Origin of the sequence: Parapedobacter luteus, from assembly GCF_900168055.1 — a bacterium.
Lineage (GTDB): Bacteria > Bacteroidota > Bacteroidia > Sphingobacteriales > Sphingobacteriaceae > Parapedobacter > Parapedobacter luteus.
Window position 1 is genome coordinate 1 of the sequence record NZ_FUYS01000006.1, and the last position, 57671, is coordinate 57671.

Consider the following 57671-nt stretch of genomic DNA (forward strand, 5'->3'; position numbering starts at 1 on the left):
ATAAATAACCGATAAGACACAATGGCCTGCCCTCTTGGGTGAACCCATCGGAATAAAGCCATTATCCCCGCCGGATTGATCCTCTTTCCAGCGACTGATCCAATAACCGAACTTACCCACGGTGATGCCATGCTGAAGGCAGAACTCCTGCCGGGTCAAACCACTCTCACGCCACTGACGGACAAGGGTAAACATGTAGTCTCTACGCTCTTTCATATCAATAATATTTAGCCCGTAAAACTACAGCGGATCAATTAATCAATAAAGATGTACTTGGTCGGGCGGATACGTTATTTAAACTTGGGAGATAACTTTTCTCTAAATACCATCAATTTTTCACTTAACATTCAATCACATGAAAGAAAAACTACTATGTTTTTTTATGCTGGGCATTGCGCTGATAGGATCAGTCCATGCGCAAGACAGGAGAATTAGCGGTAGCGTCACCGCTTCTGACGACGGCGCTCCGATAGCCGGGGTGTCGGTGCTCGCTGTTGGAACAAGCGTCGCCACTCAAACTGATGCCTCGGGGACGTACACCATCAATGTCCCATCAACTGTTAAAACCCTGGAATTCCGATTTCTCGGATACATTTCCCGGACCGTGGAGGTGGGGTCAAGCAATGTACTTAATGTGGTAATGACTGTTGATGCGACCGCATTAAGCGAGGTCGTGGTGACTGGTTATGGCACACAAGAAAGACGGGATCTGACCGGCTCAATAGGCACGGTAAAGGGTGAAGCCTTTCAGAATGTCGCGCTACCCAGTTTTGACAAATTCCTTCAAGGACAGGTGTCTGGCGTACAAGCCTCCACACCGAGTGGCATCCTTGGCCAGGCAGCCCGCGTGCGTATACGGGGCACAAACTCCATCTCGAACAGCGCCGAACCTTTATATGTAGTCGATGGCTTGCCTTACGTATCCGGCAACTGGGGTTCGGGGAACGCTGCTTATAATCCGCTCGGAGATATCAACCCCAATGACATTGAGAGCGTAGAAGTACTCAAAGACGGCTCGGCTACCGCCATCTACGGATCCAGAGCTGCTAATGGGGTCATATTGATAACCACCAAAAAGGGCAAATCAGGCGCAGCCCAACTAACGTACGATGGCTGGATTGCCTCTACGCAACCGGCTAAGCGGTTCGACTTACTCAATGCTGACGAGTTTATCGCTGTAAACAACCAAAAAGCCGCAAACACTGGGGTAACCTCATCCATGGCCAACCCTACACTTAACCCTGAAACCAATGAGCCATACAACACCGACTGGCAAGACATCGTCTTTAGGACCGGCTTTCAGCAAAACCATGCGTTGTCATTCAGCGGAGCTACGCCAACGACAAGCTACTACTTCTCATTAGGTTATTCGGATTTGCAAGGGATCACAGTCAACAACGACCAAACTCGTTATCAGCTAAGGACAAACCTGGAGCATAAAACGCTAAATAACTACCTCACTTTGGGTGTTACCGGATCATTATCCCACACCACAAACACCGGATTAAACACCGGAGCAGGTGCCTTATCCGGCAACGTAAACAGCGCAGTATTACTTCCACCGAATGTTCCGGCCGTGTGGCCCGACGGCACATACAACCTTAATCCATCGGGGACCGCATTAGGCAGTGGCGCAAACCTATTCAACACTGTAGACAATCGGACCAACCTCCAATATGTTTTAGACCACAACTGGTTTGATACGAAAAGCCTGAACTTTACCGGATCTACGTTTGCAGATGTCAAAATTACCGACGGGCTGAACCTCAGAACGCAGATTAGCCTCATCAACCTAAACACCGAGCGTTTCCAATACCAAAATCCTGACCACGGCGACGGTAGAGGCAGCAATGGTGTAGTCTACAACTACTACTCCCGCTTTTTCCGCTACAACTGGCTAAATACGCTCACTTACAATAAGCAGGTCGGTATCCACAAAATCGGATTCGTCGGCGGCTATGAAGCACAGAAAAGCTTTGACAACAACTTCTTTGGCCAAGGCATTGACCTCGCGCATACCTTTTTCGGCGAAAAGAACATTATCTCCGGCACGTTCGGAACACAAAATTCTGGCGGCGGCTACGAGGAAAGATCGCTCACGTCACTCTTTGGGCGGCTGAATTATTCGGTATTGGACCGGTACCTACTTACAGCAACCCTGAGACATGACAAAATTTCGTCCCTACCATGGGGCAACCAAGGAGCCACGCTACCCGGTATATCGTTGGGTTGGCGGCTTTCAGAGGAAGGATTCTTTAAAAATGCTGATGGATTAAGCTTCATCGATGACTTAAAAATACGGGGAGGTTATGCCGAAGTCGGCAACGTTGAAATCGGCGCGTTTCCTTATGCAGGCGTCTATGCCCCTCGTTTATACGGCGACATCAGCGGATTTTTCTTTTCGCAGGTCGGCAACCCCGATCTAACATTCGAAACAAGTAAAAAAACCAACGTAGGCTTGGATCTGTCCCTGTTCGCCAGCCGGGTAACACTGACAGCCGATTGGTTCCAAAATGATGTTGACAACTTGATTTTGGCCGTCCCCGTCCCGCCTTCGCAAGGCATACCCGGCAATGAGATAAACACAAATGTCGGCAGGCTAAATAACAAAGGATGGGAATTCACCCTAAACACAACGAATATCCACAAGACTAATTTCTCGTGGACTTCTAACCTGAATTTAACCTTCGTCAAAAACGAAATTACGCAGCTGGCCGGCGCACCCCTGGTAAATACATACCACAGAACTGAAGTCGGACGCTCTATCGCTGAATTTTTCGGCTACGAATATTATGGGGTGAATCCGGCAAACGGCTACCCTGTTTTCGTCCAATATTTAGATGGAGTTCGGACGTTGGCCCAAATCCACCCTCAAGATGGATCATGGTCGATATTCCATCCAAACGACCCATCGAACACCTCTCAAACAACGCGCGCCTTAAATGCAGTTGAAGACAAAATCTTTTTAGGCCAGTCAAACCCAACTTGGTATGGTGGATTCAACAATACCCTCAACTACAAAAACTTTGACTCTAGCTTATTCCTGACATTTGCTGGTGGGCACAAGGTCTACAACCTCACCCGTCAATCGACCCTCACCACCCAATCTTACGCAAACAACAGCCGGGAAATGCTCAATGCATGGACACCTGAAAATCCAAACACAGATGTTCCGATCCTGTGGGCCGGACAGACCAACCGCCTTAATCAAGCCGGCCATTTGAACAGCCGCTTCCTTGAAGATGGAAAGTATTTGCGTTTCCAAAACATCTCCTTGGGGTACCGATTGCCCCAAGCGCTGCTAAGTCGGATCAACGTGAACAACGCCCGGATCTATGCCTCGGTACAGAACGCCTTTGTCATCACGGGATATTCAGGTATCGACCCGGAAATTGCAAACAGCGTCACAACAAACAGAGCGCCCAGCCTGGACGACAACGTAAACCCAGTCCCCAGAACATTCACGTTTGGCATCAACTTGAGTTTATAATCAAAAATCTGACACGAAATGAAAAGGATAAACAAGACATTAATACTATTGAGCGGATTGGTCTTTGCCACATCTTCCTGCAAGGATAGTTTTACGGAATTAGGCCCCTATAATCGACTATCCGAAGCAGCAATATTTGACACACCTGAAAACGTCGAATTGGCAGCAAACGGAGTATACAGCCAAGCAGCCATCGGTACTTACGCCGGTGGAGCCGGACGGGGATATCCATTTGGAGCGGCATCTATCCAGCAGGCTGAGGTTCGAGGTGAAGATGTGGTGAATCTGGAGCAGTTTTACCAAATCACCTATGAGGCTACCTACTCAACGACCTCGGCAAACAACACCAACCATTGGGATCAGCTCTACAACCTTATTAACCAGGCGAACCTATTCATAGAAGGTGTGCGCGGAGCGGAATCCGCAGGAATCATCACCCCGGAAGCGGCTAATGTTTATGAAGGCGAGGCTCGGTTCTTAAGAGCTTTATCACATCACGAACTGCTGTTGCACTTCAGCCTACCTTATGCCGAGGGGGCGAATGCCGGTGCCTATGGTGTGCCCTACCGTGATTTTGGCATTAATTCCACGGAGACAGTTGAACGGGCGAGCACGGTAGACCGCGGCACGGTTGCCGGCACCTATGAAAAGATCCTTGCCGACCTTGATTATGCAGAAAGTGTGCTACCCGCAAACAGCCCCATCAACAGAGCAGGAAAGGGTGCCGCAATCGGCTTAAAAACAAGAATCAAACTGCATCTTGGCGATTGGGCAGGTGTAATTGCCGAAGGAACTAAATTGGGCACCGATGCCACCGGCGGTACGTTTACCAGCCCGATAGGTAGCTACTCGCTGACAGCAAGTCCTGACGGACCATTCACTAATTACTCAAACAACACCGAATCCATATTCTCAATTGCTAACGGACAAAATTCAAACCCAGGCACCAATGGCTCACTCGCCCGCATGCTGGGTCCCGCAGGACCTGGTGGCCGCGGATTGGTATCAACCAGTCCTAACCTATATAATGCATCGTTTTGGGTAGCAGGTGATTTACGCCGTGAGCTGCTCCAGGTACAAGACGAGACAGGGACGTACCGTCATTTCTTTACCAAGAAATACACAGACTACACCACCCAATCCGATTGGGCTCCAATCCTTCGATATGCAGAGGTATTACTGAATGTCTCGGAAGCGTATGCCAGAACGGGCAATACGGGGCAGGCACTGTTGCTGCTCAATGCTGTCCGTGATCGCTCCGTGCCAGCCGATGCGCGTTTTACATCAGCTCCTACTGACTTAATCCAGGCGATTCTAAACGAAAGACGTATTGAATTTGCCGCAGAAGGACGCCGCTGGCCAGACATCCACCGATTGGTGCTGGACCCTGATTACAGCACCGGAGGTATTCCAGCGAAGATTAAATCGGGCGCTTGGGGCGGTGTATTTCAAAACGACGGATCGGATTACGGGGTCGGAAAACCCGCTATCGCCGCAGAGATTCCAGCCATTCCATATAGCGACTACCGCTTCCTATGGCCGATCAATAACACGGAAGTCACAACAAATCCAATTCTGGCTAATCAGCAAAACCCTAATTATTAACACCCGTTAAATAACTTCTTATGCGGGGATCATTTCGAAACCCGTTAGACCGGAGAGGCTTTAGTTATAAGGCCTCTCTTTTTGTTTTTAATAATCGCTTTACTTCTGCTGCAAGCATTGTCGCCACAAATAAATATTTCACATAAAATCTATAAACTTAATAGTTTTTATTTTTACTTTTGCTCCGCCGAGTTCTTTTTGTTTGTGCTTATCAAGAAAGACCGAGGGAAAGGCCCTGTGACGTCTTAGCAACCTGAAGCTACATTAAGGTGCTAAATCCTGCCTTGGGCGCTGCCAAAGGTGTAGATAAGTGAAATGCTTGCTATGTACGCGATGCCAAGCATCCAATTATCTCAGCTACTTGAAGACACTTACTTGATTATCAAAACGAGGATGAGCCACGACGGGACCGGCAATGATGAAAACGTAGTTATCACAAAACTAACATAGCGACAGACATGATTAAAAAACAAACATTTATCGTACTCATACTACTTCCCTTCGCCCTATTTGGTCAAAACACGACGGATATCCCGTTAAGTTATTTAGACCGTTCGTTCCAAACTTACGACCAAATCCAAAAAGCTATCTGGTCAACCCCTGAATTGGGCTTTCTGGAAAAGGAAAGTTCAGGAATTCTCCAAAATCATCTTGAAGAACAGGGTTTTGCCGTAGAGGCCGGATTAGCGGGAATGCCCACGTCATTCATCGCCACTTATGGCAGTGGCAGTCCTGTCATCGGCATCTTAGCCGAGTTTGATGCATTGCCGGGGATATCCCAGGATACCGTACCTTACCGCAAGCCGATAACTGAAGGCGGAAACGGCCATGCCTGTGGACACAACGTATTTGGCACCGCCTCGGTAGCGGGGGCCGTCGCCATCAAGGAATGGCTGGCAAGCACCGGCCACCAGGGTACCATAAAAGTATTTGGCACCCCAGCAGAAGAAGGCGGCGGCGGGAAAGTTTATCTGGTGCGGGATGGTTTCTTCAAGGGAATCGATGTCGTATTGGATTGGCACCCTGCCACGAGAAATGCCGTGAACGTAGCTACGGGTACGGCTATCCAAATGGTTGATTATACCTTCCACGGCAAGGCGGCACACGCGGCAGCCAGTCCCGATAAAGGGCGCTCCGCGTTAGATGGCGTGGAAGCCCTTAACTACATGGTCAACCTGCTCCGCGAGCATATTCCGTCAGAGTCACGTATCCATTATGTCATTACTAACGGAGGCGAGGCACCCAACGTAGTACCCGAAGTCGCTAAGGTATCCTATTACATCCGCCATCCTAAGCGGGAGGTACTGCAAGACCTCGTCAGTTGGGTAAACGAAGCTGCCGAAGGGGCTGCCAAAGGCACCCAAACCACGGTAAGCAGCGAAATTATTGCAGGATTCTACGAGAAACTGCCTAATCGACGACTAGCGGCGATCGTGCAAAAAAATCTTGAAACAGTGGGCGGCATTCACTATGACAGCCGGGAGCGGGCTTTCGCCGAAGCTATCGTGAAAGATTTGGGCCTTAACAGCGCTGCGTTGGATGACGTTGCGAAAGTCCAGCCGCTGGAGGAAGAAAAACCGTCACAGGGAGGTGGTTCGTCAGACGTCGGTGACGTAAGCTGGAACGTACCAACCGTATCATTTGGAACCGCTACCTTCGTACCTGGAAGTGCTGGCCACAGCTGGCAGAATGTGGCGTCCGGCGGAACCACCATCGGCACCAAGTCGCTCATCAATACCGCAAAGGTCTTTGCCCTCACAGCTATAGACCTTTATACCAAGCCAACGTTGATCAATGAAGTAAAAGAAGAGTTCGAATCCCGCAGGGGTGCCAACTTCCGCTATGAGTCATTACTTGGCGACCGCGCCCCAGCACTGGATTATCGTTTAAAAAACAACTAACGAAATATGAAAACAAGAATAACATTAAGCATACTCTCAACACTTTTGCTCAGTGCTGTATATGCCCAGCAAGCCAAACCGCTACAGCTTAAGGGTACCGTAAAGGACATGCAAACCGGCACGATATACCTACAGCGGTTTGATAATAAGATTTTCCACACGATTGATTCGGCGGCACTTCAAAACGGCACGTTCAGCTTCAATACGAACGTGCTGCTTCCCGAACTGTACGGGCTTACGCTTGACAAGGATAAAACTCCGTTTTACATCTTCCTGGAAGAGGGGCCGATATCGGTGTCGTTTGACGCCAATGAATCCTATCGCAATACCGTGGTATCCGGCTCAAAATCGCATGACCGCTTCGTGGATTACAGCAACCGCCAGCGGAATATACAAATTGCCGATTTCATCAAGGAAGACCCTGCCTCGATCACCTCCGCGTATGTTCTATACCGTTACTTTGCCTACAGGCTGAGCCCTTCAGAAATCAGGGATTATGTAAGCCAACTCGCTCCGTCACTACAGCATACCCAGTACGCAACCGTATTACTCGGGCTCGCCAATACGCTGGAAACCGTATTACCGGGTAATAAAGCCCCTGACTTTACTTCTAACGCACCGGACGGAAGCACCATTCGCTTTTCTGACCACCTCGGTAAAGGGTACGTACTGCTGGATTTCTGGGCTGCATGGTGCGGCCCCTGCCGCAGGGAGAACCCCAATGTCGTGGCCGCCTACCAACGGTACAAGGATAAGGGCTTCACTGTCTTCGGCGTCTCACTCGACAAGACAAAAGAGGCCTGGCTAAAAGCAATCGATGCCGATAAGCTTACCTGGCCGCATGTGTCCGACCTGACATTTTGGGAAAGTGAAGCTGCGGCTATTTATGGAGTACGGGCCATCCCGGCGAATTTTCTGATTGGACCAGATGGGACTATCGTCGCGCGGAATCTCCGGGGGGAAGAACTGCAGAAAAAATTACAGGAATTGCTAGGCGAATAAGCTAAAAAACGCAAAAAGGCAGCCGCAAGGAGGGACGATTATCCCTCCCTTGCGTGAGCTTTGCCCAATAAATGCGCTGACCATATTTTAATAAAAATTACAAATAAATATGAAACCATTGATTTTTATCCTATCGTGCCTGATCGGGTTAATCGTCAATCCCACGGCTGGGCTGGCCAGGCAGGAGACGGTTCAGGGACAAGTGCGCGATGCCAACACGAATGAGCCACTGGCTGGTGTCAATATCGTAGTAAAGGGTACGGAAACCACTACGACTACCAACAGTGACGGCCGATATACCATTCATGTTGCCGCCAACACCACGTTGGTTTTTAGTTACATCGGCTATGAATCACGTGAACTACCAGCCACGACGGGCACATTGGACGTGTCGCTCAACCCGGTCAACAGTGCGCTCAGTGAAGTAGTGGTCGTCGCCTATGGCACCGCTACCAAGGCCACCTATACAGGTTCAGCATCTGTGGTCAGCGCCACGGAGATCAACAAGCAGCAGGTTTCAAGCGTGAGCCGGACGTTGCAGGGGCTTGTACCAGGCTTGCAATCTGTAGCCTCGGCCGGACAACCGGGCAGCGACGCCGAAATACGCTTACGCGGCATCGGCTCTGTCAATGCGTCCAGTGCCCCGCTCTACGTGGTGGACGGCGCACCCTACGCCGGCGATATCAACGCAATCAATCCTGCCGACATCCAATCCATATCGGTATTGAAAGACGCCGCGGCAAGCGCACTTTATGGGTCCAGGGGAGCCAACGGCGTCATCATCATCACCACTAAACAAGGAAATTTCGACGCCAACCCGACCGTGACACTCAACGCCAATTCGGGTATATCCAACAGGGCTGTAGAAGACTACAGTAAATTGAGCACACAGCATTATTTCGAATTGCAATGGGAGGCCTTGCGCAACAATCAGTTGGATCAAGGGAAAACCCCGGAAGAAGCGGCGCAATACGCCAGCAATGAACTCGTCAATACACTGAAGATAAACCCATTCGGACCAAGCTACCCCAATCCAGTGGGAAGTAATGGCCGCCTTTTGGCTGGAGCTACCCCATTATGGAATGATGATTGGGCCGAATCCCTGGCGCGCAACGGCATGCGCAACCAAATCGATCTCGGCATCAGCGGCGGCGGCAATTCATCCCGCTATTTTGTGTCTGGAGGATACCTCAGGGATCAAGGCTTCATTATCGGTTCACAATTTACCAGACTCAGTGCCCGGGTAAACTACAACACCAAGGTTAATCGCTGGTTTGAAACGGGCGTCAACATATCCGCGTCTACGACTAACCAAGATGCACCACCGCAGTCCGACAGCAACACGGGGAATTACGCCAACATCGGTCGGCTAATAGCTAACATCTATCCGCTATACGAACGCAATCCGGATGGCTCTTACAAACTTGACCATAACGGCAATCGCATCTACGATTTTGGCAATTACCGTCCCAGCACGGCATCGGCAGGAACCAATTTACTTGGACAGGCTTATCTTAACAAGCACAATAATAAGCGGGATCTCATCACCTTCCGCGGCCACGTCCAGCTTAACCTCGTCCCTGGTTTACATTTTAAAAGCAGCATCAACGCCGACTACACCAACGCTCTGAACCATTCGTATACCAATCCGGACTTCGGCAGCGGAGTAGCAAACCGGGGTTCCGTCACCAAAAGCGCCTCTCGGGCGTTGGGTTATACATTCAACAACCTGTTGGATTACACATTTGACTTCGCCGAAAGGCATCATGTCAATATACTGGCCGGGCAGGAGATTTATGTTTACAACGTGTCGTCGCTATCCGGTGGGCGCAGTAACTTTGGCTTTTCTGGCAAGCAAGAACCCGCCGCGGCTTCGCTCATCACGGCATTCACCGGTTTGTCCGACAACTACAAGCTTGCCAGTTTCCTCGGCAAACTGGAATATAATTATGACCAGCGGTACTTCTTTTCGGCCAGCTTCAGGCGAGACGGTTCTTCCCGCTTCAGCCCTGAGTCGCGCTGGGGCGATTTCTGGTCCTTGGGCGCTTCGTGGAACGCCAAGTCCGAAGCTTTTCTCGCTGACGTGTCGTGGCTCGACAACCTGACCATACGGACAAGCTATGGCGCACAAGGAAACGACAACTTGGGGGGATACTATGCTTACCAAGACCTTTATTCGATATACAACAGCCTTGGCCAGGCGGGGCTAATTACTGCCCGTTTGCCCACGCCGGGCTTAAAGTGGGAAACTAACCTCAATTTCAATGCTGCGCTGGACTTTGCAATACTCAACAACCGTTTGAGCGGGACCTTCGAAGTCTACAAACGCAGCTCTAAAGACTTGTTATTCAGCAGGCCGCTGGCGCCGTCACTTGGGTTCGGTGAAATCGACGACAATATCGGCTCGCTACAAAACACAGGCTTTGAAGGACAGCTGCAGGGTGTTCTTGTCAATGCCAGCGGATTCCGCTGGAACTTGGGTGTGAACTTTGCTCATTTCACCAACAAGATCACCGAATTGCCACAAAACGAAATCATTTCAGGTAACGTTGGCCAGTTAGGAAGCACAAAAAAACTGGTCGTGGGCAGCTCGGTATATGACTTTTATATCCGCGAATGGGCGGGTGTGGATCCGGAAAACGGCAAGCCGCTTTGGTATAAAGGCGATGCGTCAAGCGGCCGTTCGACCACCAGTGTCTTTGCAGACGCCGACCAATATTTTCAGGGCAGTTCGCTGCCTGATTTCTACGGCGGCGTGACAAGCACATTTACGTATAAACGTTTTGAATTATCGGCTTTATTGGCCTATTCACTCGGCGGCAAGATACTTGACCTGGATCGCGTCATGCTATCCCACAACGGCGAAAACTTTGGCCGTACCTGGAGCAGCGACATGCTCAACCGCTGGACCCCTGACAACCCCAACACCGATATACCGCGCCTCACCACGGTAACCACGGGCTGGAATGGCATATCATCGCGTTTTCTTTACGATGCCAGCTATGCGCGGTTGCGCAACGTCAACCTGGCCTACACATTCCCTTCTTCGTGGACCAGCCGTATTGGTTTGCAGCACTTACGTGTATATGGACGGGGTGAAAACCTACTAACCTTTTTCGGACCGGATGGCCTCGATCCCGAACAAGCCGTGGATGGGGTAACTTTTTACCGTTATCCGGCGCAAAAAACATTCACTTTTGGTATGGATATTTCATTTTAACAAGACGATGAAACGATTGAACATAACTTTTATAGTATGCGTTTGGCTAGTCTTTTTGACTACCTCATGCAGTGACAGCTTTTTCGACACGGCTCCTGCCAATAACCTCACAGGCAATGAAGCCTTCTCTTCGACCCAAAACATCGATGCGCTGGTAAATGGCACCATCCGGTATTTGATGGAAAATGCCACCTCCCAAGACAATCCGGGATTCGCAGCAATCATGCTGACTAACGAGGTGATGGGCGAAGACGCGATCGCCAGGGACGGAGTATACGGATTCCGAGACTCCTACCCGTTCCGCGACCCTTATGACAACACCACAAGACGGGCGCTGTTCTTCTGGACATTACTTTATAAAGTCATCGACAATGCCAACAACATTCTCGCCAACACGGATCGCGCCGATGGTACGGACGACGAAAAAAAGTGGCTAAAAGGACAAGCCTATGCACTGCGGGCATTTGCCTACCTCAACCTCGTGCAACAATACCAATTTACGTACGCCAAAGACAAAGACGCGCCAGCTGTACCTATCTATACCGAGCCAACAAGCCCAGCTTCTGAAGGGAAAAGCCGGGCTACCGTAGAAGCCGTATACAATCAAGTATTTGCTGACTTAGCAAACGCCGAACAACTGCTCGAGACGTATCAACGCACGGTCAAAAACCGGCCCAACTTACACGTGGTGAAAGGACTGATGGCTCGCGCTTATCTGGCCACCGAGCAATGGGAGCTGGCAGCGCAGAAAGCACGCGAGGCACGCGAAGGCTTCCCCATTATGAGTGCTCAGCAGTACCTCGAAGGTTTCAACGATGCCAGTAACGTTGAATGGATATGGGGGCACCCCCAACAAGCCGACCAGAATCTCGGAGGCGCTTCGTTTTTCGCTTACATTGACGTCACTCCGCCCACAGGCTACCGGAGCATCATGCCCGACCCCTATTTTTGGCAATTATTCGACGACCAAGACATCCGCAAATCGCTGTTTGAATTTGAAGGTGACCCCTCACATCCGATTTACAGGTGGCTTAAGTATAAAAAGTTCATCAACAAGCCCGACCGAGCCGGCCATATTCCTTTAATGCGTGCATCTGAGCAAGCGCTTATAGAGGCTGAAAGCGAAGCCCGCCTCGGCCATCTGTCAGCCGCCCTCCTCGCACTGAACGAACTCCGCCTGAAACGGAACCTGCCCGAGCTCGAAGAAACCGCCTTCAATGCGGCGCAACTCATCGAAGAAATCCTGCTCGAACGCCGCCGCGAATTGTGGGGTGAAGGATTCCGACTCACCGACATCTTGCGATTGCAACGCGCCGTCGACCGCAGCGAGTCAACACTTACTTATCCGGCCAACGGTCAGCATCTGTTAATAAAAGGCCATTACATCCGGGTATTCCCGGACAACAGCCCATTAGTGGCAAACAGTCCCTATTACCTTTTTTCCATTCCCGTGAATGAATGGAACAACAATCCTAACTTATGATGAAGAAAGCGGGAAGGGTTGGGATCCCTTCCCGCTTCCAACCATTTACCGAATGGGCATGAAAACTACCTACGATAGGTAGTATTTATAGGTTTATCAGAAGCAGGTGATCACGTACTTTTGACAGCGTGGATTGGGTGCAGGAACAGCGACCATCCATCAAGGAAACACTTAAGTAATTAAATAAATATAAGATGATACGACCTGTTTTTCTTTTGTCCGAATTTGGGCATGGATATCCCTGGAACGGGGCTTTCCAAGCTTCCGCCGCCACCCAACCGCCAACTCCCTCCTTTGCTACTTACATGCCCGGCATGTACACGTGCAGTTGTCAATAAGCACTGCTGTTTCTCCCCTATCTTCATCCGGCTTCTTCAAAGGTCCGTTTGGCAGCTGATGCCAGCGTGAATTACCATTGCCGCATACCGGCTTATTTTCTATGTTAAAAACAGAGACAACGATGTTCCTTAAATATAACACAAAACATTTTCCATCCTCGCCTTTTTTAAGGCGAAAATCATGGCTTGCTATAAGCGTAACAGTCGCCTTATCCCTGAGTCATACATCTCCATGGGCTTGGGCACAACAAACCACACCTTTAGTTAATTCCGCGTTGAACGGAACGATCATTGACGCATCGACGAAGGAGCCCCTCGCTGGCGCTTCCGTGCAAATTGCCGGTGTCACACATCGCACAACGGCAGACGACAAAGGGGCATTTAGGCTCATAACCGGCCAGCCCTTTCCTTATACATTGATTGTCAGCTATATCGGATACAAGTCAGATACCGTCATCGTGCAGCGAAGCCCCATACAGATAGCGCTTGAGCCGGACGCCACATTGCTGGAGGACGTCGTGGTAACGGGCTACAGTACACAGCAACGGAAATATATCGTTGGTGCCATCGCCAGTGTCAGGGCCGAGGCACTGAACGAGATCCCTGCAGCTGGCATCAACCAGCTCCTACAGGGCAAGGTCAGCGGTGTGCAAGTCGGTGCAAACTCCGGTGTGCCGGGAGGCGGAGTGACCTTCCGCATCCGGGGAAACAATTCCATAAATGCATCTGTGGATCCGCTTTATGTCGTAGACGGTGTCTTTATCAGCAATAATGACCCGATTACAACCGGCATGGGCAATCAACAGCAGTCCAACCCTCTGGCCGATTTAAACCCTTCGGACATCGAAGATGTACAAATCCTTAAGGACGCCAACGCCACCGCCATCTATGGATCATTGGGTGCCAACGGCGTAGTCATCATCACCACGAAACGGGGTAAGCAGAATACAAAGGGCAGCATCAGCTTCAATACCTACCAAGGGTGGTCCGAAGCGGCAAAACGATTTCGAGTAACCGATGGCGCTACCACGGCGCAGCTTTTCAACGAATCAGCCCTAAACACAGCCATCGACGACGGACGGGACCCCGCTACGGCTACATTGCCGTTCTCCGACGCCGCCAATTTCGCCACTTACAACCGTATCGACGACCTATTTCGTACAGCGCGCACGCAAAACTATGAGCTGTCAGCACAGGGAGGAAACGCAAACAGCAATTATTACATCAGCTTCGGTTACCTTGATCAGGAATCCATTGTCAAACCTTCCGGCTTCAACCGTTATACCGGCCGGATTAATTACGACAACGCGGTCACCAGCAAGCTTAAAGTAGGCACCAGCATCAATCTTTCGCGTACATACCGGAATGTGAGCAGTAGCGACAACAACCCCCGTGGTGTCATCAATTCGGCAATTTTCCCGCGCTCGTTTTTGCCCGTTTACAATGGTGACGGAACATTTGCGCGCCATGGCAGTTTTGACAATCATATCGCCCTGATAGAAAATCTCGACAATAATGCCGTGGGTTGGCGCACGATTGGCAATGGCTATGCTGAATACACCATCCTGCCAGAACTCCGGTTACGCAGTAGCTGGAGTTTAGACAATAACAGCGTTTATGAAAACAACTATGCCAACACCCTAATCATTGCCGGACTGAGTGTCGGCGGATCCGCATCATCAGTAGAAACAAAAAACTTGGTATTACTCAACGAACAAGTGCTCACCTACATCAAGACCTTTGGCAATAACGGCACGCACCATATCAATGCTTTGGTGGGCAACACCTTGCAGAACGTGCTGGATCAAAGCACATCTGCCAGCGGCCAAGGCTTCGCTACCAATAATTTGAAAGACATTTCGGTTGCAGCCACGCGCTCCGGTTCTTCTTCCCGTGCCCAATCCAAGCTTGTTTCGTTTTTTGGGAAAGCAACGTATACGTATCTCGGCAGATACACGGTGGACGCCAGTTTACGTGGTGACGCCTCATCCAAATTCGGCGCAAACAGCCGTTGGGGTTATTTTCCGTCGGCAGGACTAACCTGGCGCGCAGGGCAGGAACCGTTCGTCCAAAATCTCAATGTCTTCAGCGACTTGATATTTAGAGCGAGCATTGGCCTATCCGGCAATCAAAATGGTATAGGAGCATATGCCGCGCAAGGACTTTGGTCTTCAGGAGCAAATTACCTTGAACAACCGGGTACTTCTCCTTCCCAATTGGCTAATCCAAACCTAACATGGGAAACCACTCGTCAAATCAACGTAGGCCTTGATCTAAGTTTTTTCCGTAACCGGCTCCATATCACTGCCGATTACTACAACAAATATACCTATGACTTATTGCTGAATGTCCCCGTCCCTTACCGCTCGGGTTTTACCTCGTATTTGCAAAACTACGGTGCAGTACGCAATAAGGGCATTGAATTAGCCCTCAATTCTGTAAATGTGGCTAATCGCAATTTCCGGTGGAGTGCGGATTTCAACATCAGTTTCAACCGGAATAAAATTGAAAAGCTGGCGTCAGATATCACGCAGGGCGCATCTGGGAGAAACACCTCCATCCTAAGGGCCGGGTATCCTGTCAATTCATTCTACCTGTACCGCCAATTATATGTCGACCCGCAAACCGGCAATGCCGTTTACCAAGACCTGAACAACGATGGCATCATCACCTCGGCAGACCGCCATATTGTCGGCAATGCGCTGCCCAACTACACCGGTGGGCTGACGAACAACCTCTCCTACAAGGGGTTCGATTTTAGCTTCTTCTTTTACTTTCAGCAGGGAAACAAAATTTTAAATATGCACGATTTCTTTCTGGTGCATGGAGGCACCCAAGCCAACATCGGATTCATTCCCAGACAATTGGAACGTTGGCAGCAATCAGGAGATATCACGGACATACCGCGGCTTACCACCTACCGTGGCGATCCCACTGAAAATAATTCGGCCACCAACAACTACGGCGGCAATGTAGCCAGTCTCAGCAGCCGTTATCTCGAAGACGGCTCATTCATCAGGCTCCGCACGGTTTCCCTTGGGTATACCTTACCGCCTACCGTTAGTAACAAAATCGGGTTAAGCCGCTTGCGCGCCTACCTGCAAGCCACGAATTTGCTTACCTTCACCAATTATGGGGGACTAGACCCTGAGGTGAGTTCGCAAAGTGCAAGTCAGAATACAGCAGGTTACGACTGGGCAACCGTGCCGCAACCCAGGACAATCCAATTAGGTTTTAATTTAACTTTGTAAAATACTGTATGAATCTAACTAACCGCAAATCGATGCTCTCCGGTCTCGTTGCCTTAGTCTTCGGATTTGGTGCCTGCGAGAAACACCTCACTGAACTGCCGGCTAATGCCCTTGCCTCGTCCGTAGCCATCGTGGATGCAAGTACGGCGAGGGCAGCAATCACAGGTGCTTACCATGAAATACAAAACTATTACGCCTCTTCCTATCCCACGTTGGGTACGATGCCTGCAGATTTGATTATTTTCAATGGTACCTTAAGCCAATACTTGCAATTGGATCAAAATGCTATCCCGGCAGATAATGTAACCACCGTTTCGGCTTATCAGACCATTTACAGTGCCATCAATACTGCAAATCACATTATCGCCAAAATAGCCACTGTCAATGACCCGCTGCTACCCGAAGCCGAAAAGAGTAAAATTTTGGGTGAGGCTTATTTCATCCGGGCGCTGGGTTATTTCGACTTGGGACGCGGATGGGGTGGCATACAACTTCAATTGCAGCCAACGGAAAGTCTCGACGCATTGAAAGGCATCCGAAGGAGTACGCTCGATCAGACATACGACCAAGTGTTGGCCGACCTAATAGAGGCCGAACAACTGTTGCCCGAAGACAACAGTACACGAAACCGAGCGCAAAAAAGCGTTGCCCGTGCATTGCGGGCTCGGCTTCACCTTTATCGCCGCCAATGGGCAGACGCCGAAAGTTATGCTACGCAAGTCATTGACAACACCAAATACCAGCTGGTGAAACCATTCAACCAGTTTTTTGCCGAACCTTTTTTAAGCACGGAATCGGTGTTCGAGCTCTCGTTTTCCGTCAACGACCGAAACAGCTATTGGAATCTTTGGTACCCCAGTTCCTTTGGCGGGCAATACACACTAAAGCCATCTGACCGGGCTGTTGAATGGTTAAATAATCCAGCAATTGGTGGCGCCCGCCACGCACTTATCGCCGGTAGCGGTACGGGGGTCTACGGCGTATTGTACAACACGACCTCTTCAAGCGTCGATCCGGCTTACGTCATCCGGATTGCCGAGTTATACCTCATCCGCGCAGAAGCACGCGCCCACCTCAATAATTTGGAAGGTGCTTTGGCCGATCTGAACACCATACGGGCACGCGCGGACGCGGATGACCTAACCTCTGATGACCAGGCGGAAATCCTGCTGGCTATTGAACAAGAACGTGCCGTCGAGTTTGCGTTTGAAGCCCACCGCTGGTTCGATCTGGTCCGCACCGAGCGTGCCGGTGATGTGCTGGGTTTGGCCAATCGCAATTTTTGGCTTTTTCCTATTCCACTTTCGGATATTCTCTCCGATCCTGATGTCGAACAAAATCCAGGTTATTAATATTCACCATTTCAAACCGCTAGAAATCACAATGAAGCAGCTAAAAACCATTTTGGTACAATTACTCATCTTTGGCCTCGTTATCGATGGCGCCGTAGCCCAAGACAGCTACTATTTTCCAACCGCACAGTTCGACCCGTCCATCCCCTCGCCTGAGGCGTTCCTTGGCTATCCTATCGGCTCGCACTACACACGCCACGACCGAATAATCGCCTATTTCCAAGAACTCGACCGGCTTTCAGACAAAATCAGTGTCGAAATCATTGGCCAATCTTACGAGGGACGTCCGTTGGCAGTTGCAACAATTACGTCTGCCGCCAACCACGGACGTTTGGAAGAAATCCGGCAGGAACATATCAGACAGGTTGATCCACAAGCGCCGCAACTCGATGCCGGCACGTCCCCGGTGGTGGTGCTGCTAGACTATAGCGTACATGGCGCAGAGACCTCCAGTGGAGAGGCTTCCTTGCTTACCGCCTACTACCTTGCCGCCAGCCAAAGCGAAGAAACCCAAAAATGGTTGAGTGAAGCAGTGATATTCATTGACATCGCCCAAAATCCGGATGGTCGCGACCGCACCGCCAATTGGCACAATGCTTATAAGTCAACCCCACCTGTGGCCGATCCGCTCGATAAGGAACACTTAGAGCAATTTCCCGGCGGCCGGACAAACCACTATTTTACAGACTTAAACCGAGACTGGTTGAGCATAACCCAGGTAGAAACCAAACCGAAAATCGATTTTTTCCATCAATGGTACCCGAATGTACACATCGATTTCCATGAGATGGGCGGTGGCAGCACCTATTATTTTGAGCCTACTCCCAAAAGCTCCGAGAGTCCGCTGATTCCAAAATCTTCGTATGAATTCAATGCAGTACTAGCGAAATATCACGTTGAAGCATTAGATGGCATTGGCTCCCTTTACTTCACCAAAGAGGTCTTCGATAATTTTTCACCCATTTATGGCTCCACTTACCCAGATTTTCATGGGGCCGTTGGTGCAACGTTTGAACAAGGCAGTTCGAGAGGCTTGTTACAGGAAACCCCAAACGGACTGCTGGAATTTCGATTTACCGTCCGGAATCAATTGCTTACCGGGCTGGCCACCATCAAAGGAGCTGTCGCTGAAAAAGCCGGATTATTCAAACTGCAAAAGGATTTTTTTCGAACGGCATTGGACGAAGCCCGCGCGCACAAAACTAAATCATATGTATTCGGAGACGAACATGACAAGTCACTTACGCAAAAATTGGTCGATCTGCTTTTACGTCATCGGATAGCAGTATTCGAGCTTGGAGGCGACCAAACCATCGACGGCAAACCATTTAAGCAGGGCTCGGCCTACGTGGTGCCCGCAATGCAGCCACAATTCCGGTTGGTACATTCGATCTTTGAAGAAACTCCGCCAATACAGGACAGTGTTTTTTATGGCAGTACTTCTTATTCCATTATCCACGCTTATGGGCTGAAATATGCCAAATCTGCGAGCGAAGTCAAGGCCGGGAATCGCGTAAGTGGCGTTAAAACTATATCGGGATCAATCGTCGGCAACAAGCCTAGCTATGCCTACTTAATGGGTTGGACGGAATATAACGCCCCGAGGGCGCTATATGCACTGCTCGAAAAAGGGGTATTCGTGAAAGCGGCATTTAAGCCATTTACGTCCCAAACGGCAGACGGACCTGTAAACTTCGGATACGGCTCGCTGGTTATTCCCGTAGCCGGACAATCCATCGGTGGCGATTCACTGCACCGAGCCATCACAACAGTTGCCAACGATACCGGCTTGAAATTCTACAGCGTTTCCACCGGGTTTAATGTAGAAGGCATCGACTTGGGAAGCAATAATATTCAGGCGCTCAATAAACCCACGGTCGCACTGGTGCTTGGCCAAGGCATCAATTCGGCCCAAGCCGGACAGGTGTGGTACCTACTCAACGAGCATCTCAAATTACCGGTCGTCAAAATTGACCCAATCAATATCCCTCGAGCAAACCTCACCAGGTATACAACTTTGATTCTGACAGGGGGGTCGTATAACGACCTGTGGGATAATGGTACAACCGAGCGCATCAAATCCTGGGTCAACAGTGGCGGTACGCTCATCGCATTTCAATCCGCAGCAGAATGGGCCATCGCCAACGGTATCACACGTGAAAAAGTATACCGGGATACTACGCGCAAGCGGGAACCAAAGCCCCGGCGGCTTGATTATGTGACGCGTGCAGAAGCGACGGCGCCAGACCGCATAAGTGGCAATATCTTCTCGGCCGATATCGACGTGACCCACCCCGTGGCATTCGGACTTCAAAACCGCAAGTTGTTTGTCAATATCGACGGCGGCACCATACTGCTGCCCAGTGCGGATCAGTTCTCGACCGTGGCACAGTTTGACAGTGAACCTTGGGTCAATGGTTATATTTCCAAACATAACCTGGATCGATTTCGGGATAAAGCCTATATATTGGCCTCTTCCGCCGGTCAAGGAAACGTAATCTTATTTTCAGATGATCCCACATACCGGAAATACTGGCATGGTACAGACCGTTTGGTAATCAACAGTATCTTTTTCGGGGGCCACATCACAGGCGGGGGGCGCGGGCGATAACCCAAAACGCGGGCGCATCTTCAAAAATGCGCCCGCATTTGCATTGAGCACCGAATGACAAAAATCCACAAAAAGATCGCGACGAACCAAATCGTCAGCACTTAATTACGCCTAAAATGCGTACCGCAACGTAATGCCGTATGTCCGGGGGTCCCCAAGCACGCCGGCATAATGACCGGCATTGCCGGCTCCAGGCAACAGTTGCTCGAAATAATCCGTATCGAGCAGATTACGAGACCAGAGAAATAACGTGACGCCATCCAGGGCCCTAAAACCAATACGCGCGTTCAATAAGGTATAAGCACGCACAATCAGGTAGGTTGATGGCGACGGATTGGAAGAAAAAGACGACCGATGAAAACCATCGACACCCAAAAAGAACTGACCGTCATGCCCCAAAAAAGAACCGGCTGCCGTAGCGGCTTCCCCTCCCAACGATACTGCCCATTTCGAAATACCGGGGAGTTTACCGCCAGAAATATCCTTGAACGTGGGTCCGCCTGTTTCTTCCAGCGGCGGTGGGGCATTGGTAAACGAGACATATTTGCCATCCGTATAGGCAAGCGACCCATACAAAGAAACGTAGTTATTGAACCGAATGCTCCCATCAAACTCAACGCCTCTTACTCGTATCTTTTCCGCGTTTGCCAAATACCCTCTATTTACTGAAAGGTCAGCGGTCTGTACTTGGGCCTGATAATCACGAACGTCCGTTTGGTAGACAACTACGTTCAGTACGGTACCCGCTGTCGGTTGGGCTTTCATTCCAACCTCATAATGGTTGACACGTTCCGGTTTAATGACGGCCAGTTCCAACATCGGTTGACCATTGGCATTCGGCAAGCCTCCCAGATTAAGGCCTACGGGTTTAAACCCATTAGCAAACGTAGCAAAGGCGTTGATAGTAGCTGTAGCCTTAAATGCTACTGTAAGTTGCCCCGAGATATTGGTATCCTCAACGTCTGCCTCAAAAGCTTGGTTGCTATATACTGCCCGTTTAATAGCAAGCAAATCGGGATCGTCGGTCTGCAAACCGCCATAAGTTTCCCGCCTGAAATTCACGGATTTGTCGTCGTAGTTCAGCCTGATACCCGGAAGGATACGCAACCGCGACGTCACGGCATAGTCCACTTGAGCGAAAACAGCACCACTAAAGGTTTCCAAGCTGGGATAGGTTTTGATGCCATAGCCGTCCAATAAGCCGGGGGTCTTCCAAAGCGGGCTTTCGGTATTCTGCGAAAACCGCCATTGATCCCTGCCTGCCTCCTCGGTATGCGCAGGATCAGCCCTTAAGGCCTGACCGAAAGCATACAGGCCAACAACAGCACTCAATCGATTCGAAAATTCGCCTGCCCACCGGACTTCCTGCGACCATTGATCGTGCCGTGAGGGCGCTTGAGATAAGGCGAGGCCCTGTAGGCCAGTAAAATCGCGGTCATTAGAAGGATCCCAATTCCAAAAGCGCCATGCCGTCGTGGTGGTGAGCGTACCCGGCCCAACCGTCACATCCACATTCGCCGAAATGCCGCCCAAATCCTGTCCAGACCGCCATGGTGTGTCATGATCGATAACCCGATCAAACGGATTTCGACTTGGCAATTCATAATCCAAATCGGCAAGAATCTGCTCGAACTGCTGGTAGGCAGCCCGCAACGTGGGCGCTACGCCGGCAAACACCTGCGCATAGCCGTCAGGCCGTTGGCGGCTTATATCCCCGGCAAATAAAACGTGTAGGTTTTCAGAAGGAGCGTATAACAACTGGCCACGCAAGCCAAGGTTATTCAAGTCATTTACCGGCTTTTGTGTAGCTACATTGTAAAGCAAGCCATCCCTTTGGGTACCACTGAATGAAACGCGTGCGGCAAGATTTTTACTCAATGGTCCGCTAACGGATGCTTTTGCCTGGATAAAGCCGTAATTTCCGTAGCTCAGCTCAACGTTAGCCTCAGGCGTGAACGTTGGCCTGCGCGTAGTTACATTGAAAGCCCCCGCCACGGTATTCTTGCCGAATAATGTACCCTGCGGGCCGCGCAATACCTCAATCTGCTCAACATCAATAAAGTCGAGCGTTGTAGCCGCTGTCCGCGCATAATACACACCATCCACGTAAAAGCCCACGCCCGGATCGATCCCATCGTTGGTGAGACCAAATGTGGTACCCAACCCCCGGATACTCAATCCCGTGTTACGGGGGTTAGACGAATACAGCTGAACGGATGGTACCAGCTCTTTCAGCCTATTGACGTTGAATGCTCCGGCATCGTCCGCCAGCGTTCCACTAATAACCGACACCGGTATCGGAACCTCCTGCAACAGCTCCCTGCGCCGCCGGGAAGTTACCACAACCTCCGACAACACGTTGTCCGCGGTAAGGGTAATCCGCAACGGTCCTTCCGGCCATTCATGGATACGGATTTCCCTTGACTGGTAGCCAACCGAATTAATTTGTAACGAAAATGGAGGAGCTACCTGCACCGTAAGGTGAAATTGGCCCTTCTCATCTGCTACGGTATAGGCATTCGTACCCTTCACCACTAATGTGGCATGTACAACGGGTTCGTCTGCGGTGTTTTTAACGGTGCCGACCAAGATCTGTTGGCCACACGCGACATTTATCCAAAAAAGAATAATTACACTTGGTACGATCAGCTTATTCATGCTTACATTTATACCAACAAATCTATACTGAATCGATAGACTTTAATAGGTATAAATCATGCCTAACCCAAGTACATTTAATGCTTATTGCATACAACCGAAGCCTTTCTTTAACTGACCACCGGTTTGCGTTCGGCGGACGAAGTGCCCCAGAGCATCAACCAAGTAAGCGCGCCGTTGTAGATGATCAATTCGAAACCAACAGCGTAGCTGGTGTGGGGCACAATAACGTACGTGTTGACCAAATAACAGATGAGTGGCGACAGCACACACAAGTAAGGCACCAACCGATCGGTCACCTGCCGCGTGGTAAAAATCCCGAATGCAAACAACCCCAGCAGCGGACCATAAGTGTACGTCGCCGCCGTGAAAATGGCGTTCACGACCGAGTCGTCATTGATGACCCTGAACACCATGATGACCAGCAACATGATTACAGAAAAGGCAAAATGTACGCGATTCCGCGTTTTTACTAAATCAGCATCATTTGGATTAGCCCGTTTGTTGAAATTAAGAAAATCGACGCAAAATGAAGTCGTCAGCGCCGTCAATGCCGAGTCGGTCGTGGCAAACGTAGCGGCCGTAAGCCCCATCATAAAAATAATACCCGGTACCATGGCCAGGTGATGCAGAGCGATTTCGGGGTACAAGTAGTCCGGTGTAGGCAGGCCGGCCACATCGATGCTGTTTTTGGCGGCGAAGTTAAACAGCAAAGCGCCCACAGCCAAAAAAAACAAATTGATAATCACAAATATCCCCGTAAAGGTAAGCATGTTCTTTTGTGCTTCCCCGATGGTCTTCATACTCAGGTTTTTTTGCATAAGGTCTTGATCCAAACCCGTCATTGCCACGGTTACAAATATTCCGCCAAGAAAATGCTTCCAGAAATGGATGCGGTTCCCCAGAAAATCTTCCCAAAAAAACACCGTTGAATAACTGCTTGTTTTCACCGTCTCGATGGTCTCCATCAGCCCCAACCCCAGACTATCGGCCATAAAATAGATGGAAAGGATGACCGCCAACACCAGAAAAAACGTTTGCAACATGTCCGTAATGATGATGGTCTTCAATCCACCCTTATTGGTATACAGCCAGATGAGCAGTAAACACAGCGCAATAGTGACGGCAAAAGGAACATTCCAGGCATCGAAGATAAACCATTGGAGGATAATGGCCACCAGATAAAGCCGGAACGCCGAGCCTATCGTGCGCGATATCAAGAATATCATGGCACCTGTTTTATAACTCCGCTGCCCCAGGCGTTCCTCCAGATAGGTATAAATGGAGGTAAGATTCATCCGGTAATACAGAGGCAGCAGCACATAGGCAATGATGACAAACCCCACTGCATTACCCAATATGAATTGGAAATAACCAAAGTCGCTACTTCCCACTGCTCCCGGCACGGATATGAATGTGACCCCTGAAAGTGCCGTACCTATCATACCAAAGGCTACCATGTACCATTTGACATTGCGGTTAGCAACGAAAAAGGTGGCATTGTCTGCTGATTTCCGCGAAGTAAAATAGGCGATACCAAGCAAGAGGCCAAAGTAGGCCACCAAAAAAAACAGAAGAACAGTCGGCGTCATACGTTTAGGGTTAATGATCCGCTATGCGGGAATGTTCGATAGCTTTGCGAACACTACCATGCTTTTCAAGCAAATCAGAGGCAGTTTGCGCATCAATCCCTGTTTCCTCCATAATGATACGGATACCCCGGCTAAACAGCTTATTGTTGGTTAGCTGCATGTCGACCATTTTATTTCCCTTTACCCGGCCCAACCGGATCATCACCGCAGTACTAATCATATTGAGTACCAGCTTCTGCGCAGTACCGGCTTTCATACGAGTAGAGCCGGTGACAAATTCCGGCCCAACAATCACTTCTATGGGATATTGGGCTTCTGCGGCGATGACCGTACGGTCGTTACATACGATACACCCTGTCACCAAGCCCGCGTTGTTGGCTGCCATCAGTGCTCCTTTTACATAAGGAGTCCCGCCGGAAGCGGCGATTCCCACCACCACATCCTTACTATTGATGCCATATTCCTGTAGGTCCAGCCACGCTTGTTCTTCGTCGTCTTCGGCAAACTCCACAGCCTTGCGGATAGCGGTATCTCCTCCGGCAATGATGCCGATAATCCAATCATACGGTACACCGAAGGTAGGCGGGCACTCCGAGGCATCCAGAATCCCCAAACGGCCACTCGTACCTGCACCAACATAAAACAACCGTCCTCCCGCTTTCATTGAAGCTACGGTAGCTTCAATGAGACGCGTTATCTGTGGAATAGCCTTTTGTACAGCAATGGCAACTGTCTGATCCTCCTTGTTAATGTTCATCAATAGCTCATCAACAGACATTTTGTCCAAATCCTGGTAATTCGATTCTTTCTCGGTAGTGTTCGTCATCTGCATATCTAAGTAAAAACAATTTTACGAAATTTTCTTTTTATAGCTCAATTAAAGTACGGATTGGAACATTTTGTCACTATCAATTTCCAGTTATCAATACATTAAGTACGGTGTGCGCATTTGCTTAAAATGTGTTACCTCAGCTTCCCAAGATTGATAGATATCTGCCGGTGTTTTTCCCGCTTTAATCATACTAATCAAGCGATCTGTTCCCGTTAAGCGATATAGTACCTGTTCATTCCAGACTAGTTTATCCGGATGTAGCCGATTAATCGCCCAAACCAATGCTATGCCAATTCGATATCCTGCACTGACATTGCGATCCCTGATACGGAGATACACGCCGTTGCAATGCGTTTCATTAAACTCAGGTGGCCTACTTAAAAATGGCATTTGTGTTGGCTCAAATGTGACGGACTCGAAGTCCACTCCGTCGAAGCCCAAGCTGTCCATCAATCGGACAACTTGGAAATTGTCCAGCCAAGGCGCGCCAATGTACTCAAAAGGCCTAGCTGTCCCCCGGCCTTCCGAAACATTAAACCCTTCAAACAGGCACGTGCCCTCGTACGCCATCACGGCATCGAGCGTCAGCAGATTAGGCGATGGCTTCCGCCAGGGCAAGCCCGTATCGTCAAACCACATTGACCGCCGCCATCCTTTCATCGGCACTACATGAAGTTTGGGCGCATCTTCCACTCGAAGCAGCCTTTCCCCGATATAGAGCTTGGCCAGTTCGCCCATGGTCATGCCATGCCGAATGGGAATCTTTCCATATGCCCCGAATGTGTAGCGGTATTTATCGTCGGTCACAAAACCATCCATATCGATGCCATTCAATGGATTTGGCCGATCCAACACGATGACTTCCAACCCCTGTTCGGCAGCGGCTTCCATCACGAAACCCAAAATATTGACGTGTTCATAAAATCGAAGGCCTACCTCCTGAATATCGAATACGATGACCTCGGCCTCGCCCAACATAGCAGCAGTGGGCTTGTGAATATCTCCGTACAGGGAGTATTTTGTCACGCCTGTGGGGGTATCAATCGTTTTCTGCGGATCGCGTGGTATAGCATAATCATTGGAACGTATATCGAATTCCATTCCAAACAACACCTCCAACTGCACATCGGGATGTGCGTATAGTGCATCCGCCAAATGAGTTCCGTCTGCCAATCTACCGCTATGATTGGAAACCAACGCAACGCGTTTCCCACTAATAAGATGTATATACTCCCCAAATAAGCGATCTGCGCCACAAAGCACAGCCGGTTCGGCTGCGCCGGACACGGCGTCAACGGCATCAGCTACCAAAGGCATCCAAGAAAGCCATATACTAACTAGCATTGCAAACATCACAGGGCAATTAATTAGGCAATTAATTAGTTGTACAGGAGATACTTTTTCCGAAGTTCTTTATACGCAGAGAGGCCCGGCTCCCAACTCTGTTGGATATCTTCCACCGATACACCGTCCCTAATCTGTTGGGCGAGCTTGTCATTCCCGGCCAATCGTTTGAAGGAATCCCTGAAAAACAAATCTTTATCAGGATACGCTTCATACAATTCCTTCAGCCACGACAGGTTAATGCGGCCGGTTTCCTTAAACACATCCGTATCATACGATCGCAAATCCAGCCCGTAGCAGGCTTTATCCAGGTGTTTGGGGTTTTCGCTCATGCCGGGGATAGATTCCGGAGTGAATGAAAAATCATACTTTCCTTTAAGCCTAGGACTTCCCACCATGGAAAACGCATGCATCGTGCCCCGCCCTTCGCTGATATCGGTCCCCTCAAACAAGCAAGTGGACGGGTAGAGTAGGATCGCTTGCTGGGTATTCAAGTTGGGAGATGGCGGAATGGGCAGCGTGTAGGGCTTCCCGTGATAGTAATTCAGCATAGGGATCACGTTGATCTTACATGTTATCCCATTGGCCAGCCATCCCTGATCGTTGATCATGGCGGCATACTCGCCAAACGTGAGCCCATGCACAATCGGAATCGGATGCATACCGATGAACGACTCGTAGCCCTTTTCCAAAATAGGTCCATCTACATAGCCGTCGTTCGGATTCGGCCTGTCGAGGATGAGCAACTCGATATCGTTTTCGGCACAGGCCTCCATGATATAATGGAGGGTTGACAGGTAAGTATAAAACCGCACGCCCACATCCTGCATATCGAATATCATGACATCGATACCCGCTAAATCCGCTTTCGTCGGTTTATATTTCTTGCCATACAGGGACACCAGCGGCACCCCGGTCTTCTCATCAACCTCATCATTAATCTTGGCTCCTGCGCTGGCATCGCCCCGGAAGCCATGCTCCGGCCCGAAGCCCCGCACAATCTGCACACCCAGGGCGAGCAGGCTATCCATGCTCAATTTGCCCCCGATGGTAGACGTGTGGTTAATGGTCAGCCCTACCCGCTTACCCTGAAGGTAAGGGACATAGGCTTCGGTCTGTGCCGCACCGGTGATGATGCTGTCTTCAACAGCAAGCACGGATTCGCTACCAGTTTCAGCCTGTTGTTTACTCGTTGAAGAAGAACATGACTGGGCGATAAAAAACAAGGCCATCACCCATAATAAAACCTGAATTTTCATAATCTGAACATTTATGTTGTTTATTTCACTACGATTTAGTTCCTGCTTATTCATAGAGCAGATATTTTTTCCGCATACCTCTATACCGGTTAAGCGCTGGTTCCCAGCTTTCCCGGATCTGCGCTTCGGTATACCCGGCTTTCAACTGCTTTCGGAGCGACTGTGTTCCTGCCTGTTGATCAAAATGCAAAACAGCGTCCTCGCCCAATTCCGCTTCGCGGTTGAAAAAATTTGCTTTATCCGGATAGGCCTCGTACAGTTCGAGCAGCCACCGCAAGTTCAGCCGTTTAGTCGCCCGGAAAGCTTCCAAATCCAGCCCCCTTAAGTCCAACCCATAGCACGTGTCTCCCGCGTGCATGGGATGTTCACTCATTCCATGGATTGCCTGCGGCACAAATGAAAATGCATATTTTCCGCGCAATGCAGGGCTTCCCAGCAATTGGAATGGCGTATACGTACCCCTCCCGTCGCTGATGGCGGTCCCACCAAACCAGCATAGCGATGGGTAAAGATAGATCGAGCGCTGCGTATTTAAGTTGGGCGAAGGCGGCACGGGAAGCTCATAGTCCATCCCGTGGCGGTAGTTTAGCATGGAAATAACCGTAAGTGGGCATTGTAGCCCGCCATGGAGCCAGCCTTGGCCGTTGATCATCCGAGCGTACTCGCCCATGGTCATGCCATGTACCACGGGAATAGGATGCATGCCGATAAACGATTGGCATGCGGGCTCCAGTACCGGGCCATCGATATAGCCATCATTCGGATTTGGACGATCCAGCACAATTATCGCGATATGATTTTCAGCACACGCTTCCATCACGTAATGCAAGGTGGAAATGTACGTATAAAACCGCACACCGACGTCTTGCATGTCAAACACCATCACGTCAATACCTTCCAAATCCTGCTTGGTCGGTTTGTAATATGCTCCAAACAAAGACGTCACAGGCACGCCAGTCCGCTCGTCAGTCCCATGTGCAACAAACCGATTAGCACTTGTTTGACCCGAGACACCATGTTCCGGCCCAAATGCACGCACCACATGCACCCCGCTGCTGAGCAGCGTATCGATCAGTCGCGTGCCATCAACAAGCGAACTTTGGTTAATGGCAAGCCCGACGCCCTTTCCTTCAAGTAGCGGCAAGTATACATCCATACGGTTTGCTCCAGGTACCAGCGGCATGTCAGCATGGCGCGCCACGCCGCACACACAGCATACCATCAAGGTCAAAACCAACGATACACGCAATACCCTCATAATGACGGAATAAATTCGATAAAACATATTCCCCTTGGCGGCAATGTAAAACGTACCTTGCTCGTCCCGTCTCGGTAGTCACCCAACTTCGTCATGCCCGTTTCGTCGTACACATAGATTTCACCAGCGCTTTCCAGGCCATAATCTGCCGTATTCATCATAAAATCAACCGGAAGATGTTGTCTGCTGATACTGGCTATGGCAACGGCCAATGAGCCATCACGCGATTTCCATGCCGAAGTGTATGCCGTCGGATAGGATTTTTCAAAGCGGGTGACCTTTTCGTTATGACCGGCATAGATGGAGAGTTTCGAAATCGATATCGTTTCTTCCGGAATCGCGATCATTGGCGGCCGCTTGAATTCGCCATGTACGAAATATTTCAATCCCGCCTGCCGCACTTTGCCCAAACGCAGGATATAACCGATCTCCGTTTCCCTTGCCGAATCCAACGATGGCTGATAGTTGGCAATCATGGGTTGCATACCCCACGCAAACGACCGTGCCTGCTCCATTAAAAACTGCCTATTGAATACCGGGTCTAAGGGCGTTTCGGCATCAGCAGGAGCAAATTCCCGGGGCCATAGTTCATCATAGGGAGGAGTCATCAACGACGAGTAATTACCAAAAGTGATAGCATATTCGTGATACACCGCCTGAAACAGGGGAACCGTCTGCCAGCTGTGTATGCCGGCATACCGCTCCTTGCTCACTTGCAGTGCCAAGAACACATCCAGGAATGGCAGCCAATTCTCACCGACGCCTTCCCCCGCCAATACCTGGTTGCCTCCTTGAGGGAAGGATGCGCGTATCAATTGATCTTTCCGTGCGAAATGCTGAACCCAATAGTTGCCACCACCTATAGGGTGGCCATGAGCAGGGTCATAACACATACGGCTCTGGCAAGCCTGATCCATGTATACCCCGTCTACACCATACTGGTTCACTGCGGTATCCACCAACGAAGCATATTTGTTTTTCCAAAAGTCCGTAGCCTCACACATATTTGTCAACGCCTTTTTTGTGAAGATGTTGTATACATGGCTCAACGCATGACCATGGATATCCTTGCCAGCATACCGCTCAGCGTGCTCGTCTTTCCAACTTTGGGTAGATGGGCCCCATTTCAAGGCATTCATGTATACCAAGGCATGTACTCCCTGCTGTTGAGCATCGCGCAATTCCCTTATAAATTGCTGCTTGCCGTCCCTAGGCGGAAAATACTCGGGGAAAGAATCGTCATAAGAGCCACCGTGCCACCAATGCCATAGTACGTTCACCGGAAGCCCCAGCCGATGGCTTAATGCTACTGCAGGGGGTAGCACATGCGCTCCCCGGCCTCTGTTCCAAACCCAGTAACCCGTGTTTTCCACCCATGCAGGGACCCCACGGTTTTTCAGCCGGCTGTTGAGACACCATGGCTGCCGCTCCGCCCAGCGTTTATAAAGCTGTGCGGCCGTTAACCAATCCCCCTTGAACGCCCCAATGATAAACCTATAATCCGGCCGATAGGTTTCCTGCTGATCGTCAAAGGGAGGAAAATGATCGACGCTGTAAGATAACTGCTCGGTACTATCCATGGAAAGCGAAAACTCCTTGTTATATGCCGCGGTATCATCACAAGCCAGGTAAAGCCCTGCACGATGCGGATTATATAGCGCCAAGAACTGCATGGACATATGGCCCGGATAAGACCACGCAAACCGCTTCTGTGCCCCCCCGGATGCGGATAGTTCCTTGCGAGGCGACTGCAGCAGCGACCCCATCCAATCAGGTGCCACCAGCTCCTCATCTCCCAAGTCAGCGAGCCCGGCAACCCGAGGGAATGTGACTTTGCTGATACGCTTTCCCTGAATGCCGTCAATCGCAATGCGCCAAGTAGACATTGCGGAGTCCGGAAGCAACCCCACGTAGGCCGTCACTGTAAAACCTTTCGGCAATTCGGGGAAATCACTCCATTTCAGCTCAAGCTGATTTTCAGTGTGATGGTACACAAATCGGGTAGCCGACCGGATATTGACTCGGCTTGGCTGATTTCCCCCAGCTATTGTTATTTCCCATGGCGAGCTTCCCTGCGAAGCGGTTTCCGCTAAAAACGACACTCGTTCGGGAAGAAATACCATTTCCTTCAGCTCACCCGTAGTACGGTCAAAAGCCACCTGGAAGTGGTCATTTTTTAAGGAGACCAAATTGTCAGGTTCGCCGGTCTGCGAATAAGCAGCGTTGAATGCGCCAAACGGCAGAAAACAGGTCATCGCCAATAAGCAGATGAACTGCCAAGCAACATATCTTTTAGGTATCATTGTCATGGTTGTTTGATGGTTCAATTCTAAAAATCCTGGTCGTGTTCGGCGGCATGTGCATCGCAAACGTATCAGCCTCGGCCAACACCTGCCCATCTTCCGGATCGATTACTTTCGCGCGGAAGGGCAACCGTAACGTCTTCTTGCCGCCGTGGAGCGAGTGAATGCATAGCCAACCTCTTCCGGCGTAGACGACATCATCGCCGCCATCTACATAGCAATGCACACCAGCCCGGCGTAGCAAGTCGTTGAGTGCCGCAGCTTCCCATTGCAATTTTTCCGTGGTTATCAATGGCGTATCCCCGGGCTGGAAGACCTCCGAGCGATGGCCGTCTGTCCAAATCACCCAAGCGCCCCGTCCGGTGGCAGCATTAATGAATTTCCGTTCCGCGGCAGTAAGGGTGAGAACCCCCATCAACCACACCACACGGTAATCGCCGTCAGCCAGCAAGTCCAAATCGTCGCGCAAATACAAATCATACGGTGCCCCCATTCTGCCCAGTGGATAGCGGTTGCGCAGCACCGATCCGGTTAGTTTGCCGAAAGAAGCATCCATAAAGCCAAGCTGCTCGTCTACGACGACCGCAACCTCTGCCTTCATCTGTGGCACTGCTTTGTCTGGATACCGGTTGAAAAATCGTTGCCCGCTTTCGATGACATGCATGAGGCGGGGGTCACTGAACCAGCCTCCCCACATATCAAACCACCACCCTCCATAACCGTAAGCCAACATACGGCCCAGATTTTTCCAAAGCAAGGACACCGAAACGTCCATGGACTGCGGCCCTACCCATACGCCATCCGTATATGCATTTCCCGGCGGGGCCACTTCGGGTGCACGGTCGCGCAACATTGTTGTGATAGCGGTTCGCGTATCATTTTCCGCCAACCAAAGCTTGCCATGCAGCTGCACCGATTTGATGGCCGCAAAAGGGGGCCAGTCTTCGCCACTTACGCGGTTGTAATCATTCGGGCTGGACAGGTAATCCAATTCCGGGCATCGCAACAATTTTGATAGCGCCCCGTGCCCCCGGCGCAGATCACTCACGAAATAGTGATACCCGTAGAAGGCGCCGGTAAGCAATCTATTCTTGCTGGTTTCTTTGACGATGCGGCAAAAATAGGCGACATGATCGGCCATCGTTTCGCCATGGAAAGCAAAGGTGTCGAATATCCTTCCTGAAGTGTCCGCATGGCGCCACTGCTCCGACTTGGTCCGCCCGCTGATATCCGCGAGCATTGCCGTCTCAAAAGTCACCCTAGGCTCGTTCCAAGCCTGCCGCAGACTGTCCACATTATACCGGTAGCGTTCGCGCAGCCATGTTCTAAACCCCTGTAACCGCGCCGGATTATCGTCATAAAACTCATCCTTAAAGTGATACATCCACTCTTCGGTAAACCCGCCAGCGACATGGATACCCACCAGGTGATCGGCATATTCAGATTCCAGCAACCATCGAACAAAGGTGCTCAGTACCTTTCCGGCTTCTTCTTGCCAAAACGGACTGTAAAAACTATTTCGGTAGGTAGTTCCATCCGGCAGCAAGCAAGCACTTTCCGGGTATTTTTGCTCCCACCATACCGGCGGGTCCAAATGAATGCGGATAATGGCCAGTGCCTGCGTATCCGCAGCTATGATTTCCTCAAAGTCATGGATAACACTTGCATAATCGAAGGTCTCTTCGCCGATCCAAATCGGCTTGCGGAAGGGCTTAATCCCGCTACTTGAATTAATCCCTCGGTCACCTAAGTAAGCAGGGATATTATATAAATGCACCCCTGCTTGCGCCGCTTCCCGGTAATAAGCCGGTTCGCCCAGGTAGGACATATACGCATAAGGGGGGTATGGGCTATCATCCACAAAAAGTGTAGGCACCCCCTGATGCATGCGTACGGATGCAACATGCTGCGCGACTCCCACCAGCACATTGCATAGGAGAACTACGCCCCATCCTATCGTTAATCCATACCGCATAACCATCAATACCCCGGATTTTGATCCGCCTGGTTGATTTCCGGATTGGTGTCAATCTCCTGCTGAGGAATCGGCCAGTTGATATGCGCATCGGCCACGGTGATACCGGTGTATTTCAGGATAGACGCGTTAATCTTATTTGTACGCTTCAAGTCTAGCCACCTTTTCCCTTCCAGAAAAAGTTCATATGCCCGTTCCTGCAAAACCGAATCCTGAAATGATGAGGCGGTCCACCCACTTGACGGGTAATCAACCGGCGACGGCGTATCGATTGGGTACCCGTATCCACGCCGTTTGATTCTATTCAGGAGTTCGATGGCCGTAGCAGATGGCCCACCTTCAGCCATTGCCGAAGCTTCGGCCTGTATCAACAAGACATCGGCATACCGAAGGAACGGATAGTCATTCGCGTGGCCTGAACTGGTCGGGGCGTTAGGATCCCTGAATTTACTGAACTGCACGGGTGCTAGCCCGGGCAATTGCACGTCCTGCCCCGTAGTCGGGTCGGTATAATGGGTAAATACACCCCACTGTTTACGCCAGTCATTATCATTCCATTCATTGAGGAATTTATTATCAAGCGAGGAGGTCATCACATAGTTTCCAAACGGAGAATAGGGGGTTCCCTGGTAGAGCAGGTTATGAGGCCATTGCGTCCCGTTCAAGTGATTATATTTTAGGTAGAAAATCTCCTCAGAAGTGCCGTTCGCCCCCGCGCCGAAGATCCGATCCCAATCGTTGAGCTGGGCCACAGTAACCAAGCCAAATTTGTTTGCGCTGATCACTTCTTCCGCCTTTTGTTGGGCCAACGCCCATTCGCCGCGGGTCAGGTACACATCCGCCAGGAAAGCCTTACTTGCCCACTTTGTCGGCCGCCCAAATTGCGCGGGTACATCAGGCAGCACCGATTCGCCAACTTCCAAATCGACGATAATCGAGGCGTACACCTCGTCCACAGGCGTTCGGGCAGTGTGCCCCTGTGTGGTCGATAAAATCAACGGTACGGCACCCCAATGTCTTACCAAGTGATAATAGCTGAATGCCCGCATAAAACGTGCTTCAGCAAGTAACCTTTCTTTGGCCGTTTCGTTGACATCCGTCATTTCGGAAATCCGTTCAATGGCTGTATTAGCATAGAGGATACTTTGGTAAAGGTATTGCCAGACTAGCCCGACCCGCTGCGCATTGGTCGCATCAAGCCCCTGGTAGGCTCCCACAGCAGCCGTGGATCCCCTTCCAATGGAAAACTCAGCCATGATTTCCACTTGAAGCAAGTATTGGCCGCCAAAAACCGATACCACGCGTATTGGTTGATAAATTGCATCGACTGCGGCTTGCGCGTCTTCGAGCGTCTTGTAAAAGTTCTCCTCTGTGATTCGGTCTTCCGGAATCTCTTCCAGAAAGTCGCTGCAAGCGACTGCCGATAAAGCCATTAGAGCTATAAAAACAAACTTTTTCATCCTTTTTATTGTTCTTGCGTTGACAATTTTCTTAAAATCCACTGCACGGCAGACTAAAACCTTAGCCTCACACCGAGTAAAAATGTACGAGCGTCCGGATAACCGTATTGATCAATTCCTCGGGAAATCCCGCCGCCAACAGTATTAACCTCGGGTGTATAAAACGAATAATCCGTGATGGTGAACAAATTTTGTGCAGACAAATACACCTGAGAGTTTTCCAGATTAAGCGCTTTAAGACGCAAATTCTTAAACGTGTACGCCAGTTGCACGTTCCGCATCCGGATATACGACCCGTCCTCTACATATCGGTCGGATGCCCGGTAAACGGTAGTCGAACTAATTTTTGGATACTTTGCGTTCGGATTGGGATTATCTGCGGTCCAATAATTGCCCATAACATCCTGTATTTGGTTGATTCCAAAGCTAAACCCATCAGCTATATTCGTAAAACCATAGTTGAAGATGTCGTTGCCTTGTACACAGTTGAGCAAAAATGAGAGTGTCAAATTCTTATAGGTGAGCGATGAATTGATACCCAATATATAGTCAGGGTTGGGGTCACCGATAATGGTACGATCCGACGCGTTGATGACACCGTTCCCATCTAGGTCAACAAAATTGATTGCCCCGTCGGCGGTTAGTCCGTTTTCCACATACCCGTAAAACACGCCTACAGGGTGCCCTTCCCGCACTAAGCTGACCGGCAAGCCGACAGGAAGGCCCAAGGTGGCGCCAAAGATATCAGCACCGTCAGCCAATTCAAGCACCTTATTGCGGTTCATCGAAAGGTTTACACCCACGTTCCATTTAAACCGATCATTATCTACGATTGCACCATTTATCGAAGCATCTATCCCTTTGTTTTCCACGCTGCCCACATTCCTTGGTACAGACACGTATCCGCTGGACAAAGGAAGCGGAGAAGACGTCAGCAAATCCCGGGTTTTCTTATGGTAGTAATCAAACACCAGCGATAGCCGATTGTTCCAAAAACCTAGGTCTATGCCCACATCGAACTGTCCGGTGGTTTCCCATTTCAACTCAGGGTTCGGCTGGATACCTCCCGGCCCGTAGCCCACTGTTAAATTATCATCGAATACCACGGGAAGCCCTAGAAGCACTGCCTGCGATTGATACGGATCGATGGATGTACTACCGGTCTTTCCCCAGCTGGCCCGCAGCTTGAAATCGTTGATAGTCGTAGATAGATCCCCCCAAAACTCCTCACCGCTAATCCGCCAGGCTCCAGCCACCGAAGGGAAATACCCCCATCTGTTCTCCCGGCCGAACCGCGAAGAGCCGTCCGCACGGATGCTAGCAGTCAACAAGTACTTGTCCTGGTAAGAATAATTAACCCGCCCCAGCCAAGAAAGGATAGAATATTCCGTTCGATACGATTGCGGGATCTTCGGGTCGTTACCAGACTGCAAATTCAGGTTGGTCAGCAAATCCAACGCAAAACCAGTAGCTCCGGCTGTCACTCCCTGGGTGATTGTGCGTTGGCTGGTCAGCCCCCCTAAAGCTTTTATTTCATGCCCGTTTCCAAACCGTTTTGTGTACGTCATGGTGTTTTCATTGACCACATTCATTACTTCACCATAGCTGAGCGTAGCATCGCCATTGGCCGATACCTGAAACATCCTTGGCGAATAAAAATCGGCCCTATTGTTTTGGTACTCCACACCCACGGAGGTACGCAGCACCAAGTCATCGGTCAGGTTACCGGTCAGCGCTCCATTGGCAAGCAAGCTTTTCCGTGTGGTCAAATCCGTGCGCTCGAGCGCCGTCATTACCGGGTTCTCCGCAATATCTGGACTGAAAGCATACGCCCGGATGTTGCGGTAGCTGCCGTCTTCGTTATAAATTCCGATGGTGGGGGGTGCGATTAGTGCTCCGCTTAGCACGCCGCTGCCCCGTTCGGTGTTGTCACTCTTGAGGATATTGCTTTTCGAACGGTTTACTATCGTATTCAACGATATATTCCATCCTTTAAACAGTTCATGGTCTATGGTATTGCGAAGTTGCATCTGTTCATAAAACGAGTTGAGAATAACGCCCTGCTGATCAAGGTAGTTGCCTGAGATACTGAATTTCGTCCGTTCACTGCCGCCAGCTATCAGCACCGAGTGATTTTGCATGGGGCTCGTATCGAAGATGGCATCCTGCCAATCCGTCCCTTCACCAAACGAAGCGATTTCTTCGTCCGTAAAAAAGGGCGCCACACCATCATTGGCCGCTCGCTCGTTGGCAAGGATAGCAAAATCACGCGCGCCAAGCATATCCATGGTCTTGTAAACGCTCTGCCAACCGTAATAACCGTTGTATTCGATCTTCGTACCCGTTGCCGTCCCCTTTTTTGTGGTCACCATCACCACGCCATTTGCACCGCGCGATCCATAAATTGCAGTCGCTGACGCATCCTTCAGCACTTCCATGGAGACGATATCATTTGGATTGATAATTTCCAGCGAACCTGATATCGGAAACCCGTCCACCACATAAAGCGGTTCGTTGCCCCCCAGGATTGAGTTCCCACCACGCACGCGGACACTCAGTGCGCTACCTGGCTGCCCCGAATTCTGCAATACTTCCACCCCCGGTGTAATGCCGGACAAAGCCTGCAAGGGACTTCTTACCGCTTGGGCACTTATCTGTTCGCCCCGAATCGTGGCAACAGACCCTGTAATCTCCGCACGGCGCTGCGTTCCATAACCTACAACGACGACCTCTTCAAGAGGATTGTCACTGGTCAGCTGTACATCGATTATCGTAGATTCAGCTACAGGTATTTCTTGCGTAGCATAGCCCACGTAACTAAATACAAGCGTCTGCCCGTCCAAGGCGGCTATCTGGTAGCGCCCCGCATCGTCCGTAGAAGAACCGCTCCCCGTTTGCTTCACCTTGACGGACACACCGACCAGGGGCATCCCATTCTCAAAGGCAGTTACCGTGCCTGAAATGGTTTGCTCCTGCGCTTTGGAAGGCAGGAGGAAGGACATCAATAGTCCTAGCAATAAATAAATTTGTTTTTTCATATCAACTCATTTAGATCATTCGTACTCATACCCAAAAAAACGTGTCCTGTTCCAGCAACTTAAGCTGGCTGTAAATCCCGACCCGATCGTTCATTTCGGCATAAGTAATTGGCTCCACAAGTATAGAAAATATCATTTACATTTATGCATGTTTATGCATGTTTTTTCATTTTGTTACAAAAACACACCCTATTTAAATCCAAAACACCCTCTTTTGAATGCAAAAACAGCTGTACCACTACACAAAATACGCAAGAAAACGCACAAACAATCGTACCTTTCCCAACGTTCATTGACACGCGTTCGCCCTGCCGGTAGTTTTGAACAATTCCGATGTTTCCCGCAAAATTTCTGGTCTAGGTGTGCGCGGTGTGAGGCACCCCGAGGCACCCGCTCTGCAACACGTCGCTCCCGATGGTTCAGCGCAGCAGCACGAAGGCACGCCTGCTGGGGTTCGGTGACCGCACCGCACAGTGTTACCCCCGTGGTACTTCTTTCCTACCCCTTGCTTACCCATACTTTACTTTTTACCCGGATTTTATTCGGTGCTTGTTCGGATCATGTTCGGAGTTTGCTCAGTTGTTAACCGAATAAACTAAAAAGAAAAGGCAACTTATATTCATATTGATATACTGTTTTAGGTAAATTTGGAGTAAGGTTGACTTAAGTCATCGGTATGGAGAATGTGCCTGAAGTTAGGCTGCCACGGGACATCGCATCGAAGACTTCAGGATGGCGGAAAGCGCTGCTTTAACGACGCCCGAGGGCGAGCTAATCCGCTGCTGTTTTTTTGCGGTTGCCCTGCTTCGCAGGCTTCCATCCTTGACCCATCCATTTTTTTTCGTACTTTAGACGCTTGATTTTTATAAACGCTAATGAACACCACAGCAGTAACTTCCTTACAAGATTCAGTATATGAGAAATTCCAAGCGCTCTTTAACGACACGCCACTCATCGTCCGGTCGCCGGGCCGCGTAAATCTCATCGGCGAGCACACCGACTACAACAATGGGTTGGTGCTCCCCGCCGCTATAGATAAAAACATCATCGTCGCTGTCGGAAAACGGAATGATGGCGCCATACGGCTGCATGCCTTGGATCAGGACCAATCATATTCCTCAACGCTGGCCACCATTGAACGCTCGCCGCTGCTTTGGCCAGATTATATTTTGGGCGTCGTGCAGCAGTTGCAACAACGCGAGTATCCGTTGCACGGGTTTAACCTCGTATTTGGCGGCGATATTCCTCAGGGGGCTGGCCTTTCGTCTTCTGCGGCCTTGGAGTGTGCCACCGCTTTTGCGCTCAATGAACTGTTTGCATTAGGCATCCAACGGCTGGATATTGCGCTTATCGGGCAAGCTGCCGAAAATGAATTTGTCGGCGTCAAATGCGGATTGATGGATCAATTTGCAAGTGTATTCGGACAAGAACAACGATTAATCAAATTGGATTGTGCTGACTTCTCCTACGAGTACATTCCGTTTAATAATCCTGATCTGCGGATCGTATTGTTTGACACGCAGGTCAAACACTCCCTGGCTTCATCGGCATACAACGAACGCCGGGAACAATGCGAATATGGACTGTCACTTATCCAACAGCACCACCCCGAAGTGAAAAGCCTGCGTGACGCTACCCTCGCGCAGCTTGACCAATATGTAAAGCCTGTGGACCGGGTGGTGTACAACCGGTGTTATTACGTAGTAACGGAAATACAGCGACTACAAGATGGCTGCGAGGACCTGAAGCAGAACGACTTTGAGTCATTTGGCCGGCGTATGTTCGAGACCCACGACGGGCTCCAGCACCTGTATGAAGTGAGCTGTGACGAACTGGATATTCTGGTAGACCTTGTGCGGGACAATCCAGCGGTATTGGGCGCCCGGATGATGGGCGGCGGATTCGGCGGCTGCACCATCAACTTGGTGAGCGCAGACCGGGTTGAGGAGGTGATCGCTGCTGTTACCAATGCTTATACGGCAAAGACCGGATACGCAGCACACGTTTATGTCGCCAATATATCAGCAGGTACCAGCGTAATAACCGGATAAGCGTTTCAACATAACAGATCAAACCATGACTCATTATACACTGCCCAAAGCACGTAACTTCGAACATCAGATCTCGGGCAAAAACACGCACCTTATCACGCTGGAAAACAGCCGTGGGATGGCCGTAGCACTTTCTGATTACGGTGCCCGTATCGTGAGCTTGCTTGTACCCGATAAACACGGCAATCCCACCGATGTCGTATTGGGTTTTGACAGCATTAAGGGCTACCTTGCAGCAGACGAACAATACCACGGCGTGACGGTGGGCCGATTTGCAAACCGCATTGCCAACGGGCGCTTTACCATCGACGGTGAAACGTTCTATATCGAACCGAACAATGGCGCAAACGCCCTCCACGGCGGCGCCAACGGATTTCACAGCCGAATATGGGACAGGCGCATCGTCTACAAAGAAAAGGCCGATTTCTATTACGTAGCCGCCGATGGCGAAGAGGGGTTCCCGGGCAAACTTTCCGTCATGGTCAAATACCGATTGACGGACAACAATGAACTCATCATCAGCTATCGGGCGCAGACCGATAAGCCTACCGTCATCAACCTAACCAACCACGCCTATTTTAACCTCAACGGAGAAGGAAACGGCGACATACACAATCACATTTTGCAAATACAAGCGGCCAATTACCTTCCGGTAGATGAACATCAAATCCCTACCGGTGTACCGGCACCCGTGGAAAACACACCCTTTGATTTCCGGACGCCTAAGCTCATCGGGCAAGACATCATGCAGCCCGACGATCAATTAATCAAAGGCAACGGAGGGTACGATCATAATTATATCTTGGATACGGAAGCACTGGCTAAAAAGCGCCCGGTAGCTACGGTGCGGTCGCCGGTCACGGGCATCAACCTTGAAGTACTGACGACCGAACCGGGGCTCCAGTTTTATACCGGCAATTTTCTCACAGGCAAAGACAAAGGAAAACGAGGAAACCCCTATGAAAAACATGGGGCATTCTGCTTGGAAACCCAACATTTTCCGGATTCACCCAACCAGTTGGATTTCCCAACCACATTACTTTTACCCGGACACGTATTTGAATCTCAAACGATATATCGATTTTCAGTAGTCAAGTAGCTTTACACGATGATATTAATCGTAGACGACAAAATTGAAAACATTAAAGCACTAAAGAAGATTCTGACAGCGCAGGGCTTCGAAGTGGATACAGCATCGTCAGGGGAAGAAGCCTTGAAAAAAGTACTAAAAAATGATTATCAGCTCGTAATACTCGATGTGCAGATGCCAGGCATGGACGGTTTCGAAGTTGCTGAAGCCATCTCGGGTATTAGTAAAACCAGCGAACTGCCAATCATCTTTCTCTCTGCGGTAAATGTCAGTAAAGCTTTCATCACCAAGGGATACACCTCCGGTGGCCATGACTACCTGGTGAAACCGATCGACCCGGACATCCTCGTACTTAAAATAAAAATGTTTATCAAGCTCCAAGAACAAGCGAAGGAGCTGGCCCGTACGCAGCAGGAATTACGCAACGAAATAGCGCACCGCATCCGGGCGGAAGAGAAGAAAGACGAGTTTATCGGAATGGCAAGCCATGAGGTGAAAACCCCGCTGACCTCCGTGAAAGCGTATATCCAACTTGCCGGCGTGGCCATCCATGACAACAAAATCGCCAGAGCGCTACAGTTTATCAATAAAGCCAATAACCAGGTGGATAAGCTAAACCACATGATGACCGAGCTGCTTGATATTGCCAAGATGGAATCGGGAAGGTTAGATTTCAACCTCTCCGAATTTAACCTCAACCAATTGTTGGATGATGTGCTCGATATTTTCCAACAAAGCAACCCCGAGCGTGAGGTGATTCGAAGCGGAAACGCAGACATCGTGGTCCGGGGAGATGCACTGCGGCTGGAGCAGGTTATTCTTAATTATCTGTCCAATGCCGCGAAATACTCGCCCGAAACGGAAAAAATACACCTTGATGCCTGCGAGACCCCAGACAACGAAATCCGAATCAGTGTGAAAGACCATGGGATTGGCATAGACAAGAAAGAACAAGTCAATCTCTTCACGAAATTTTACCGAACCAAACAGTCAAGCGCCGAATACCGCGGCTTGGGAATGGGCCTCTATCTCTGTGCGGAGATCGTCAAATTCCATGGCGGAAAATACGGTGTAGAAAGCCAGTTGGAGAAGGGTTCCACCTTTTATTTCACCTTGCCTGCATCTGCAAGGATAACCGTTAATACACCACCACCCCAAACTTCCTAGTTATGTATAGTAAAGCAAACGCTAATCTAAAAACTGGTTTTGGCTTATCGATTTTGTTACTGATAATCAGTTCCGTAATCTCTTACATCTGTATTGACAGGTTGCTGCATAGTTCGGAAGAAGTACGCCGGACCCACGAGGTGACCCGGATAATCAGCCAAACGATATCCAGTATACGGGAAGCCGAATCGGCACAACGTGGATATTTGCTTACCGGGAATCTGCTCTTTATGGATCCCTATTCCACGGCCTGTCGACAGGCCCATGAATACATCGACCAGGTGCTGCAGCTCACCCGCGACAATCCTGCCCAACAGGAGACCGGACGGCAACTGAAAGAAACACTCAGTTTGCGCATTGCCCGCATGAACGCAATGATAGAAACCAAGCAGAAGACCGGTGCAATCAACACGGAAGACATGGAGGCGGGCCGGACCTTTATGATAAACATTCATACACTGGCCGATCAAATGATCAGTGAAGAAAACCGCCTGCTTGATACCCGTACCACCGTACAAAACCGATTTGCCACATATACACCCGGCGTGATTGTGCTGGCGGCACTACTGGCCATTCTGGTCGCCGTGGTTTTTTACATACGAATCGTGCGCGATATGGCTGTGCGCAGGGCCATGGCGCTGCAGCTGGAACAAAAAGAATGGGAGATGCAACAACGTATCGATTTGATACAAGGCATTGCGGCTCAAATTTCAGCAGGAGATTACACCATCCGGATAAACGACGAGGAAAAAGATGCCCTTGGCAGCTTAGCAGGCTCGCTCAACCGAATGGCCGAATCCCTTGCCCTATCTTTTGAACGGCTTGAAAATAATGAATGGTTACAAAGCGGCGTGGCGGAGCTAAACGAAAAGATGGTCGGCGAAAAACAGGTGGATACCATCTGCACCGATATCATCAATTTCCTGGCTGAATACACGGACAGCAAGGCCGGAGCCCTTTATCTTATCAATGGTGATACGCTCTTCCTTGAAAGTGGGTATGCGCTCCAACCGGACAAGGTCACCAGCATCGCACCGGGTGAGGGTATTGCTGGGCAGTGCATGCTTAGCCAAAAGGCGATGGTACTGGACGGAATCAATGCGGAGGCGGTGGTCATTTCGCACGCTACGGGAGCAATTAAGCCGGGCGGTGTGATTGCCTTTCCGATATTCCATGAACGGAAGGTCATCGGCGTAATCGAGCTGGCTGCGCTGGATCCATTTACCCCCAACGAGCTGGCATTTTTCAATGCAGCCGCCCAGAACATCGGCACGGCTATCTATGGCGCACAAAGCCGCAAAAAGCTCCAGGAGCTCTTGGAAGAAACCCAAACGCAGGCAGAGGAACTGCAAGCGCAGCACAGCGAATTGGAGAACTTGAATACAGAGTTGGAGGCCCATGCGCAAAGGTTGCAAGCGTCGGAAGAAGAGTTGCGGGTGCAGCAGGAAGAATTGCAACAAAACAACCTCGATCTGGAAGAGCGTAACCGCATCATTCGTGAGCGAAATGCGGAAATCATGAAAAAAGCCAAGGAGCTCGAACTCAGCACGCAATACAAGACCGAGTTCATGGCCAATATGTCGCACGAATTACGTACACCGCTCAACTCCATTTTGCTGCTCTCTCGCTACCTCGCTGAAAACAGCGAGCAGAACCTGACCGACGACCAAAAGGAATCAGCTTCGGTCATTTACAACTCTGGAAACGGCCTTTTGCAACTGATTGACGAACTACTTGATCTTTCCAAGATCGAGGCGGGCAAGATGGATGTAGAATACACCACCGTACACGTCGCTGAGGTGCTTGATAACATGGAAAGCACTTTCATTCCGGTAGCCAACGACAAAAAGCTCGAATTGCAGGTCATTAACGCAATGCCGCAAGCGTTCACCTTGGAGATTGACAAGATGAAACTGGAGCAGATATTGAAGAATTTGCTTTCCAACGCATTGAAATTTACCTCCGAAGGCCATGTCAAATTAACCGTAAACACCAAGGCTAAAGACGAAGACTGGCTGGAGTTTACCGTGGAAGACACCGGGGTGGGCATTCCCAGCGAAAAGCTTTGGCAGGTGTTTGAAGCTTTCACGCAGGCAGATGGCTCAACAAAGCGCAAGTATGGCGGCACAGGACTCGGGCTTTCCATCAGCCGCCAACTGGCTCGGCTACTCGGGGGTGATATTGACGTGAGCAGCGAGCTCGGAAAAGGAAGCATCTTCACACTGACAGTTCCTGTTGCCAAGCCAATAGCGCAAGAAACAGGTGCGCCCAACCCCGCCGTTGATAGCTACGAAGCTGCACAACCCGCAGACCCGGCTCCTTTGCGACATATCGAATCGGTCATTCCCCAGCCGATACCGGATGACCGGAGCCGTATAACACCCGTGGATAAGGTCATCCTAATCGTCGAAGACGATACCGCATTTGCCAAAGAGCTACTCCGCTTTACCCGCAGCCAACATTACCGGGGAATTGTTGCCGTACGAGGAGACGAAGTCATGGAACTGGTCCTTCGGTATAAACCCCTGGCAATTCTACTCGACATCAAACTGCCCGTGAAAGATGGCTGGCAGGTGATGGAAGAATTGAAATCAAATACCGAAACCCGCCATATACCAGTACACATCATGTCTTCGCTGGAAGCAAAGAAAGAAAGCCGCCAACATGGAGCGGTCGAATTTTTCAGCAAACCCATGGCCCTTGAACATATGCAGGAAATGTTCAGGAAGCTGGAAAAGGCACTGGCAAAGGGTTCGAAAAAAGTACTCATCGTTGAAGAAAACACCAAACATGCCGAAGCATTAGCCTACTTCCTTGAGTCATTTAAGATCTCGTCTAGTGTGAGACACTCGATAAACGACAGCGTCGACAGCCTTTTAAAGAATGAGGCAGACTGCGTCATTCTGGATATGGGCGTACCGGACAAAAATGCCTACGACTTGTTAGAAACCGTGCGGCAAAACCCTGGGCTGGAAGACGTACCCATCATTGTGTTTACCGGCAAAAGCCTATCTCCCGCGGAAGAATTCCGCATTAAGCAATATGCCGATTCCATCGTCGTCAAAACGGCCTATTCCTATCAACGGATTATCGACGAAGTCGCTATCTTTTTACATTTGGTAGAATCGCAGAAAGAAAACCTGGCGAAAACCGGCAAACTGCAACTCCAAATGAAAGATGTCTTGCATAAGAAAACCGTACTGATAGCCGATGACGATGTGCGCAACATTTTTTCATTGACCAAAACGCTCGAAAATTTAGGAATGCATGTGGTAACGGCCACCGATGGGGTAGAAGCATTGGAACAATTGGAAAACCATCCCGAGACAGACATTGTGCTGATGGATATGATGATGCCGCACATGGATGGTTATGAAAGCACCACGAAAATACGGCAACACCCGCAATTCAAGGATTTGCCCGTAATCGCGGTAACGGCCAAAGCGATGCTCGGCGACCGCGAAAAGTGCATTACGGCGGGAGCATCGGACTACATCTCGAAACCGGTAGATATCGACCAGCTGACTTCCTTACTGAGGGTATGGTTGTATGACAGAACCACATAGCGATTGCCATGGAAAAGAAAATTCTTATTATTGATGACGACGCCCGGAATATTTTTGCGCTGGCACTCACGCTGAAAACAAAAGGCTATCCCTGCTTGTCGGCTACCAGCGCAGCGGAAGGCTTGGAATTATTAAAACATCATCCCCAGATAAATTTGGTGCTTTTAGATATGATGATGCCCGACATGGATGGCAATCAAACGCTCACAGCCATCAAGGGCGATAGCCGGTATGCCCATTTAGCCGTGATTGCCGTCACCGCACAAGCGATGCGCGGCGATAGGGAGAAATGCTTGGAGGCCGGAGCCGATGGCTACATCGCCAAACCAATCGATGTGGACAAACTATTGCAACTGCTCAAAGAGCACGGTCTGAATGCACGCGAGCACGGTTGATTCAGTCCACCAATTTACGTAGAGCTTCGTTTACCCGCTCGAATCCGAATGCTGTGACCACCGCGTCAAAGGCCTGTTGGATTTCAGCATTGCAAAGGTTACCAATACTGCCTTCGTGTGTGTGATTGACGGCTTTTTGCGGTTTAAACGTACCCGCCTCAATGGCTAATCCAATGTTGCGGTAAGCTTCACGAAACGGAATGCCTTTCCGCACTTCATCGTTTACCACTTCCACGCTGAATAAGTAATCGTACTTGGGGTCTGCCAGTATATCGTCTTTGATTTGGATATGGTCCAGCATAAACGCCGTAATCTCCAAACACTCATTTAGGGATTTAAAGGCAGGAAAAAGATTTTCTTTGAGCAATTGCAAATCGCGGTGGTAGCCGGACGGCAAGTTTGTCGTCATCAAGGCTATTTCGTTGGGCAACGCTTGTATCTTATTACACCGGCCCCTTACCAATTCGAACACATCTGGATTTTTCTTATGAGGCATGATGCTGGAACCTGTAGTCAGGTGGTCCGGGAAGCCTATAAAACCAAAATTTTGGTTGATGTACAGACAGATATCCATAGCCAGTTTGGCCAGGGTGGCCGCTACCGAACTCATCGCTTGTGCCAGTATACGCTCGGTCTTTCCGCGCCCCATCTGCGCATACACCACATTGTAATTGAGGGTTTCAAATCCAAGCAATTCCGTGGTCAGCCTCCGGTTAAGCGGAAACGACGATCCATAGCCAGCGGCAGAGCCGAGGGGGTTTTTATTGCATACTTTCCAAGCGGCCAGCATCACCTCCATATCGTCTACCAGGCTCTCGGCATAGGCACCAAACCAAAGCCCGAATGAAGACGGCATGGCTATCTGCAGGTGGGTATAACCCGGCAGCAACACCGATTGGTATTTGTCGCTCAACGAAACAAGCCGGTTAAACAGGTCCCCCGTATTTTTGACCATGCGTTCGATTTCGGTACGGAAAAAAAGCTTCAGATCCACCAAAACCTGATCGTTGCGGGAGCGGCCACTGTGGATTTTTTTCCCTGCATCGCCGATGCGCTGTGTGAGCAGCAGCTCCACCTGCGAATGCACATCTTCCACATGTTCGCCAATGGAAAAGTCACCGGCTATGACCTCACGGTACAGCGCCTTGAGTCCATCTTGCACCGCAGCCAAGTCCCGGCTATCCAGCAACCCAATGGTATGCAGCATGCGGGTATGTGCCAATGATCCCAAGACATCCGCAGCCGCCAATTGCAAATCGAGTTCGCGGTCATTGCCCACCGTGAATGCCTCTACGAAACGATCTACGTCGGTATTTTTTTGCCAAATCTTCATTTCAAGGGCAAACTTATGCAAAATGCTTGGCATTCAATAAGCGGCCGTAAATAAACGATATCAAAAATTTGCATTTCTTGCAAAAGAACTGGCAAAAAGCGATATTTTAGCCTACACATTACAAGTAACACCAAATTCACCGTAGCACAATGAAGAAAACACTGCTTTCCCTTTTCCTTTTCGTGGCCGCATTTTCTACTATCGGAATACGTGCCCAAGAAAAACCCCCATTGACGTGGCAGGATATCGCCGCCTGGCAGTACATACGCCCTTACAACACGGCCCTATCGCCCGATGGCCAGTGGCTGGCATGGGTAGATGGACCTACGGAAGGCGATCTAAAACTCGTCTTGCGCCATACCCAGGATACCTTGCGGTATGATTTTGCCATAGGGGGCACCGCAACTACGGCCGTATTTAGCCGCGATGGAAAATATGCCGCATTTCGCGAGTCGCCTAAACGCGCCGAAGCCAAGGCAGCGGAAAAAGCACGGAAACCCCTCTACAGCAAACTGCACGTTATTTCGTTGCCGGATACCCAAAAGGTGGTCTTTGAAAAAATCAAAGACTTCGGTTTTTCCGGCGAGCAGCCGGCCTGGATAGCCGTTAGCTTTGCCGCACCGGACGGAGCACCAAAAGGCGATGATGCCCCTAAAGGCACAGACCTACTGTTATATCATCTAGCGACCGAGAAGAGCTTCAACCTGGGCAATGTATCAGCCTATGCGTTTAATAAAACGGGCAACTACCTCGCGTACACCGTGGATGCCAACGGGCAAAACGGCAACGGCATCTTCTTACGCGATATGGCTACCGGGATTACCACAGCTCTTGACAATGACAAGGCCTCCTACAGCCGTATCCGTTGGAACGATGAAGGCACTGCCTTCGCGTTGCTCAAAGCCAAGAAAGACGAAGCTTATAAGACTCCTGTATATAGTGTCATTGGCATCAGCCGCATCAACGGCGATCATACCGCAAAGGTCATTTACTCGGGTATCGATGATGAACACTTCCCCAAAGGGAAAGGCATCAGTGAGCATGGCGATGTGTTTTGGTCTGACGATCTGAGCACGCTTTTCTTCGGCATCGCCAAGCTGGAGAAGAAAGCCGGCAAAGCGGACGGGCCTGGCAACGCGGATTCGGTAGCCAGCAAAGACAGCATCAAGGCCGACTCCGCAGTAATCGCCAAGGCAGACACTTCCCAAGCGGGCAAAACGGCGACAGCGGCCAAACCTAAAGACAAAGCGGATGTTGAAAAACCAGACGTGATCATTTGGAATTGGCAGGATAAACGCCTGCAATCAGCCCAGCAGGTACAGCAGCAACGCGACAAAAATTTCAGCTTTGCCGCCGCATATCGTCTGGCAGACAACCGCTTCATCCAGTTGGCAGACAGCACCATGCGAAACGTCACCATAGGCCCCAAGCAGCTGTATGCGCTGGGCTACGATTATTCGCCTTACGAATGGAGCAACAGCTTGGATGGACAAAGTTACGTCGACCTCTACCTGATTGACACTAAAAACGGCGAAAAAACCCTGTTGCTCGAAAAATACTACCAGTCTGCCGCACGAGGGATTCCCTTTGCACCGAACGGTAAGCTGATTAGCTATTATCAAGACGGCGCATTCTATTCGATTGATCTCACCACCCGGCAGACCTACCCACTCACCGCGCAAGTCGACGCGTCGTTTGTGAATGAAAAGGATGACCATAACGTCACCAAACCGGCCACGCCTCATTTCGGATGGTCGGAAGATTCGAAGTTTGTTTTTATTCGCGACAATTATGACCTTTGGCGTATCACCGCCGACGGCAAACACGCCCTATCATTGTCTGACAATTGGAAACAGACCAAGACGCAGGTAGCGGGTGCCTATCGCATTTATCCGAATGACAAAGCGATCGACTTAAAAAAACCGCAGTACTTCGCTGTGTTCAACGATGCCACGAAACAAAGCGGCATCGCACTGCTGGGGGCAGGCAAAACAAGCTTGCAGCTTTTGTTTATGGATGACCACGGCTACAGCGGCCTACAAAAAGCCGAAGATAAACCGGTATTTACGTTTACAAAAGAAAACAGCGTCAAATCACCAGAATGGCTGGTGAGCTCCGCTCCCGACCTCGCCAACGCCACCCAACTGACCGAAAACACCCCTGACCAAAAACACTACGCCTGGTCATCCGGTGTAAGGCTGATTAATTACGTAAGTGATCATGGAGACACCCTCCAGGCTGCTTTATACTTGCCCGCAGGCTATGAGGAAGGCAAGCGTTACCCCACCATCACCTATATCTACGAGCGGCTCACCCAGGGCCTCAACAGCTATGCCATGCCCGCCTACCCTGGCGGCGGCTTCAATCGGACAGTGTATACCAGCAATGGTTATGCGGTACTGATGCCCGACATCAAATATAAGCTCAATGACCCGGGTATGTCAGCCGTAGCTTGCGTAATTCCTGCAGTCAAGGCAGCCATCGCTACAGGCATTGTCGATAGTGATAACGTAGCCATACACGGGCACTCATGGGGCGGTTATCAAACCTCATTCCTGATCACGCAGACCAACATCTTTAAAGCAGCGGCAGCCGGCGCACCGCTCACCAACATGATTAGCATGTACAGCCTCATTTATTGGAACAGCGGCAGCACCAACCAGCCCATATTCGAAGCCAGCCAAGGCAGGCTCACTCCTGGTTACTGGGACAACTGGGAGGCATTCACCCGCAATTCGCCTATTTTTCACATCAAACAAGTGCAAACCCCGTTACTGCTGCTCCATAACGATAAAGATGGCGCGGTAGATTACACGCAGGGCATCGAATATTACAATGGTTTACGCAGGCTTAATAAGCCCGTGGTGATGATTACGTATAAAGGCGAAAATCACGGTATCGCGAAAGATCCCAATAAAAAAGACTATGCCGTACGGATGCTTGAATTTTTTGACCATCACCTCAAAGGCAAGCCGGCGCCTGATTGGTGGGAGCGCGGCATCGATTTGCTTGATATGGAAAAACACCTTGACGAGCGGGCGTTCCGTTGATGGATTAGGAGATATTTCATCCAATACAAAAAAGCGCAGCATAAAACTGCGCTTTTTTGCAATGCCCTGCTAAAAGGATAAAGCAAATTATTGTGAGTGTTTACTCACTTATTTTTAAAAAAAACCTTTGCGGTAATAATTTATATTCATACGTTTGTAGCCATAACAGGGGAAAATGGTATTGATTCAGTTGCTTTTGGGAAAATCAAAAAGGTAAGTGAATCGTGAATTACTCGATATTGTAAACATAAATTGATGATAGACTTCCACGTCTTAAAACTGGGACAAAAATTTGCTAACCAATTATAAACCTATTTGTTTATTTTTTATTTGACAAAAGCGGTGTAAAGGCTGGGAACTTTTACGCCGCTTTTAGTCTTTACGTGTAGCCAACCGCTTTCTTACCTTACTTAAAAATTCAGGCGTCATCCCCAAGTAAGATGCGATATAATGTTGTGGTACACGCAGCACGATTTTGGGGTATTGCCGGACAAACTCCAGATACCGCTCTTCTGCCGTTTGGGCAATCGTGCGAATCAGCCGATGCTCCAGAGCAGATAGATGGCGTTGCACCATGAGCCGAAAAACCCGCTCAAATTTGGGCACCTTTGCCAATAATTCTTCTTTGCGCGATGGATTAAGCGTCAGTAGCTCGCTATCCTCCATGGCTTCGATATACAGGAGGCTGGGTTTATGTTCATGGAAGCTCCCGATGTCACTTACCCACCAATCCTCAACAGCAAACTGCAAAATCACTTCGCTGCCATTTTCGTCGATATAATAAGTACGGATGCACCCTTTTACGATGTACGCCTCAAAATCACAAACTTCGCCCTGCCGTAGCAGCAACTGCTTTCGCTTCACTGATTTGGCTTTTAATAACCTGTTGAATACCGCAAGGTCGTCCGGCGAAAAGTTTGCGCAGCGGCTTACATAATCGTTAATGACAGCAAACATCGTTAAGTTTATTGTTTGTTGAATCAAACATAACAATTATTTGTATTAAATACACAAGGCCATTTCTTGTCATAGGTTAATGTGCAGGGGATATGACCTTTCTATTTTTGCATCAACAAAGAAAGGATAATATCATGGACAACAGCATTTTGGGCATCCACCACATCACCGCCATCGCGGGGGACGCCAAACGTAACTACGATTTTTATACCCGTATATTAGGCTTACGGATGGTCAAGAAAACCGTCAATTTCGATGACCCCGAGACGTATCACTTCTATTTCGGTGATGAAGTGGGTACGCCGGGTACCATCCTCACTTTTTTCCCGTGGGGTAACCGCGTGCGCCAAGGTCGCCGCGGCACCCAGCAAGTCACCGAAATCGGTTATGCAGTACCCCAAGGAAGCCTTGAGTTTTGGCGGCAACGGCTTGACGCCAACAACATTATTTATAATAACGTCGCTGAAAAATTCGGCGAACAGTACCTTTCGTTCATCGACCCCGATGGCCTGAAGCTGGAACTCACCGTTCCCCAAAAAACGGATACCCGTACACCTTGGGAAACTGACGAAGTAAAAGCCGACCACGCCACGCGCGGATTCCACCACATCACCATCACCACCACCAAGATGGACGCCACTGCACGTATCTTGACTGAGATATTCGGTTATCGTCTCCTCCAACAGGAGGTAAACCGCTACCGTTTTATTACCGATACGGTAGCGCATGCGGCGTTGGTGGACATCGTCGAGGCTCCCGGCGAAGCCGTGGGGCTCGTTGCAGGCGGTTCCGTCCATCACGTCGCTTTCCGGGTCAAGGATGAAGCTGCATTGATGCACTTCAGGGAAAAGATCATCGCCCAAGGACTCAACATCACGGAGAAAATCGACCGCAATTACTTTTATTCGCTCTACTTCCGTGAACCGGGCGGCGTATTGTTTGAGATTGCCACGGACAATCCGGGTTTCGCCACGGATGAAACCGTAGCGGAGCTTGGCAGCGGACTCAAATTGCCGTCGCAATATGAAGGGTACCGCAAGCGGATTGAGCAAGTTTTACCGCAATTAGATTAATCTGCTATGTACACGCACGAAAAACAAATCATACAAACTGGCAAATTGGCTGCACACGCCAAAAAAGCCGTAGTGCTGCTCCACGGACGGGGCAGCACTGCACAAGGCATTCTCTCCCTGCAGCGCCACCTACACGTCGAAGACGCGCTGTTGTTAGCTCCCCAGGCTACCAACAACTCGTGGTATCCTTATAGCTTTCTGGCACCGGTAGCCAACAACCAACCTGCTTTGGACTCGGGGCTTGCCCTCTTGGATGAAGTGGTTGCGGAAGCTGCCGGGCACGGCATCACTCCCGATCAGCTTTATTTCGTCGGCTTTTCACAGGGAGCTTGCCTTACATTAGAATACGTGGCACGCCGTGCCAAGCGGTATGGCGGCGTGATAGCGTTTACCGGCGGGCTTATTGGCGAAACACTGAATATGGCCATTTATCAGGGCAATTTCGACGGCACCCCCATCCTGATCACCGCCGGGGACAACGACCCGCATGTACCACTGTACCGAATTGGAGAAAGTGTCGTTGTCCTCCGTGAAATGGGGGCCGATGTCAAAATGGAAATTTATCCCCAGAAGCCGCATAGTATCAGCGCTGATGAAACATTGCTGGCGAATGAATTTGTTTTGACCTGACATTTCAACGTTATATTTATGGAACTACAACAAATGCCCATCGTAAAAGATGAAACACAACGTCAATACCAGCTAACGATAGACGGCCAAGTGGCTTTCATCGATTATAAACAACATGGCAAACGGGTATACCTTGTCCACACGGAGGTGCCCGCAACCTTGGAAGGCCGTGGCGTAGCCGCCTCGCTGGTAAGCAAGGTATTTACCCACATCGAGCAAAACGGCGAACTATTGATACCGTTGTGCCCTTATGTGCAGGCATACCTGAAGCGGCACCCCGAATGGAATCATTTAATGGAAAAACAGCCCAACGATGGAAACGTTTGACGTCACTCGCTTATATACGGATGAAAAGGGTGATAGCCGCTTCGAAACCATAAGGTATCCCCTTACCGACGCGGGTCCCATTGGCTACCTTTCTGAGCGGTATCCGGTCCGGGAAATTATCTTCCGCAAGGTTCCTGCCGGTTACGATTATACATTTCATAACGCGCCACAGCGACAATTCATCGTGATGCTGGATATCGGCGTGGAAATCGAAACTTCTACGGGCGAAAAGCGGCAATTCCAACCCGGCGAAATCATCTTGGTTGAAGACACCACCGGAAAAGGGCACCGTACCCGTAACCTCGCACCACAGGTCCGGTCTTCGTTATTTATCACTGTAGCGTGAAACGTTTTTCCTGCACATCACGGGCATTTGTGCCCACAAACACGGCAAATTCCCCCGGTTCGGCAACATATTCCAGTTCGGCGTTGTAAAACTTGAGATCTTCTTCCGTCAAGTCAAAGGTGACCTGTTGCGACTGCCCCGGTGCCAAGTGCAGCTTACGGAACCCCTTAAGCTCTTTGACCGGACGCGTCACCGACCCAGCCAAATCGCGGATGTACAGCTGCACGACTTCCTCACCGGCATAATCACCCGTATTGGCCACATCCACGCTGACCTGGAGCTTACCGTCCCGCTGGAGCTCGGTCGTACTGAGCGTCAACTCACCGTAGGCAAACGTCGTATAGCTCAGTCCATATCCAAAAGGATAAAGCGGATCGTTGCTCACGTCGAGGTAATTGGAGCGAAATTTTTGAAACCACTGCCCATCTGCCAATGGCCGTCCCGTGTTTTTATGGCTGTAGTACAAAGGCACTTGTCCCACGTGCTGCGGAAACGTGGCCGGCAATTTTCCCGATGGGTTTACATCCCCAAAGAGCACATCAGCCACGGCCTTTCCGGTTTCCGTACCCCCGAACCACACATTCAGGATGGCGGGCACATGCTCATTTTCCCAGGTAAGCGTAAGTGGCCGTCCTGTGAACAGCACCAGCACCACCGGCTTGCCGGTCTCCAGCAACTTGGCCAATAACCGTTGCTGTACAGCAGGAATGCTGATATCGGTACGGCTGGAGCTCTCGCCGCTCATCTCCGAACTTTCTCCCAAGGCCGCAATGATCACATCCGCCTGTCCGGCGACTGCCAAAGCCTCGGCGATCACCTCCTGCTCAGGCCGTTCATCGCGGGGTATGGTACGCCCGAACATCGTGGCCCGCTCTTGATACGCTGCATCCTCCAGCAGGTTCGACCCGTGGTGATGGACAATCTTCACCTGGTTACCCAACGCATCACGCATTCCCTCCAGCAGGGAAGGCGTGTTTTCCAGATCAGCGCTCACACTCCACGTGCCCGGCATGTTGGCGCCGGTATTCGTCAGTGGCCCGATCAGTGCTACCGTCCCCTGCTTTTTAAGAGGCAGTACATGCCCCTCATTTTTCAGCAACACGAACGACTTTCCTGCAGCCGTTCGCGCCTTGGCCAAATGTTCGGCGTTCAGAATCACTTCCTTTGCCCGGTTATCATCGATATAACGGAACGGATCTTCAAACAGCCCGAGTTTATACTTCGCCTCCAATACGAGCCGGCAGGCACGATCGATATCGGCCGCGCTTACTTTACCTTCGTCCAACGATTTTTTCAGTGTAGTCAGAAATCCCTCGCCCACCATATCCATTTCCACCCCGGCCTTCAGCGATAGGGCAGACACTTCCTGTAAGTCGCCTAACCCGTGGTCAATAAGTTCGTTGACTGCCGTATAATCCGTCACGACAAACCCAGTGAACCCCCATTGATTGCGCAACACATCCGTCATCAACCATTTATTGGCTGTAGCGGGCACCCCGTTGATGTCATTGAAAGCGGTCATCACACTACCAGCCCCTGCATCGATAGCCGCTTTGTATGGAGGCAAGTATTCGTTATACATGCGGTGCAGGCTCATATCCGTCGTATTATAGTCGCGCCCTGCCTCAGCAGCCCCATATAGCGCAAAATGCTTAACACACGCCATCAACGTGTTATGAGCGGCGAGGTCGTCACCCTGATAGCCCCGTACCATCGCCTCAGCAATGCGCGACCCAAGGTAGGTGTCTTCGCCGCTACCTTCGGATATCCGCCCCCAGCGTGCGTCACGCGAGATATCTACCATGGGTGAGAATGTCCAGTTCAACCCGTCAGCTGAAGCCTCCATGGCAGCAATGCGTGCAGTCTCCTGGATAAGTTCCATATCCCAGGAAGCCGCAAGGCCCAGCGGAATCGGAAACATCGTTTTATAACCATGAATAACATCCATTCCGAAAATGATGGGAATTTTCAGTCTTGAGTGATTGACCGCCAGTTCCTGTGCAGCACGGATACGCTGCGGGGTGCTCATGCTGAAGATCCCGCCGATCTTTCCTTCTTTGATTTTGGATTCCACGTCGGTACTGACCACTGATCCGGTCACCGCCTCTCCCGCAGTGACCAAATTGAGCTGTCCGATTTTCTCTTCGATGGTCATCCGGCTCATCAGTTCGCTGACAAAGCGATCCATATCGTTATGAGCTTGTTGGGCGCACACTGGTTTCATAGCCAGCGACAGGCATATCAGGCCTATACAAAAACGAAACTGTTGACTATATAATATTTTCATGGTTGCCATGTATTAACAAATTTTATATTATTCGCTACTCTACCGCTTTTACGGCTGTTTGTCCAGAAATTCCGTTTTCATTAAATGCTTCCACGGTGAAATAATACGGCTGATCCACCGTCAGCCCTTTGATCTCCAAGGCATGCTGCCCGTACAGCATCCAAGCACTATACAGCTTATCGGGCGCGATACCCCATCTGACCGTGTAGCCCTGCACGTTTTCCTGCGCATCCCAGGTCAGCTGTGCATCCCGCCGGTCGGTGTCACGCACCACCTCGAGGTTTTTGACGGTGACCGGCTTCTTGCCGCTACCGACGCCGAATATCCGCAGCCCGGAAATGGAAAGGTAAGGCGTAGGCACATGGATGTTGCGATACCGGATATACCGCAGGTGCGCCGGGTTCTCCAGCTCTACGTAGTCATTCGGTACATCGCGGAAGCTGTTTTGCCGGTCTACCAGCAGTCGCCAGTCCTGCCCATTTTCCGATCCTTCAATCGCATAACGGTGAAAAAGCCCTTCGGGCTTCCCGTAAAGGTCCGATTGATAGTCGTTGAAGTTGACCTGTATGGCATGCACCTCCGCCACGCGCTGGAGATCGATCTGGAGCCATTGCGTATCGCCGTTGTCTTCGGCCACCCAAAATGTTTTCACCTGTTCGTCGGTGACGTGCTCCGGCCCATAGCTCCCCAGCTGGGAAGATGCCGTTACCGGCTTTTGGTACGACAGCAGCATCCAGCCGGTAAATGTTCCCATCTTGCCCGGAATATGCGGCGCATAATGCGGATAGTCTCCGTAGGCGGTGTTGGCGTGCATCAACCCATCCGCGTCGAAATAAGTGGGAAACATCCCGATACGCCGTTCCCAGCCGATATTGACATCCACAGCCATCGTACTGAAATGCCAGTAATGTCCAGCCGGACCTTCCACCGTACTTCCATGGCCGGCCCCGTTGATAAAGCCGCCCGGTTTATACGAAAAAGGATTGTTGGGCGCATACCTATATGGGCCGAGCGGCGCGTCGGCGATGTATACCCCATCGCCGTACACGTCAAACTGGGTGCCTGGCGCTGCGTATTGCAAATAATACTTACCGCCCCTTTTCAACATGGACGCTCCTTCTATATAACCCCGGAGCACCGTATCGCTGTGATTGTGTCCGAAACGTTCCCACCCATGCCGCTCTCCATCCAGGTTGAACAATTCATATACCTCCTTTGACATCGGAATGAAGCGGTTGGTTCGATCGAGCTTCTTAGCCCGGATCGGAAACTTATTGGATGAACCCCAGAACATGTACGCCTGACCGTCATCATCTATAAACAAGTCAGGGTCCTGCAACTGCGTCAATACGGAAGGTACAGCCTTCCAGTCGCCCCGCTTGGGGTTATCGGTATACAAGATGGCCATCGCGCCGGCGGGGTTACCC

At 50.2% G+C, this 57671-nt stretch carries 34 protein-coding genes and 1 riboswitch (1 of these 35 running past the window's edge); of the genes, 19 read left to right on the forward strand and 15 right to left on the reverse strand.

Going from position 1 to position 57671, the window contains the following annotated elements; all coding sequences use genetic code 11:
• A partial coding sequence (gene tnpA / locus B5X72_RS20960) for an IS66 family insertion sequence element accessory protein TnpA (protein ID WP_079717278.1) occupies positions 1-216 on the reverse strand: 216 nt, incomplete at its 3' end.
• Positions 217-355: 139 nt separating this feature from the next.
• Here tnpA and B5X72_RS12625 point away from each other — a divergent pair.
• From B5X72_RS12625 to B5X72_RS12665, 9 genes are all read left to right on the forward strand, one after another.
• Entirely contained in the window at positions 356-3490 is a 3135-nt protein-coding gene (locus tag B5X72_RS12625; RefSeq protein WP_079717279.1) for a SusC/RagA family TonB-linked outer membrane protein, read from the forward strand.
• A gap of 18 nt (positions 3491-3508) precedes the next feature.
• Positions 3509-5095, forward strand: a complete 1587-nt coding sequence (locus B5X72_RS12630; RefSeq protein WP_079717280.1) for a RagB/SusD family nutrient uptake outer membrane protein — start codon at positions 3509-3511, stop codon at positions 5093-5095.
• Between the two features lie 205 nt (positions 5096-5300).
• Positions 5301-5408: riboswitch (SAM riboswitch) on the forward strand.
• Positions 5409-5553: 145 nt separating this feature from the next.
• Positions 5554-6996: an amidohydrolase gene (locus B5X72_RS12635; RefSeq protein WP_079717281.1), complete on the forward strand. Its 1443-nt coding sequence runs from the start codon at positions 5554-5556 to the stop codon at positions 6994-6996.
• A gap of 6 nt (positions 6997-7002) precedes the next feature.
• Entirely contained in the window at positions 7003-7998 is a 996-nt protein-coding gene (locus B5X72_RS12640) for a TlpA disulfide reductase family protein (protein WP_079717282.1), read from the forward strand.
• A gap of 109 nt (positions 7999-8107) precedes the next feature.
• The gene (locus B5X72_RS12645; protein WP_079717283.1) at positions 8108-11218 is read left to right on the forward strand and encodes a SusC/RagA family TonB-linked outer membrane protein; all 3111 of its coding nucleotides are present in this window, start codon (positions 8108-8110) and stop codon (positions 11216-11218) included.
• 55 nt (positions 11219-11273) lie between these two features.
• Positions 11274-12701: a RagB/SusD family nutrient uptake outer membrane protein gene (locus tag B5X72_RS12650; RefSeq protein ID WP_245826936.1), complete on the forward strand. Its 1428-nt coding sequence runs from the start codon at positions 11274-11276 to the stop codon at positions 12699-12701.
• Positions 12702-13314: 613 nt separating this feature from the next.
• Positions 13315-16290, forward strand: coding sequence for a SusC/RagA family TonB-linked outer membrane protein (locus B5X72_RS12655; RefSeq protein WP_176146194.1), 2976 nt, complete (start codon positions 13315-13317; stop codon positions 16288-16290).
• An 8-nt stretch (positions 16291-16298) separates the two neighbouring features.
• A complete protein-coding gene (locus B5X72_RS12660) occupies positions 16299-17642 on the forward strand; it encodes a RagB/SusD family nutrient uptake outer membrane protein (RefSeq protein WP_079717286.1) in 1344 nt (447 codons plus the stop codon).
• 31 nt (positions 17643-17673) lie between these two features.
• Positions 17674-20253 carry a M14 family zinc carboxypeptidase gene (locus B5X72_RS12665; RefSeq protein WP_079717490.1) on the forward strand — a complete coding sequence of 860 codons (2580 nt, stop codon included), beginning with the start codon at positions 17674-17676 and terminating at the stop codon, positions 20251-20253.
• Positions 20254-20364: 111 nt separating this feature from the next.
• On the opposite strand, the gene B5X72_RS12670 is transcribed toward B5X72_RS12665, so the two are convergent.
• The 10 genes from B5X72_RS12670 to B5X72_RS12715 all read right to left on the reverse strand — a co-directional run bounded on the left by B5X72_RS12670 (position 20365) and on the right by B5X72_RS12715 (position 37972).
• Positions 20365-22911 (reverse strand): TonB-dependent receptor, encoded by a 2547-nt coding sequence (locus B5X72_RS12670; RefSeq protein WP_079717287.1) that lies wholly within the window; start codon positions 22909-22911, stop codon positions 20365-20367.
• Between the two features lie 110 nt (positions 22912-23021).
• A complete protein-coding gene (locus B5X72_RS12675; RefSeq protein WP_079717288.1) occupies positions 23022-24503 on the reverse strand; it encodes a sodium:solute symporter in 1482 nt (493 codons plus the stop codon).
• A gap of 10 nt (positions 24504-24513) precedes the next feature.
• Positions 24514-25329 carry an N-acetylmuramic acid 6-phosphate etherase gene (gene murQ / locus B5X72_RS12680; RefSeq protein ID WP_079717491.1) on the reverse strand — a complete coding sequence of 272 codons (816 nt, stop codon included), beginning with the start codon at positions 25327-25329 and terminating at the stop codon, positions 24514-24516.
• Between the two features lie 96 nt (positions 25330-25425).
• Positions 25426-26652, reverse strand: a complete 1227-nt coding sequence (locus B5X72_RS12685; RefSeq protein WP_176146195.1) for an exo-beta-N-acetylmuramidase NamZ family protein — start codon at positions 26650-26652, stop codon at positions 25426-25428.
• Between the two features lie 62 nt (positions 26653-26714).
• Positions 26715-27938: an exo-beta-N-acetylmuramidase NamZ family protein gene (locus tag B5X72_RS12690; protein ID WP_079717492.1), complete on the reverse strand. Its 1224-nt coding sequence runs from the start codon at positions 27936-27938 to the stop codon at positions 26715-26717.
• A gap of 46 nt (positions 27939-27984) precedes the next feature.
• Positions 27985-29196: an exo-beta-N-acetylmuramidase NamZ family protein gene (locus B5X72_RS12695; protein WP_079717290.1), complete on the reverse strand. Its 1212-nt coding sequence runs from the start codon at positions 29194-29196 to the stop codon at positions 27985-27987.
• Positions 29193-31499, reverse strand: a complete 2307-nt coding sequence (locus tag B5X72_RS12700) for a DUF6259 domain-containing protein (protein ID WP_139378677.1) — start codon at positions 31497-31499, stop codon at positions 29193-29195. Before B5X72_RS12700 ends, B5X72_RS12695 begins: the two co-directional genes overlap by 4 nt.
• Positions 31489-33480 carry a beta-galactosidase gene (locus B5X72_RS12705; RefSeq protein ID WP_139378678.1) on the reverse strand — a complete coding sequence of 664 codons (1992 nt, stop codon included), beginning with the start codon at positions 33478-33480 and terminating at the stop codon, positions 31489-31491. The genes B5X72_RS12700 and B5X72_RS12705 overlap by 11 nt, the downstream gene beginning before the upstream one ends.
• On the reverse strand, positions 33480-34934 hold the full coding sequence (locus B5X72_RS12710; RefSeq protein ID WP_079717293.1) for a RagB/SusD family nutrient uptake outer membrane protein: 1455 nt from the start codon (positions 34932-34934) through the stop codon (positions 33480-33482). The genes B5X72_RS12705 and B5X72_RS12710 overlap by 1 nt, the downstream gene beginning before the upstream one ends.
• 53 nt (positions 34935-34987) lie before the next feature.
• Positions 34988-37972: a SusC/RagA family TonB-linked outer membrane protein gene (locus B5X72_RS12715; RefSeq protein WP_079717294.1), complete on the reverse strand. Its 2985-nt coding sequence runs from the start codon at positions 37970-37972 to the stop codon at positions 34988-34990.
• Positions 37973-38847: 875 nt separating this feature from the next.
• Between B5X72_RS12715 and galK the strand changes: the two genes are divergently transcribed.
• From galK to B5X72_RS12740, 5 genes are read left to right on the forward strand one after another with little or no spacing between them, the layout of a single operon-like run.
• Entirely contained in the window at positions 38848-40023 is a 1176-nt protein-coding gene (gene galK / locus B5X72_RS12720) for a galactokinase (RefSeq protein ID WP_079717295.1), read from the forward strand.
• Positions 40024-40048: 25 nt separating this feature from the next.
• Positions 40049-41122, forward strand: coding sequence for an aldose epimerase family protein (locus B5X72_RS12725; RefSeq protein ID WP_079717296.1), 1074 nt, complete (start codon positions 40049-40051; stop codon positions 41120-41122).
• 9 nt (positions 41123-41131) lie between these two features.
• Positions 41132-42280 (forward strand): hybrid sensor histidine kinase/response regulator, encoded by a 1149-nt coding sequence (locus B5X72_RS12730; RefSeq protein ID WP_079717297.1) that lies wholly within the window; start codon positions 41132-41134, stop codon positions 42278-42280.
• 2 nt (positions 42281-42282) lie between these two features.
• A complete protein-coding gene (locus B5X72_RS12735; RefSeq protein WP_079717298.1) occupies positions 42283-45846 on the forward strand; it encodes a response regulator in 3564 nt (1187 codons plus the stop codon).
• Positions 45847-45854: 8 nt separating this feature from the next.
• Positions 45855-46241: a response regulator gene (locus tag B5X72_RS12740; protein WP_079717299.1), complete on the forward strand. Its 387-nt coding sequence runs from the start codon at positions 45855-45857 to the stop codon at positions 46239-46241.
• A 1-nt stretch (position 46242) separates the two neighbouring features.
• Here B5X72_RS12740 and argH read toward each other — a convergent pair whose 3' ends face one another.
• Positions 46243-47574 carry an argininosuccinate lyase gene (argH, locus tag B5X72_RS12745; RefSeq protein ID WP_079717493.1) on the reverse strand — a complete coding sequence of 444 codons (1332 nt, stop codon included), beginning with the start codon at positions 47572-47574 and terminating at the stop codon, positions 46243-46245.
• Between the two features lie 149 nt (positions 47575-47723).
• On the opposite strand from argH, the gene B5X72_RS12750 reads away from it, so the two are divergent.
• A complete protein-coding gene (locus B5X72_RS12750; protein WP_079717300.1) occupies positions 47724-50624 on the forward strand; it encodes a S9 family peptidase in 2901 nt (966 codons plus the stop codon).
• 372 nt (positions 50625-50996) lie between these two features.
• On the opposite strand, the gene B5X72_RS12755 is transcribed toward B5X72_RS12750, so the two are convergent.
• A complete protein-coding gene (locus B5X72_RS12755) occupies positions 50997-51581 on the reverse strand; it encodes a Crp/Fnr family transcriptional regulator (RefSeq protein ID WP_079717301.1) in 585 nt (194 codons plus the stop codon).
• Positions 51582-51715: 134 nt separating this feature from the next.
• Here B5X72_RS12755 and B5X72_RS12760 point away from each other — a divergent pair, with 134 nt between their 5' ends.
• The 4 genes from B5X72_RS12760 to B5X72_RS12775 are packed head-to-tail and all read left to right on the forward strand — an operon-like array spanning position 51716 to position 53957.
• Positions 51716-52654, forward strand: coding sequence for a ring-cleaving dioxygenase (locus B5X72_RS12760; protein WP_079717302.1), 939 nt, complete (start codon positions 51716-51718; stop codon positions 52652-52654).
• A 6-nt stretch (positions 52655-52660) separates the two neighbouring features.
• A complete protein-coding gene (locus tag B5X72_RS12765) occupies positions 52661-53284 on the forward strand; it encodes an alpha/beta hydrolase (RefSeq protein ID WP_079717303.1) in 624 nt (207 codons plus the stop codon).
• 18 nt (positions 53285-53302) lie between these two features.
• Complete coding sequence (locus B5X72_RS12770; RefSeq protein ID WP_079717304.1) at positions 53303-53611, forward strand: GNAT family N-acetyltransferase; 309 nt, start codon at positions 53303-53305, stop codon at positions 53609-53611.
• The gene (locus B5X72_RS12775; protein WP_079717305.1) at positions 53598-53957 is read left to right on the forward strand and encodes a cupin domain-containing protein; all 360 of its coding nucleotides are present in this window, start codon (positions 53598-53600) and stop codon (positions 53955-53957) included. The genes B5X72_RS12770 and B5X72_RS12775 overlap by 14 nt, the downstream gene beginning before the upstream one ends.
• On the opposite strand, the gene bglX is transcribed toward B5X72_RS12775, so the two are convergent.
• Together bglX and B5X72_RS12785 are read right to left on the reverse strand one after the other, a co-directional pair.
• Positions 53944-56181, reverse strand: a complete 2238-nt coding sequence (bglX, locus tag B5X72_RS12780; RefSeq protein WP_245826937.1) for a beta-glucosidase BglX — start codon at positions 56179-56181, stop codon at positions 53944-53946. The genes B5X72_RS12775 and bglX overlap by 14 nt on opposite strands.
• A gap of 97 nt (positions 56182-56278) precedes the next feature.
• Positions 56279-57671, reverse strand: the 3' portion of a protein-coding gene (locus B5X72_RS12785) for a family 43 glycosylhydrolase (RefSeq protein WP_079717306.1). The gene runs 338 nt beyond the window's last position; only the last 1393 of its 1731 coding nucleotides appear in the window; its start codon lies beyond the right edge, outside the window; it ends in the stop codon at positions 56279-56281.

What these genes read in the sequence shown, in the direction of transcription:
- B5X72_RS12685 (WP_176146195.1), bottom strand. Translation starts at nt 26,652, where the DNA reads ATGCCTTTGGTAGCTGATGCCGTTGACGCCGTGTCCGGCGCAGCCGAA.
- B5X72_RS12705 (WP_139378678.1), bottom strand. Translation starts at nt 33,480, where the DNA reads ATGGTTATGCGGTATGGATTAACGATAGGATGGGGCGTAGTTCTCCTA.
- B5X72_RS12630 (WP_079717280.1), top strand. Translation starts at nt 3,509, where the DNA reads ATGAAAAGGATAAACAAGACATTAATACTATTGAGCGGATTGGTCTTT.
- murQ (WP_079717491.1), bottom strand. Translation starts at nt 25,329, where the DNA reads ATGACGAACACTACCGAGAAAGAATCGAATTACCAGGATTTGGACAAA.
- B5X72_RS12775 (WP_079717305.1), top strand. Translation starts at nt 53,598, where the DNA reads ATGGAAACGTTTGACGTCACTCGCTTATATACGGATGAAAAGGGTGAT.
- B5X72_RS12765 (WP_079717303.1), top strand. Translation starts at nt 52,661, where the DNA reads ATGTACACGCACGAAAAACAAATCATACAAACTGGCAAATTGGCTGCA.
- B5X72_RS12640 (WP_079717282.1), top strand. Translation starts at nt 7,003, where the DNA reads ATGAAAACAAGAATAACATTAAGCATACTCTCAACACTTTTGCTCAGT.
- B5X72_RS12690 (WP_079717492.1), bottom strand. Translation starts at nt 27,938, where the DNA reads ATGAAAATTCAGGTTTTATTATGGGTGATGGCCTTGTTTTTTATCGCC.
- B5X72_RS12695 (WP_079717290.1), bottom strand. Translation starts at nt 29,196, where the DNA reads ATGAGGGTATTGCGTGTATCGTTGGTTTTGACCTTGATGGTATGCTGT.
- B5X72_RS12760 (WP_079717302.1), top strand. Translation starts at nt 51,716, where the DNA reads ATGGACAACAGCATTTTGGGCATCCACCACATCACCGCCATCGCGGGG.
- B5X72_RS12730 (WP_079717297.1), top strand. Translation starts at nt 41,132, where the DNA reads ATGATATTAATCGTAGACGACAAAATTGAAAACATTAAAGCACTAAAG.
- B5X72_RS12770 (WP_079717304.1), top strand. Translation starts at nt 53,303, where the DNA reads ATGGAACTACAACAAATGCCCATCGTAAAAGATGAAACACAACGTCAA.
- B5X72_RS12740 (WP_079717299.1), top strand. Translation starts at nt 45,855, where the DNA reads ATGGAAAAGAAAATTCTTATTATTGATGACGACGCCCGGAATATTTTT.
- B5X72_RS12635 (WP_079717281.1), top strand. Translation starts at nt 5,554, where the DNA reads ATGATTAAAAAACAAACATTTATCGTACTCATACTACTTCCCTTCGCC.
- B5X72_RS12675 (WP_079717288.1), bottom strand. Translation starts at nt 24,503, where the DNA reads ATGACGCCGACTGTTCTTCTGTTTTTTTTGGTGGCCTACTTTGGCCTC.
- B5X72_RS12645 (WP_079717283.1), top strand. Translation starts at nt 8,108, where the DNA reads ATGAAACCATTGATTTTTATCCTATCGTGCCTGATCGGGTTAATCGTC.
- B5X72_RS12625 (WP_079717279.1), top strand. Translation starts at nt 356, where the DNA reads ATGAAAGAAAAACTACTATGTTTTTTTATGCTGGGCATTGCGCTGATA.
- B5X72_RS12670 (WP_079717287.1), bottom strand. Translation starts at nt 22,911, where the DNA reads ATGAATAAGCTGATCGTACCAAGTGTAATTATTCTTTTTTGGATAAAT.
- B5X72_RS12715 (WP_079717294.1), bottom strand. Translation starts at nt 37,972, where the DNA reads ATGAAAAAACAAATTTATTTATTGCTAGGACTATTGATGTCCTTCCTC.
- argH (WP_079717493.1), bottom strand. Translation starts at nt 47,574, where the DNA reads ATGAAGATTTGGCAAAAAAATACCGACGTAGATCGTTTCGTAGAGGCA.
- B5X72_RS12660 (WP_079717286.1), top strand. Translation starts at nt 16,299, where the DNA reads ATGAATCTAACTAACCGCAAATCGATGCTCTCCGGTCTCGTTGCCTTA.
- B5X72_RS12665 (WP_079717490.1), top strand. Translation starts at nt 17,674, where the DNA reads ATGAAGCAGCTAAAAACCATTTTGGTACAATTACTCATCTTTGGCCTC.
- B5X72_RS12755 (WP_079717301.1), bottom strand. Translation starts at nt 51,581, where the DNA reads ATGTTTGCTGTCATTAACGATTATGTAAGCCGCTGCGCAAACTTTTCG.
- B5X72_RS12735 (WP_079717298.1), top strand. Translation starts at nt 42,283, where the DNA reads ATGTATAGTAAAGCAAACGCTAATCTAAAAACTGGTTTTGGCTTATCG.
- B5X72_RS12750 (WP_079717300.1), top strand. Translation starts at nt 47,724, where the DNA reads ATGAAGAAAACACTGCTTTCCCTTTTCCTTTTCGTGGCCGCATTTTCT.
- B5X72_RS12710 (WP_079717293.1), bottom strand. Translation starts at nt 34,934, where the DNA reads ATGAAAAAGTTTGTTTTTATAGCTCTAATGGCTTTATCGGCAGTCGCT.
- B5X72_RS12700 (WP_139378677.1), bottom strand. Translation starts at nt 31,499, where the DNA reads ATGATACCTAAAAGATATGTTGCTTGGCAGTTCATCTGCTTATTGGCG.
- bglX (WP_245826937.1), bottom strand. Translation starts at nt 56,181, where the DNA reads ATGAAACCAGTGTGCGCCCAACAAGCTCATAACGATATGGATCGCTTT.
- B5X72_RS12725 (WP_079717296.1), top strand. Translation starts at nt 40,049, where the DNA reads ATGACTCATTATACACTGCCCAAAGCACGTAACTTCGAACATCAGATC.
- galK (WP_079717295.1), top strand. Translation starts at nt 38,848, where the DNA reads ATGAACACCACAGCAGTAACTTCCTTACAAGATTCAGTATATGAGAAA.